Raw genomic sequence first — 55,839 nt, 5'->3', positions numbered from 1 at the left:
GCCACGGGACCGGATGATTCGGCATGATTGCGTCTCCCGGTGGAGGCCTCAGGCTAGGGCATCTCGGGGTAGTTACGGAATCACTTATTTGAATCACGGCGGATATTCCGGCTCTCCGTGCCGTGAACAATCAGGGCAGGTGTCGCCGGTCGCGGCCAGGACGGCCTCGATCGCCGCGAGCGCGTCCGAACTACACAAGCCGCGTGGCGGATCGTCGCGTGCGATGCGAAGCGCCCGTGCCAGCGCATGCGGGTCGCCGCGCTCGCGCATCCAGCCGTGCTGTTCGCATTCGACGATCGCGCCGGCCTCGCGCAGGGTGGCGACCGCCCAGCGCTCGAGACGCTGGCTCGCGGAATGGTGTGTGACGGCAGTCTGCATCGGCCACGCTCTCCCGCCGGGAGAATCCATGAATCGGCGGGCGTTTCCAGGCCCGTCCTGCAGGGCAGGGATTCCAAAATGGAGGGGCTGGCTTGCCGCGGATTATTCGGCGGCCCGGCTTGAGATCGCCGCGGGCTGGGGCCATCCTTGATGGAGTTTGAGTGAAACGGATGCAGACCGGAATGCAGATCAGGGCCAACGAGGATTTGCTGCTCATCATCGATGTGCAGAACGATTTTTGTCCCGGCGGCGCGCTCGCCGTGGCCGACGGCGATGCCGTGGTGCCGGCGATCAACCGGCTGAGCGGGATGTTCGATCACGTCGTCCTGACCCAGGACTGGCACCCGGCGGGACACAGCTCGTTCGCCTCGAGCCACCCCGGCAAGGCGCCGTTCGAGAGCGTCACGATGCCCTACGGGCCGCAGACCTTGTGGCCGGACCACTGCATCCAGGGCACGCCGGGCGCCGCCTTCCATGCCGAGCTTGCGACCGACAAGGCGCAGCTCATCATCCGCAAGGGCTTTCGTGGCGCGATCGATTCCTACTCGGCGTTCTTCGAGAACGACAAGACCACGCCCACGGGCCTCGCCGGCTATCTGCGCGAGCGCGGCCTGAAGCGGGTTTTCCTGGTCGGTCTCGCCACCGATTTCTGCGTGCACTATTCGGCGGTCGATGCGCGGCGGCTCGGCTTCGCGGCCATCGTCATCGACAACGCCTGCCGCGGCATCGACCTCGGCGGCTCGATGGCGGCGGCCAAGGCGCAGGGCGCGGAGGCCGGGGTCGAGCGGATCGCCGAGCTGGCGTAGCGACGATGGACTACGCCGCCGCGCCGATGGTCGGCTCGGCGATGGCGCCGGCGACGCGGACGCGGACGCGCAGCGCGTTGCCGGGGAGGTAGGCGATCGGCATGTCCTCGACATCGACCGTCTTGAGCGTGTCGCGGTCGGCGCCGGCCTGCACCGCGCGCTCCTCGGCGATGGCCCGCGCCGCCGCGATGGCCTCGTCGCGGGTCAGGTCGCGGAAGACCTGGTCGGCCTCGCCGGAGACCTGGGCGATGGCGGCGCCGACCGCGTTGGCGCAGTCGCCATGGTCGACGCGCACGATGGTGGAGATGCCGGCAAGGCGCTCCGGCACCAGGAAGGCGCCGCCGCCCACCGCGAGCAGCGGCACGTCGCCGGCCTCGGTCTTCATGCGGTCGATGTCGCCCTCGAGCTTGCGGTGGGCGTCGGCGAGCGCGGCGTCGATCAGGCTTTTCGGCAGATGCGCGACGCGCGATCTGTCGCCGATGTCGATCAGCCCCGCCGCGACCGCGATGTCGGTCGCGGTCAGACGGTCGCCGCCAAACACCAGCGCGTCGGATGTCAGCCGGTATCCGACGCTGAGTGGGCCGACGCGGACCGGATCCTGCTCGACATGGCTGCCGCCGCCGAGCCCGATCGAGAGCAAATCGGGCATGCGGAACAGCGTGCGGACGCCGCCGACCTCGACGACAGTGTTGGCCTCGCGCGGAAAGCCGTGGCGCAACTGGCCGATGTCGCTGGTGGTGCCGCCGACGTCGACGACCATGGCGTCGTCGAGGCCGGAGAGATACGCGGCGCCGCGCATCGAGTTGGTGGCGCCGGAGGCGAAGCTCATGACCGGGAAGGCGGTCGCGATCTCCGCCTGCATCACGGTGCCGTCGTTCTGCGTCAGGAACAGCGGCGCATCGATGCCGGACTCCGCGATCGCCTTGCGGAAGGCGGCGACCGTCGTGACCGCGAGGTCGTGGAGCGCGGCATTGAGCAGGGCGGCGTTCTCGCGCTCCAGCAGTCCGATGCGGCCGAGGTCGTGCGAGAGCGTGACGGCCACATCAGGGCAGATCTCGGCGAGGATTGCCCGCGCCGCGATCTCACAGCTCGGGTCGAGTGGCGAGAACGACGAGGCGACCGCGACCGCGCGCAGGCCCTTGGCCTTGATCGCGCGCGCGGCGGCTTTCAGGCCGCCGATGTCGAGCGGCATGAATGGGCGGCCATCATAATCGTGGCCGCCTTCGAGCATGAACGTCTCGCCGCTGACCAGCGCGGCGAGATCGCCCGGCCAGTCGCAGAACGGCGGCAGCGAGGCGGAGGCGGGCATGCCGATGCGGATGGCGCCGATCTTCTGCAGGTGCCGCCGCTGCACCACCGCATTGATGAAATGCGTGGTGCCGATCACGACCGCGTCGACCGGCACGGCCGCCGCGGGATTTTCTCGCAGCGCCTTCAGCGCCGCGAGGATGCCGGAGGTGACGTCGGCGGTGGTCGCAGCCTTGACGGAGTGGACGACATGGTCGTCGGCAATCAGGACGGCGTCGGTGTTGGTGCCACCGACGTCAATGCCAATCCGCTTCATTCTCAGGGAGCTCCAGGGGTCGCAAACAGCGACCGGAAATCGAGGTCGTAACCGAAGGCGCGGGGGCCGACGAATTCGAGCCCGCGCGGGCTGGTCAATACGGCGGGCGCGGGCAGCGCGATCACGGTGACGCGCTGGCCGTAGCGCGCCGTCTCGGTGCCGATGCCGTGGCCGTTGACGCTGTCGAGCACGCAGATCAGGTCCGGCGACATCGCGATGGCTTCGCCATCGCGCCAAGCCACGATCCATTCGTTCTGGAACGACAGCTTGAGCCGGGTGCCGCGATCGTCGTCGCTGCCCTCCACGACGGCGCTGCCGCGCAGAAAGCCCTCGGTGGTGCGGCGCTCGACGTCGACGATCTTGCCGCTGAACAGCCGCTGGCCGCCCTCGCAATCGAGGATCGCCGCGATCGGATCCTGGTGGCTCCGGTTCGCTGCCTCGACCGCACGGCCGATCGCGATCGCCTTGGTGGTCGTGAAATGGATGCCCCAGTCCTTGACCTCGCGGCCCGTGCGCGGCGCCTTGCTGGTCGAGGCGATCGAGCCCATCTCGACGCAGATCTTGCGGCTGGCGCGCTCCATCCACTTCCAGCTCGGCACCTTGGTCACGACGGCCTCGATGCCGCGGGGATCGTAGAGCGTGCAGGGATAGGGCTTGAGGTCGCCGATCGCGACCGATGTCATCTGCGCCTCGGGAAAGGCGCGGCCCATGCAGTCGGCGTCGACCACGGGGATGTTCAGATGCGCCGCCGCCATCAGCGCCTGCATGCCGTTGCCGCCGCCGATCTCGACCGACATCACGGCGCGAAATGTGATGCCGTTGATCTCCTCCTGCATGCGCACCGCACGCGCGATGCTGCGGCTGTCGGCCAGCCGTTCCTGCCCGACCAAGGGGGCGCCCATGTTGGAGACCACCGCGACCCAGTCGTCGTCGGCGAGGTCGAGCGGCGATATCATCTGCACGCGACGCCCCTCCGCATAGAGCCGGCGCAGGTTGAGCAGGCCGAGATAGGGACTGCCGCCGCCGCCGGTGCCGAGGATCCAGGCGCCGACCGCGAGCGCCTCGATGTCGTCGAGGCTGATCGTCTTCATGCCGGCTGCGCTCACGGCACAAGCTCTTCGACGTCGCTCTGTGACTGCGGCGCACGGTACTGCTGCGGGAATAGGAATATAACGCTCACAGTATCAATCCTCGAGAATGACGAGATCGGCCGGACGCCAGTCGAGCGTGACCGTTTGACCCGGCGCGTGGAGAGGACCAGCTCCGGAATTCGGCTGTTGCGCCAGCACGTGCTGTCCGCACTCCAGGGCGATGCGGTACAGCACCGCGCCGCCGAGGAAATTGGTGCTCTCGACTGTGCCGCGCGCGGACATGCCTGTCCGCTTGGCATCGGCCACCTCGGCTGGCGATACCGATATCTTCTCCGGCCGCAGCGCGACCGACAGAACCTCGGCCTCGGCTGCTGCAACTGTGTCCGCCAGGGCCAGCACCAGACCGTTGCCGACGGCTATCCCGACGCCATTGTCCAAGGTCACGCGCTGACCACGAAAAATGTTGGTGTCGCCGATGAAATCGGCAACGAAACGCGTCCGCGGCTGATCGTAGATCTCGAGCGGGGTGCCGATCTGCTCGACGCGGCCGGCGTTCATGACCGCGATGCGGTCCGACATGGCCAGCGCCTCCTCCTGGTCGTGGGTGACGAACACGAGGGTGAGGCCAAGCGTCTTCTGCAGCCGCTTGAGTTCGAACTGCATCTGCTGGCGCAATTTCTTGTCGAGCGCGCCGAGCGGCTCGTCGCAGAGCAGCACGCGGGGCGAGATGACGATGGCGCGGGCGAGCGCGACGCGCTGCTGCTGGCCGCCGGACAGTTGCGCCGGCCTGCGGTTCTCCAGGCCTCCGAGTTCAACCATCGCCAGCGCTGCCTTCACCTTCGCGGCAATCGTCGCCTTGTCGATCTTGCGCATGCGCAGGCCGAAGGCGACGTTCTCGGCCACGGTCCGGTGCGGGAACAGGGCGTAGTTCTGGAACACCATCGCCATGTCGCGCTTGTGCGCCGGCACGTGGGTGATGTCGGCGCCGTCGAGGCGGATCTCGCCGGCGCTTGGGCTGTCGAAGCCGGCGATCATGCGCAGGGTGGTGGTCTTGCCGCAGCCGGACGGGCCGAGCAGCGAAAAGAACTCGCCAGGCCTGATGTTCACGGCAACCGCGTCGACTGCGCGTACGCCGCCGTCATAGATCTTGCTGACCGCGGCGATCTCGATGGCAGCGCTCATGCGCGGAAGATCCGGTTGACCCGGCTGTCGATCTCGTCCTTCCGTGCGTTGTACCACTTCCAGTCGACCTGGATCAGCTTGCCGACCTTCTCCGGCGTCGTCAGCAGCTTGGCGTCATACTTGGAGTCGAGCTTGACCTTCTTGTTGGCCGGCGAATACCAGACGGTCTCAGCGAGGCGCTTTTGAACCTCGGGGCGCAGCATGTAGTTGATATAGGCGTTGGCGAGCTCCTTCACCTTGCTGCCGGGCGTGATGCTCAGCACTTGCTCGAGCGACAGCACGCCCTCGTTCGGCGTGACGAAGTCGACCGTCTGGTTCTGACCGTCGTAACGATAGATGCCGGAATCATGCAGGATGCCGAGGCCGACCTCACCGGACAGGATCAGCTTCTCCATCGCGCCGGTGAAGTCGACCAGCTTGATCGGCTTCAGCTTCTCCAGCGCTGCATAGGCGGCGTCAAGGTCGGTCTGGCCCTTGCCATACAGCGCGCCGCACATCATCACGAACGCCTGTCCCAGGCTGTTGGCAGGGATCACATAGCCGCCGCGCGCGCCGTTGAATCTCGCATCCCAGTAGTCTTTCCACGACGTGACGCTCCCATAGCCCTTGTCGGTGCGCATGCCGAGCCCGATGGCGCTGGTGAAGATGCAGACGCCGACGATCTTGTCGCTGACGGCGTAAGGGTAGACGTCGGCAATGTTCGGAACCAGCTTGGGGTCGACCTTGGGCTCGACGAGACCCATCTCCACGGCCGCCCACTGCTCGTTGGAGTTGGTGTGCAGCACGTCGTAGATGGGAGCCGAGCGCGAACTCGCCTGCAGCTTCGGCAGGAATGGCAGCGCGGTGTCGGTCTTGAGCTTGCACTTGAACTCGCTTTCGAAGGCCGGGCCGATCTCGGCCTTCATCACGTCACCCCATTTGCCGCCCCAGCCGGTGACGTTGAGAACGGGCTCGTCCGCATGCGCGACAAAGGGAGCAGCGACAACGCCGGCGCCGAGCGACGCAGCCGCGGTCAGCAGGCGGCGGCGGCTCAGGGGAAAACGACGCGATGAGGCGGTCATGTCCGGGATCTCCCTTAGAGTTTGACGTAGGAGCGAAGACCTACGGTGCGGTCGAGCGCGATGACGACGATGAAGGCGAGCAGGATCGAGACCACCGAGGCCGCGCCGATGGTGCCGTCGAGATCGAACTTCAGATAGTTGAACAGCGTGATCGGCAAGGTCTCGCTGCCCGGCGCGACCAGGAACAGCGACACCGGAAACTGGTCGAACGAGACGATGAAAGCAAAGATCGCGCCTGCCAGAACGCCGGGCTTCACCAGCGGCAGCGTGATCTCGAAGAAGGTCCGGGTGGGGCTGGCGCCGAGATTCTGCGCGGCTTCCTCCAACCTGACATCGAAATTGTGCAGCACGGCGAGCGTGGTCCGCACCACGTAGGGAATCGTCACCAGCGTGTGACCAGCCACCAGCCCCCACACCGGGCGTCCGACGTCGAGCAGTACGTAGGACTGGAACAGCGCAAGACCGGTCAGGATCGCCGGCAGCATGAGCGGCGACAGCATGGTCGCCACGATCAGCCGGGAGCCTGGCAGGTTGCCGCGGGCGATCGCCAGCGCGGCCGAGGCGCCCAGCACGGTGGCCGCGACCGTGGTCATGGCCGCGACTTCGATGCTGAACAGCAGCGCGTGCATGAAGTCGCCCGAGGCGAAGAATTTCTCGAACCAGCGAAAGGAGATGCCGACTGGTGGAAACTGGATGAAAGGCGTCGGGTTGAGCGCGAACACGATCACGATCGCAATCGGCGCCAGCAGGAAGACGAGGATGGCGGTGTTGGCGGCGAGATAGAGCCTGCGGCCCCACCGGAGCGGCCGCGCCTTGCTGCGAAGGGCAGGTGTGGCCGCCAGACCGATTGGCGCAGCGAGCGGCGGCCGCGATCCCGGAGCAAGGCTCGTCATCTGCGCCCTCATTGCAGCTCGCGCTGGCCCGAAACGAGGCCGAGCACGTGATTATACGCGATGACGAGCGAGAGCGAAATGATGAGCAGCACCATGCCGAGCGCAGCCGCGAAGCCGACGTTGAAGTTGGCGGAGATCTGCTGGTAGATCAGGATCGGCAAGGTCATGACCTGGAAGCCGCCGAGCAGGATCGGGGTGACATAGGCGCTGATCGCGAGCGCGAAGATGAGCAGCGAGCCGGCGAGGATGCCGGGCAGGCTGAGCGGCAGGGTGACCTCGAGAAATGCGCGCCATGGGCTGGCGCCGAGATTCTCCGCCGCCTGCTCCAGCCGCTCGTCGATGCGACCGATCACGCCGGTGAGCGTCAGCACCATGAAAGGCACATAGATGTGGACCAGGCCGATGATGATGCCCGTCTCATTGTACATCAGCTGCAACGGCCTTGTGACCAGCCCGAGCGAGGCCAGGATCTGGTTGATGACACCCTTGTCGGACAGCAGCGTCATCCAGGCGAAGGTACGCACCACGATGCCGGTCAGCATCGGCGCCAGCACGGCCATCAGCAGCAGCGCATGGCCGGTGCGGCTCTTGATCCGCGCCATCCAATGCGCGAGCGGGTAGCCGATCACGAGCGCGGCGAGCGTCGTCCAGAGGCCGATCCGGATCGTGGTCCAGATCACCTCGAGATAGTAGCCGTCATTGCCCATGCGGGCATAGTGCCTGGCTGTGAGGGCGACGTTCGGCATGACCACGGGGTTGCCGGTCAGGACGCTCATCACCGCCATCAATCCGATCGGCAGAAAGAAGAACAACGCAAACAGCAGCGCGCTCGGCAGGATCAACAGCGCCAGGCTGTTGACGCGCGGCGCGCTGCTGCTCGTCATCAGGAGGCCAGTCCGGCCAATTGCTCGATGGTCTGGCCGAGCGGATCGCCGGTCATGCGCCGCAGCTTTGCGGCCATGCTGCCGAGCTCGCGGCGGACATTGGCACGCTCGATCTCGGTGGTGGCCTGGACCGAGTAGGAGACGGCGATGCCGATCAGCTCACCGCTCTCGCCGCTCGTCAGCGCAAAGCCCTGCGAGCCGACGCCCTCGATGGCCTCGTCGGCGGCGTCCGAGATGCCGGTCCGGCGGATCTCGTTCAGCCGCGCCATCAGCTCGGTGAAGTTCTGCGGCGAGTTGGCCGGGACCTTCGGGTAGTCGAGCGGCACGCGCGCCCGGATCTCCTGGTCTGTCAGACGCGCCAGCATAGCGCGGCCGTTCGAGGTGATGATGGCCGGCGTGCGCTGGCCCGGCGGGTTGACGACGCGCAGCGGATTGGAGCCGGGCACGATGCGCAGCACCACCTGCTGATAGCCGTCGAGCACGGCGATGTAGCCGGTGTGGCCGGTGCGCGCGCAGACATCGCGCAGCTCGCGCTCGGCGGTGGCGATCAGGTCGTCATGGGCCCGGTGCAGCCGCCCGAGCTCGAAGGTGAGCAGGCCCGGCCGGTAGCGGCGGCTGTGCGGATCCTGCTCGAGCAGGCCGCAATCGCGCAGCGAGCGGAGCAGGCGGGAGGTCGAGCTTTTCGGTTTGCCGGTCAGGACCTGGACGTCGGCAAAGGAGAGGTCGGGCCGCGCGGTCGAGAAGCAGCGCAGGATGTCGATGGCGTTGGTCAGAGCGCTCATGATGATACCGTTTGTTCCATTTTTTGGAACGTAGTCCCAAATTCTAGAAGCGGCAGACCGTCTGCCGCAAGGCGAAATTACTGGCAACGAGGTGCCCGAATGCGCGTCAGGGTGGTGGTCGGGGCGCCGGGCGCAGACGGAGCATGCTCAGCCTCACTGCGCCACGGTGGACCTGATGCGACCGACGGCGGCGTCTACGCCCGTCCAGGCCGGCTTGTCCGGAGCAAACTGCTGACGAAGATAGGCGACGAGTTCGGCGATCTGGACGTCACTGAGATGGTCCTTGAACGCCGGCATGTAGCCGAGATCGGACGAGACCGGCTTCATGATCCCGTGCAGGATCACCTGGATCAGATTGTCGGGTGTGGCGCTGTGCAGGTTGCTGTTCAGCGCCAGCGAGGGCCGACTGCCGAACAGCGGCAGGCCGCCCACCTCGTGACAGACCGCGCAGGCGCCGAGATAGAGCCGTGCCGCCGGAGACGCCGTCGAGGTCGCCTTGGTGCGCGCTTCCAACTCCGCGGCCATCGCCTCCAGCTTCGCTGCCTCGGGCGAGGGCGTCTGGAACGAGGCGAGATAGATCGCCATGGCCCGAATGTCCGCGTCGGGCAGCGTCGCGAGATCCTTCACGATCGGCGCCATCGGACCGGCCGCGACACCATGGAAGCGCGATTGCCCCGAGCGCAGATAAGTGTAGAGCTCGTCCTCGGTCCACGGGATCGGGGCAGTCGAGAGCGCGGTCAGCGCAGGGGCTTCCCAGCCATCGGCGAAGCCGCCAGCCAGATGTGCGTTGCGCTGCTCGGCGCCGAGCGCGTTGCGCGGCGAGTGACAGGCGCTGCAATGGCCGAGGCTTTCGACGAGATAGAAGCCGCGATTCCACTGCTCCGATTGTGTCGGATCGGGCCGGAACGGCTGCGTGTCGTGAAACAGAGCGTTCCATCCGGCGACCAGCGGCCGCAGGTTGAATGGGAAGCGCAGCGCGTTGTCAGGCGCCTGCTGTCTCACTGGCGCCTGTGCCATCAGGTAGGCGTAGAGCGCCTGCAGGTCGGCATCATCGGTTCGCGCGAAATGCGTGTAGGGAAACGCCGGATAGAGCTGCCGGCCGTCGCGATGCACGCCCTCGCGCATCGCGCGCTCGAAGGCGGGATAGGACCAGGCGCCGATGCCAGTCTCGACGTCGGGCGTGATGTTGGTGCTGAACAGCGTGCCGAACGGCGTCTCCAGTGCGCGGCCGCCGGCATTGATCAGGCCGCCATCCGCGGTATGGCAGACAGCGCAATTGCCGAGCGCCGCGAGCGCCTCGCCTCGCGCGATCGTCGCTGCGGAATAGACCGAGGGATCGGGGCGCGTGATCGGCGCGATGGCGCGCCAGGGCAACACGGCGGTGGCGACGCCGATCGCCGCGGCGCAGGCCGCGACGGCGGTGGCGATCACGCCGCCCCGCTTGGCAAAGGGCTTGGGCCACGTGGTCGTCGGTCTTTCGGGGGCGGGCAGCGACTGCGGCGCCGGCGTCTCCGCCCGTCCGCCGCGCAGGCCTTTCAGAATGCGCTCCGGCGTGAATGGCGGCTCGCGGAAGCGGACGCCGGTGGCGTCGTAGATCGCATTGGCGATCGCGGCGGCGCTGGGAACGGACGCGGATTCGCCGACGCCGAGCGGCGGCTGATCCGGCCGCGGCAGCATCAGCACGTCGATCTCAGGCACGTCGGGGAAGGTGATGATCGGATAGGCGCCCCATTCCCGTGCCGCGACCTTGCCGCGCGTGAAGGGAATCTCCTCCATCAGCGCACGGCTGGTGGATTGGATGACGTTGCCTTCGATCTGGTGGCGTACCCCGTCGGGATTGATCATCAGGCCGGAGTCCTGGCCTGCAATGACCCGCGTGACGCTGACATCGCCGGTGGTCGTATTCACGGCGACATCGGCGATCCACGCCGACCATGCCGCGCCGTAGCCGGGAAACTTGCTGTGGACGTAGAGCGCGTAGGCGAAGCCGCGGCCATGGACGACGCCGTTCTCGGGCGTCTTCTCCTCCCGCACGGGGCGCGGCGTCCAGCCGGCGCGCTCGGCCACGGCGTTCACGAGATCACGTGCGCGCTCGTCCTTCAGATAGCGCAGCCGGTATTCGATCGGGTCGACGCCGGCCTCGGCGGCGAGCTCGTCGATGTAGGACTCGTGCGCGAAGGTGTTGGGCAGCGCCGAGACACCGCGGATCCAGGACGCACGCACGATCGGCGGCATGTCATGCGCCGTGACGCGCATGTGCTCATAGTCGTAAGGCGGGATCGCGGTGCGGTCGCCCATCTCGAACACCGCAGGCTCCGGCCCGATGCGCCCGGTCAGCAGCAGCGCCAGCGTCGGCGCGCCGTTCGAGGGATAGCGCGTGGCGAACTCATAGGCCGCGACCGAGCCGTCGGCCGTGAGGCCGCCATTGACGTCCATCAGCTGCGCGGTGCCCTTGGGCTCCCACAGATGCTCCTGCTCGCGCGACAATTGCACCCGCACCGGGCGGCCGACCGCACGCGACAGCAGCAGCGCATCGGCCGTGACGTCGTCGGCGCAGTTGCGGCCGTAACAGCCGGCGGCCTCGAGGCGGATCAGCTCGATCTGGTGCTCGGGACAGTCGATCAGCTTGGCGAGATCGCCGCGCAGGATGTGCGGATTCTGCGTGCCGGAATAAATGCGGATCTGCCCGTCGCGATAGTCGGCGACAGCGCAGGACGGTCCGATCGAGCCGTGCATCTGGTAGGGCCAGAGATAGGTCCTCCGCATCGGCTTGGCGGCGCCGGCGACGGCGTCATCGACATCGCCCTTGTCGAGCAGCCGGCGCGGAGCGGACGGATTGGCCCGCAGCGCGTTCTCGACATCGTCGAGGTCGCGCAGGGTCGGCACCGGCTTCCATTTCACCTCGAGGCGCTCGGCGGCACGGATCGCATTCTCCTCGCGCTCGGCGACGACGCCGATGAAGTCGCCGATGACGACGACGTCGACCAGGCCAGGGACATCGCGCACTGACTCCCTATCGACGCCAAGAAGGCTGGTCCCGATGAAGGGGCCGGCATCGACGCCGGCATAGGGCGGACGCACGACGCGGCCGTGCAGCATGCCGGGGACGCGAACGTCATGCACGTAAGTGAGCTCACCGGTCGCCTTCGCCGGCAGGTCGACGCGCGGCACCGAGCGGCCGACGACCTGATAGTCGTTCACCGACTTGACGAGGATATCGTCGGCGAGCTCGAGGCGGATCGTCTCATCGCCGATCAGCTCGCCATAGCTGAGGACGCGGTTGTTGGGCCCGCGGACCAGTCCGTCCTCGACCGTCAAGTCCTGAACGTCGAGGTCGAGCTGCGTCGCCGCCCGCGCCAAGAGGAAGGCGCGCGCCTGCGCCGCCGCCTTGCGCAGGGGCACGGCGGTGATCTGGATTGTCTCGCTGGCGATGGTCGCGCCCTGGTTCGGCACGACCGCGGTGTCCCCGAGCACGACCACGACCCGAGCGAAGGAGACGTCGAGCTCTTCTGCGACGATCTGTCCCAGCGCGGTGCGGATGCCGGTGCCGAGATCGACATGGCCGTTGAAGGCGGAGACCTCGCCTGCCGCCGTGATCCGGATGAAGGTTTCGAACTGGCCATCTTTGCCGGCTATGGGACGTTCGACAACCAGCCGGCCGCGAGGCATGTCGGCGTCCTTGGTGAGGCGATCGTTCATCAGTCCAGCGCCTCGAGCGTGTGGCCGGCCGCGCGCATCGCCGCGCGGAGGATTTCGACATGCGCGCCGCAGCGGCAGAGATTGTAGCGCAGCGCTTGCTTGATCTCGTCGGGTGACGGATCGGGCTTGATCGCCAGCAGCGCCTTGGTCGTCATGATCATGCCGTTGAGGCAGTAGCCGCATTGCGCGGCCTGCTCGGCGATGAAGGCCTGCTGCACCGGATCGGGCGCCTCGCGCGAGCCCAGTCCTTCCAGCGTGGTGACGTCGCGGCCGATGCAGCCTTCCACCGGAATGATGCAGGAACGGGCGGCGCGGCCATCGATCAGCACGGTGCAGGCGCCGCATTCCCCCAGGCCGCAGCCGTATTTCGGACCGTTCAGAGCGAGGTCGTTGCGCAGCACATGGAGCAGGGGCGTGTCCGGCGCGGCCGCGACGTCATGCGTCCGTCCGTTCACGGTCAGCCGAATCGTTGCTGGCGTCATGCCCTTCTGTCGTCCGCTATGCTATCGTTAACGAGGATGCGATGGTGATCGCTCCGAGCGTATCGTTTGTGTACTAACATGCAAGTGGCACGTATTGCGCTGCAGCGTATGCACGATTTGTCGTCATTGTGCAGGGCAAACTGATCGTTTATCCGGCAATCGTGCTTTTCGTTCGCGGTGGCGCTTGACAGTCGGCGGAGGGGCGCGACATCATTCGTATACGAACGAATTGCCGCGGCGCGTGGATGGCTGCCGCCAACTCCGCTTCAAGATGGGCTTCTCTGCATGGTGACTGAGACGGCGAGCGACGGTGCAGGGGACAAGATCCGCTGCGATGCCTGCCCGGTGATGTGCTACATCAAGCCGGGCGCGGCAGGCGCCTGCGACCGCTATGCCAATCAGGACGGTGTGCTGGTGCGCGTCGATCCGCATATCCTGCTGGAGCGCACGGTGTCGCATGGCGGCAAGCTGGTGCCGTTCCAGGCGAGCGGCGACTGGGACGGCAAGATCGTGCATCAGCCGGAGCTGTTCGTCACCGCGATCGGCGCCGGCACCACTTATCCCGACTACAAGCCGGCGCCGTTCATCGTGTCATCGGTCGTCGATGGCGTCGACATGGTCACGGTCGTGACCGAGGGCATCTTCAGCTATTGCGGCGTCAAGGTGAAGATCGACACCGACCGCTATCTCGGCCCGGAAGCGGCGACGGTGCGCGTCGACGGCGAAGCGGTCGGTCACGTCACGACCAGCGAATACGGCTCGCAGATGTTGTCGCTCGGCGGCGTGCATCATCTCACGGGCGGCTCCAAGAAGGAGGGGCGTGTCACCTGTGACGCGCTGATGGACCTCAGCAACCGCAAGGCCGTGGAACTCGTGGTTGACGGCGGCTCCAGCGTGATCGTGCAGGCGGGGCAGCCCCCGATCGTCAACGGCGTCAAGGAAGAGCGCATGCGCGTCGGCTGCGGCTCGGCCACGATCGGCATGTTCGCCAAGCAATGGCAGGGCAAGGTCGACGAGGTCGTCGTGGTCGATGATCACATCACCGGCGTGCTGTCAGAGCACCAGGCCGGCAAGCTGCTCGACATTCCCGCGACAGGCATCAAGATGAAGGGGCGACGCTCGACGCCGGGCCGCTACTTCCAGGTGGCGCAGCCCGGAACCGGCTGGGGCGGCACCGACATCTCCGATCCGCTGTCGATCCTCGGGCCATTCGATCCCAAGACGGCGAAGCCGGGAACGACGCTGCTGATGGTGTCCACGACGGGCGAGCATGCCGGATACTACGTGCTCGACGAGACGCTCAGGCCGGTGCAGCGCGAGATGCCGCCGGAGCTGCAGTTCTCGGTCGAGCGCATCCAGGAGAACTGCGAGCCGGCGCTGTGCACCGTGCTGTTCATGGCCGGTGCCGGCGGCTCGCTGCGCGCCGGCGTCACCGACAATCCGGTGCGGCTGACGCGTTCGGTCAAGGATACGCTGACGCGGGTGACGAGCGGCGGTGCGCCGGTCTATGTCTGGCCGGGCGGCGGCATCACCTATATGGTCGACGTGACCCAGATGCCGGCCGGCGCCTTCGGCTATGTGCCGACGCCGGCGATCGTCGCGCCGATCGAGTTTACGCTGAGGCTATCGGATTATGCGGCGCTCGGCGGGCACATGGATTACGTCCAGCCGCTCGCTTCGCTCAAGGATGTCAGCAAGGACATTCGCCAACTGCCGTGGCCGAGGCCGGGTGCATGACCCGGCAGCCACAGATCGCCTTGTTGCCCGACCGGCGGCTGCATCTGCAGGACGGCCCGATCGATCTGATCATCGGCGCCGACGCGGTCGATGGTGATATCCGCGCGGCCTATCGGGCGGCGGTCGAGCGTTTCACGGGTCTCTTGGACGAGCTGTGTACGGAACTGTCCGATCTGCGCAGGGGCGCCGATCACGATCGATGCCCATTGAAAGGTGTCGTCGCGCGGCGGATGCATGCGGCCGTGTCGCCGTTCGCCCGCGAAATGTTCATCACGCCGATGGCCGCGGTTGCCGGGAGCGTGGCCGAGGAGATCCTCGGCGCCATGCGCGGCGCGACGAAGTTAACGCGGGCCTATGTCAACAATGGCGGTGACATCGCACTCCATCTGCGGGATGCCGCCACCTTCAGCGTCGGGCTGATGGACCGTCCCGACGGCGCAGGTGTGATGCGCAGGATGACGCTTCGTGCTGCCGATGCGATCGGCGGCGTCGCCACGTCGGGCCGCCACGGCCGCAGTTTCTCGCTGGGCATTGCCGACGCGGTGACGGTACTCGCGCGCAGCGCGGCGCAGGCGGATGCGGCGGCGACGGTGATCGGCAACGCGGTCGATCTTCCGGGTCATCCGGCCGTGCTTCGCCGACCCGCCTGCGAGTTGCAACCGGAGACCGATCTCGGTGATCGCCTCGTCACATGCGAGGTCGGAGAGCTCCGTGATGTCGAGGTTGCCGAAGCGCTGGCCGCGGGCGAGCATCGTGGGCAGTCGCTGCTGTCGGCCGGTCTGATCGAAGGCGCCGTTCTGCAGCTTCGCGGCAACATTCGCGTTGTCGGTCCGCGCGCGATCGAGATCGTTCGTCGGCCGCAGTTGCGAGCGGCGGCGGCGTGAGGTTTGATGCATGATGTGCAGGAACACGAAGGATCATCGATGAGCGCCGTCATCAGAAAGATCGTGACCGTGGTCGAGGAAGTCCATCAGGAGATGGGCCGGTCCGTCTCGCCGCCGACGCGGCGAGCTGCGGCAGTGGCGGTGATCGAGAATCCGTTTGCCGGCCGCTACGTCGAGGACCTGTCGCCTCTGATTGCGATCGGCGAGGAGCTGGGCGAGATGCTGGCCAAGCGCGCCGTGGCCGCGCTCGGCATCGAAGGGCCGGCCGCGCACAGCTACGGCAAGGCGGCGGCCGTCGGCAGCGACGGCGAGCTGGAACATGCGGCCGCGATCCTGCATCCGAAAATGGGCGCGCCGGTGCGCAAGGTACTCGGCAAGGGCGCGGCGCTGATCCCGTCGTCGAAGAAGCGCGGCGGCGTCGGCTGCACGCTCGACATTCCGCTCGGCCATAAAGATGCGGCCTTCGTGCGCAGTCATTTCGATGGCATGGAGGTGCAGATCAACGATGCGCCACGCGCCAATGAGATCATGGTCGCGCTCGCGGTCACCGACAGCGGCCGTCCGCTGCCGCGCGTCGGCGGGCTCACGGTCGCCGAGATCAAGGGCGAGGACGGTCTACGGTAATTCGACTCAACATGGAGGCTGAAGGGATGCGACGGAGAACGATGCTTGCGGCAGGCCTGGGCCTTGCCGTCGCGGGACTGACGGGCGCGGCGCGCGCCGAGGACGTCATCAAGATCGGCGAGATCAACAGCTATTCGCTGCTGCCGGCCTTCACCGAGCCCTATCGCAAGGGCTGGCAGCTCGCGGTCGAGGAGATCAATGCGGCCGGCGGCATCAACGGCAAGAAGCTCGTCGTCGTCTCCAAGGACGACAGCGGCAAGCCGGCCGATGCGCAGACCGCGGCCAACGAGCTGGTGTCGAGCGAGAACGTCGCGATGCTCGCCGGTACGTTCCTGTCGAACATCGGCCTCGCCGTCAGCGACTTCGCCAACCAGAAGAAGGTGTTCTTCCTGGCGGCCGAGCCGCTGACCGACGCCATCACCTGGGCGAAGGGCAACAAATACACCTTCCGCCTGCGTCCGTCGAACTACATGCAGGCGGCGATGCTGGTCGAGGAGGCCGCCAAGCTTCCCGCCAAGCGCTGGGCCACCATTGCGCCGAACTATGAATATGGCCAGTCGGCCGTCGCCGTGTTCAAGAAGCTCTTGTCGGAGAAACGGCCCGACATCCAGTGGGTGGACGAGCAGTGGCCGCCGCAGGGCAAGATCGACGCCGGTCCGGTGGTGCAGGCCGTCGCCGCCGCCAATCCGGAGGCGATCCTCAACGTCACCTTCGGCGCCGATCTCGTGAAGCTGGTCCGCGAGGGCAACACCCGCGGCCTGTTCAAGGACCGCAAGGTCGTCAGCTTCCTGACCGGCGAGCCGGAATATCTCGATCCGCTCAAGGAGGAGACGCCCGAGGGCTGGATCGTCACCGGCTATCCCTGGTATTCGATCAAGACGCCCGAGCACGACGCGTTCCTGAAGGCGTATCAGTCCAAATATATCGACTATCCGCGGCTTGGTTCGATCGTCGGCTACCAGACCATCAAGTCGGCAGCCGCCATCCTCGCCAAGGCCGGCTCGACCGATACCGACAAGCTGATCGCCGCGGCCGAGGGACTGTCGGTGCCGTCGCCCTTCGGTGAAATCACGTTCCGCAAGATCGATCACCAGTCGACGCTCGGCGCTTACGTCGGCAAGACTGCGCTGAAGGACGGCAAGGGCATCATGGTCGACGCCGTCTATCGCAAGGGCTCGGACTACCTGCCTGGTGACGCGGAGGTCGGCAAGCTCCGGCCGAAGGACTGATCCACACGATCCTGCTTCTCCCTCTCCCGCTGGGGGAGAGCGGGCGGGGTGAGGGAATACGACGCCTGATCTGCAGGTTCGGGCCGAGATCCCTCACCCCACGCTTGCTCGCCAGCTCTCTGAGGGAGCGCCGAGCGCAAACGCGGCTCATCGATTCGACGATCTCCTCACGCGGACCGCCCATGGCCTTCTATTTCGTCCAGTTCCTGACCGGCCTTGCCAGTGCAGCCTCGCTGTTCCTGGTGGCGTCGGGACTGTCGATCATCTTCGGCGTCACCCGCATCGTGAATTTCGCCCATGGCGCGTTCTACATGCTCGGCGCCTATGTGGCCTTTTCGCTCACTGAGAGGCTGTCCGGTCCGCTCGGCTTCTGGGGCGGCATCGTCGTGGCAGCGCTCGCGGTCGCGGCCATCGGCGTGCTCGTCGAGATCGTGCTGCTGCGCCGGATCTATCACGCGCCGGAGCTGTTCCAGCTGCTCGCGACCTTCGGCTTGACGCTGATGGTCGAGGATCTCGTTGTGCTGATCTGGGGGCCGGACGACCTGGTCGGCCGCCGCGCGCCAGGATTGAAAGGTGCGGTCGATTTCTTCGGCCAGAACATTCCGAGCTACGACCTGTTCCTGATCGCGCTCGGTCCGATCGTGCTCGGGGTGCTGTGGTTGCTGTTCCAGCGCACCCGCTGGGGCATCCTGGTGCGCGCGGCGACGCAGGACCGTGACATGGTGGCGGCGCTCGGCGTCAATCAGAAGTGGCTGTTCACCTCGGTGTTCGCGGTCGGCGTCTTCCTCGCCGCGCTCGGCGGCGCGCTGCAGATCCCACGTGACGCGGTCCATCACGCGATGGATCTGCGCATCATCGTCGAGGTGTTCGTGGTCGTCGTGATCGGCGGCCTCGGCAGCATCCTCGGCGCCTTCGTGGCCGCGGTGCTGGTGTCGGAGCTCAACGCTTTCGGCATTTTGATCTTCCCCACGATCTCGCTGATCCTGGTGTTCCTGGTGATGGCGGTCGTGCTGGTCGTCCGGCCCTGGGGCCTGTTCGGCAAGAAGGAAGCGCCCGCGCGCCGCACGCCGGGCCTCACCGTTATTCCGTGGCGTCCGCTGAGCTCGGTCGAGCGGCTGGCGTCTCTCGTCGCGCTGGCGCTGGCGGCGATGCTGCCCTTCATCGCCGGCAACTACGCGCTGACCGTGGGCGCCGAGATCGCGATCTTCGTGATCTTCGCGGCGTCGCTGCATTTCCTGATGGCGGTCGGCGGGCTCGCCTCGTTCGGTCACGCCGCCTATTTCGGCCTCGGCGCTTACGGCGTCGCCTTCCTCGCGAAGATGGCGGGGCTGCCGATGATCGCCTGCCTCTTGCTGGGACCGCTGCTCGGCGCGCTTGGTGCGGCCGTGTTCGGCGCCTTCGCCGTCCAGCTCTCGGGCGTGTATTTCGCGATGCTGACCTTGGCCTTTGCGCAAATCGTCTGGTCGATCGCGTTCCAATGGGTCGCGGTCACCGGCGGCGACAACGGCATTCTCGGGCTCTGGCCGGAGAAATGGGCCGCGTCGCCGTCGCACTTCTACTGGCTCGCGCTCGGCGTCTCCGCGTTCGTCGTCAGCGTGCTGCGCCTGATCACCTTCTCGCCGTTCGGCTACGCCTTGCGCGGCATGCGCGACTCGCCGCTGCGCAGCGAGTCGATCGGCATCAACGGCAAGCGTATCCAGTGGACGGCGTTCATCATCGCCGGCACGACGGCCGGCCTCGGCGGCGCGCTGTTCGCCTATCTCAAGGGCAGCGTCTTCCCCGACAACATGGGCATCTCGCTGTCGGTCGATGCGCTGGTGATGGTGTTGCTCGGCGGCGTCGAGACGGTGCCCGGCGCGATCTTCGGCGCCATCGTCTACAAGGCGCTCAACATCTGGCTGGTCAGCCAGACCGACTGGTCGAAGCTCGTGCTCGGCATCTTCATCGTGCTGATCGTGGTGGTGTTCCCGAAAGGCATCGTGGGCGTGGTCGAAACCGTCATGCATCGGCGCCGCGCAGTGTCCCCCAAGGGGGCTTCGCTGTCGGCCAAGATGGAGGGCGCACAATGAGTCCCGGCGTGTCGCTGCTCTCGGTCGAAGGCCTGTCTAAATCCTATGGCGGCATTCACGCCGTCCGCAACGTGTCGTTCACGCTGCGGGCCGGCGAGATCCTGGCGCTGATCGGCCCGAACGGCGCGGGGAAAAGCACCTGCTTCGACATGCTCAACGGCCAGAACGTGCCGGACAGCGGCCGCATCACGGTGATGGGGCAGGAGACCACCGGGCGCAAGCCGCGCGAGGTCTGGCGGCTCGGGGTCGGCCGCACCTTCCAGATTACCGCGACCTATCCGACCATGACCGTGCGTGAGAACATCCAGGTCGCGCTGGTCTCGCATCATCACCGCCTGTTCGATTTCTGGAGCCCGATGGTTGGCATCGAGCGGGACGAAGCCGATCGCCTGCTCGACCTCGTCGGCATGGCCGGCTATGCCGAGCGTCCCTGCGGCGAGCTCGCCTATGGCGACCTCAAGCGGCTGGAGCTCGCGATCGCGCTTGCCAACCAGCCCAAGCTCCTGCTGATGGACGAGCCGACGGCCGGCATGGCGCCGCGCGAGCGCGTCGAGCTGATGCGGCTGACCGCTAGAATCGCGCGTGAGCAGTCGATCGGCGTCCTTTTCACCGAGCACGACATGGACGTGGTGTTCGAGCATGCGGACCGCATTCTCGTGCTCAATCGCGGCAGCCTCATTGCCGAGGGATCGCCGGCCGAGGTGCGGGCCAACCGCGAGGTGCAGGCGATCTATCTTGGCGAAGGCCTGCTGTATGATGCCGACCATCGCGAGGGAGCTCCGGCATGAAGCTGTCCGTCGCCAGTCTCAACAGCCACTATGGTCCGGCGCATATCCTGTTCGACATCGGCCTCGAGGTCGGCGAGGGCGAGGTGGTGGCACTGCTCGGGCGCAACGGCGCTGGCAAATCGACGACGTTCCGCTCGATCGTCGGCCTGGTCGAGCTGCGCGAGGGCCAGATCATGTTCGAGGGCAAGGACATCTCGTCCGCGCCGACCCATGAGATCGTCCGCGCCGGCCTCGGCTATGTTCCGGAAGAGCGCCGCATCTTCACCGAGCTGACGGTGGAGGAAAACCTCGAGGTCGGTCGGCAGAAGCCGCGGCCCAATGCGCCGCAATGGACGCGCGAGAAACTCTATCAGTTGTTTCCCAATCTCGGCGAGATGAAGAACCGCCCGGGTGGCCGCATGAGCGGCGGCGAGCAGCAGATGCTCACCATCGCCCGTACCCTGATGGGCAATCCGTCGCTGGTGCTGCTCGACGAGCCATCGGAGGGTTTGTCGCCGAAGATCGTCGAGCAGATGGTCGATGCGATCCTGACCATGAAGAAGGAAGGCGTCTCGCTGGTCGTCTCCGAGCAGAACCTGCATTTCGCCAAGCTGATCTCGGACCGCGCCTATATCATCGAGCGCGGCCGCATCTGCTTCTCCGGCACCATGGCCGAGCTCGACGCGCGGCCCGACATCCGCGACGCGCATCTGTCGATCTGAGGCGAGGGAAGATATGGCCAAGAGCGCCACGCTGAAGCGATCGGCAAGGACCGCAACGAAGACCGCGCCGAAGCCGCAGCCAAAGGCCGCTGCGAAGGCCACGGCCAAAGCGGCGAAATCAAATTACGTGCTCGACGATCAGATCGGCTTCATCCTGCGTCAAGTCTGGCAGCGCCACACGATGATCTTCGCGCGCGACATCGGCAGCAACCTGACGCCAACGCAATGGGCGGCACTGTCGAAGCTGGTCGAGACCGGGCCGTGCTCGCAAAACCAGCTCGGACGGTTCACGGCGATGGACGTCGCGACGATCAAAGGTGTGATCGACCGGCTGACCGCGCGCGGTCTCACCGAAACCAGCCCGGACCCGCAGGATGGTCGCAGGCTGCTCGTCAGCCTGACCCGCGCCGGCCAGCAGCTCGCGGAGAAGACCGCACCGCTCGCGCTCGCCATCTCCAAGGAAACACTGGCGCCGCTCGATGCGAAGGAACGCGAGACGCTGCTGGGGTTGTTGAACCGGCTGCGGTAGCCCTTCCTCCACGTCATTCCGGGGCGTCGCGAAGCGACGAACCCGGAATCCCAAGCTGAGGGAAAGAACAGCGCAGGCCAATCTCAGGATTCCGGGTTCGCCCTTTGGGCGCCCCGGAATGACTGTGTATGCCGCTCTACGACGATATTACTTCGCCACGATCTCCGGGATCTTCGTGGCCGGCGGCGTGTTGCGGCTGCGCTGGGTGCGGACGATGCCGTCGATGATGGTCATGCCGATACCCGGGAGATCGCCGAGCTGGACGCTGTCGAGCAAGGTCGTGGCCGGCGAGTGCTGCGCCTTGTCCATGATGACGAAGTCGGCGGAGCGGCCGACCTCAATCAGGCCGCAGTCGAGCTCGCGCATCCGCGCTGTGTTGCCGGTAGCGAAGCAGAACGCGATCTCGGCGGGGACGTCGCCGAGCGAGGACAGTAGCGACACCATGCGCAGGATGCCGAGCGGCTGCACGCCGGAGCCGGCCGGCGCGTCGGTGCCGAGGATCACGCGGTTGAGTTCGTTCATCTCGCGCGCGGTGCGCAAGGTGAACAGCGCCGAGCGCTCATTGCCGTTGTGCACCAGCTCGAGCCCAGCCTTGCAGCCCTCGCAGATGCAGCGGATCTGGTCGTCGGGCAGGGCGGTGTGGCCGCCATTGATGTGTCCGATGACGTCGGTGCCGGCCTCAAGCACGACGTCCTTGTCGATCAGGCCGGAGCCGGGAATCGACGGACCGCCGGTGTGAATGGTGCTCTGGATGCCGTATTTGCGCGCCCAGCCGACCATCTTGCGCGCGGTCGGGCCGTCCTTGACGCCGCCGAGGCCGACCTCGCCGAGCAGCTTGACGCCGGCCGCCGCGAGCTCCTTGAAATCGTCCTCGACCATCTCGCATTCGATCACCGGCGCGCCGGCATGCACCTTCACACCGCCGGGGCGGAGCGTCCAGAATGCGCGCTGCGCGAAGATCGCCATCGCCTTCAGGCCGACCACGTCGCGCGGGCGACCGGGCATGTGCACCTCGCCGGCGGAGATCATCGTGGTGACGCCACCATGCAGATAGGAGTCGATCCAGTTGGTCTGGTTCTGCCGCGGCGTCCAGTCGCCGGCGACCGGATGAACATGGCTGTCGATCAGGCCTGGCGCCACCGTCGTGCCATGGGCATCGACGATGGTCGTCGCGCCTTCGGTGTCGACGTCCTTGAAGCGGCCGATGCCCGTGATCTTGCCGTTCTCGGCGACGATCGTGTCGGCGTCCAGGATGGGCCGTTCCAGTGCGCCGGACAGCATCAGGCCGATGTTGCGGATGACCAGCTTGCTGGGACCGGTTGCTTGCGGCGCGTCATGGGCCATCGGGATATCCTTCTTTCCTGGCAAGGCATTTGCGGCAGTTTGCGCCTGCACGCGGCGCAGCATCAAGCCGGTTTCGGTCATTCGTACACGAATGATCAGGTCCGGCAAGCTGCGGCCTGCACGAAGATTTGGCGCGGGTTGCCTACCCTTCAGACACAGCGCGGGCCCTATGAGCGCGGCGACATCCTCGGCTTCGGTCGCGTGTTCGACATTCCCGTCCCCTGTGCTTGTGGCGGTGGTCTACGCGCAGGTGACGAACCGCACCCCTGGACGTTGCCGCCGCAATCCGGCATCACCTCGTGCGATCTTTTTGCGACGTGGGTGACGGCAGATGAGCGACGACCTCCACATGATCGGAGCGGGCGGCATCACCGCCTCGGTCAAGGCTGATGGCGCCGAGCTGTGCTCGTTGAAGACGGCCGGGGGCCTGGAGTTGCTGTGGCAGGCCGGAGCCGTCTGGCCGCGCCATGCGCCATGGTTGTTTCCGATCGTCGGCCGACTCAAGAATGACCAGCTCCACCACCGCGGCCAAACCTATCCGATGACGCAGCACGGCTTCGCCCGCGACCTCCCATTCACCTGGCTGGAGCGCGGGGCCGAGTCGTGCGTGTTGCAGCTGACCGACGACGAGACGACGCGGGCGCGCTATCCGTTCGCCTTCCGTCTCACGGTGAGCTACCGGATCACCGCTGATGCGCTGGACGTGGCGGTCGAGATCGCCAACCCCGGCGCGGAGGTTCTGCCAGCCTCGTTCGGATGCCATCCCGCCTTCAACTGGCCGCTGCTCCCCGGCCAGCCGAAGGAGAGCTATCGGCTGATCTTTGCAGAGCCGGAGCCGGCGCCGATCCGCCGTCTGACAGGAGGTTTGCTGCGCGAGCGGCCGGAGCCCTCACCGATCGAGGGGCGCGTTCTCCCGTTGAGCGAACGTCTGTTCGACGACGATGCCGTGATCCTCGATCAGCCGGCCAGCCGTTCGGTTCGCCTCGTCGGAACCACAGGACCGGCGCTTGAGTTAACTTGGGATCATTTTCGTCAGCTTGGAATCTGGTCGAAGCCCGGCGGCGTGCCGTTCCTGTGCATCGAGCCGTGGCGCGGTTTCGCCAGTCCGCTCGATTTCGACGGCGAGTTTGCGGCCAAGCCCGGCGTCATGCACATCGCCCCGGACTCTGCAGAGACGCTGCGATGCCGCATCCGGGTCGACGGATTGGTATGACTAATGCTCGCAGCGCCCATTTGCGTGCACAGCGGTAACTGTGACTCGTAGTTTTGGGCCTGGAAATGACGGCGCCGTGACCTACATCAGAGACGAGCGCGGAACTTTGGCTATGATGCGTCGAACGACCGGCGGTTGGTGGGCGCTTTCTCCGAACTGATAACGGTCGATCATCGAACATGACGTGCGGCGTGATGTCAGGCGCTCTTAGCTGGCTCTTGCAGCCGGGCAGCGCTGCGAGTTCGCCATCAGCCGGCGTGCAGAGATCTCGCGGCGGGGGCGCGTAAGTGACGTTACGCGGGGAACGGGAGGATGGGATGGTGTTGAGAGCTGTTATCGGCACGATTACATGCGCCGTGTTGCTCACGGCGGGCGATGCTGTGGCGGGGGCCTATCAGCCGGGTGACTTCCTCAAGCTTGATCTGTCGAAGGCCGTGTTGTCGCCGGAGCCGCTCGGCCCCGAGGCGCATTTCGAACCTGTGCCTATCGAAGCCAAATCAGATCGACCTGCGGTCGCCGTCCGTTCCGCGATCGACCCGGACGAGCGCTCCGCCATCCCGCGCGCCATCGCCAGCCGGCGCGCTCATGGCACCAGGACGGCCGAGCGGCCCCGCGGCGCCGCCCGCGCCAAGCTCGTCCATCGGCGCGGCAATCCGCTCGACGCGCAGGCGATGGATACGCGCATTCAGACCTGGCCGTGCCGGCCTGGCAGCGGCGGCATCTGTAACTGGCGCTGATCGGCGGGGCTACCCCGCGCGCCTGTTGCGTTCAGGAACCTCGCTCCCGACATCTTGATTGAGGCGGATGCCGGCTCGCTTGAACTCGCAAGCGGAGCAAAGGCAAGTTGAGCGCTTCCCGCCAAGGTCTTGATGTTCGAGGCTGCCGCCGGCGTTTGCTGGCGAATGGCTCGCGCGATTCCAGGAGATTTCATGAACGCCATCGACACCCAGGGTATCCGTCTGCCCAAGCTCGGGCTCGGCACCTTTCGCATGCAGGGCACTGTCTGCCGCGAGGCCGTCGAGAGCGCGCTTGCGCTCGGCTACCGCCACATCGACACCGCCGAGATGTATGCCAACGAGGACGCGATCGGTGCTGCACTTGCGGCAACAAATCTGCCGCGCGCCGAATTGCACGTCACCACCAAGGTCTGGCCGGAGAACCTCGCGCCGGACGCGATCCGTCGCGCATTCGACACGAGTCTGAGGAAGCTCAGACTGGATTTCGTCGATCTCTATCTCATCCACTGGCCGGCCAAGGGGATGAACCTGCCGGCCGCGCTGGAGACGCTGTTGAAGCTGAAGGAGGAGGGGCGTACGCGCGCGATCGGCGTCGCCAACTTCACTGTCGCGCTGCTGAAACAGGCGGTGGAGGACGTCGAGGCACCTGTTGCCTGCAATCAGGTCGAGTACCATGTGATGCTCGATCAGTCGAAGCTGATGGCCTACATGGCGAGCCGGTCGATTCCCCTGGTGGCCTATTGCCCGCTGGCGCAGGGACGCGCCGCCGCCGACGAGACGCTGGGGGCCATTGGCAGGAAGCATGGCTCGAGCGCCGCCCAGGTCGCACTGAAATGGCTGTTGGACCAGGATGGGGTAGCGGCGATCCCCAAGGCCGCGCGTCCGGAAAGTCAGCGTGCGAACTGGAATGCGATGAAGCTTCAACTCGATGATGAGGATCGTGCCACCACCGCGTCCCTCCCGAAGGACAAGCGCTTCGTCAATCCGGCCTTTGCGCCGGAATGGGACCGCTGACCACCACGCGGAGCCCTGCGAGAACGGACGTCAGAACGAACGCCACAGAAAATGGCCCCTCTCGGGGCCATTGCTGTGTCGAAGTTGCAGATCAGTCGCGCCGGATGATCACGGTGCGATCGTGATGGCGGTGGAACGGCCGGACATAGCGGTGAGGCCGGTACTCACGATGCATGCGGTATTCGGCGTGGGACCGATCCCAGCCGTGGTGGTAGTGATGGCCGCCACGCTTGATGACCACCGTCTCGGCGTTGGCGATCGACGGTGCCGCGAGCGCGACGACCGCAAGGGAAGCGAGCGCGAGAGCGATTTTCTTCATGTTGTCCTCCAGAATGAAAGTGCGGGATCAACTTGAAGTGTGAAAGAACGTTCCGCAGGAACTTCCACGAAGTTGCTGAATACACGTTCAGATTTGGTCTTCACGCTCGCGGGCGGACCGTGCCGTCCCCTCGAGCCTGCCGCGTCAGTCGCACTTCCTGAGCGCTGGCGTCGGCTTGCCGTTGGCGACGAAGCGGCCGTCACGAATGGTGTAGCTGTCGTCCTCGCCGCGATTGAACGCGGAGCGGATATTGCCGTCGGCGGTCCGGGTGATCCCGTTCTCTCGCGTCTGGCGCGCTTTGGGCAGCACGATCGAGAGCACCAGCGTCTGGTCCGCCTCGACGCGTGCGCTCGCCACCTGGTTGACGTCGGACGGATCGTGGTCACGACGATAGATCAGGTGACCATCGTCAGTGACTTCGTAGGAGATGATGGCGCCGCGGCCCTTGACCGCGGGTGCGCTGCAGTCGGCGGCCCAGGTTCCGATCAGGCCCCAGGTCCGAGCAACCTCGACGGTGTCGTCGGCCCGGGCGGCAGACGCTGATGATGCGCAGAGGACGATTGCGATGAGAGGGCGGGAGATCGAAATCATGCGGTCTCGGGGGGTGACTGCCGTGACATCTTAATGCACTGCGTCAACGGCGCAATGACAGAGCCGCGCCGAGATCGTTGGCACAAAGTCTCATTCTTTCCGGGCCGGCCTTGCTGGCGAGGGGGACAAGGCGCATGCTCCCCGCAACTACAAACAAGCGTGGGGAGGCTGACCATGTCTGCGCTGTCGCGCCGCAAATTCCTGCTGTCGTCCGGAGCGGCCGCCATGGCCGCGCTATCGGGTCCTGCCGGCGCCGCGGTGGGGCCGGCCGACAAGTTCGATCTGGTGATCAAGGGCGGCGACGTGATCGATCCAAGCCAGTCGCTCCGAGGCAAGCGCGACATCGGGATCCGCTGGGGCGTCGTCGAAGCGGTCGAGCCCGAGATACCGGCCGAGCGGGCGCTGCGGTCGATCGACGCCAACGGCCGGTTGGTGACGCCGGGCCTCATCGACCTCCACAGCCATGTCTATCCCTATGGCTCGGCGATCGGGATCCCGCCCGACGAACTGGTGCAATTCCAGGGCACGACGACGGTCGTCTCGGCCGGCGACGCCGGCGTCAACAATCTTGCGGCGTTGCGCCGCTTCATCGCCGCCCAGTCGCGGGCACGCATCTACGCCTTCGTCCACATCGCCAACAACGGCCTGTCGGCGTTTCCGGTGGCCGAGCTCTACAACATCGACAATGCGCAGGTAGACGCCTGCGCCATGGCGCTGGCGGAGAACCCGGACTTCCTGCTCGGGGTCAAGGTGCGGATGTCGGAGAACGTGATCTTCAAGCATGGGCTCGAGCCGCTGAAGCGCGGCATCAAGGCCTGCGAGCTGTGCGGCTGGCCGGCGCGGATGATGGTGCATATCGGTGGGGTCGAGACCGGCGAGTTGATGTCGCAGATCCTGGACCTGCTGCGCCCCGGCGACATCCTGACCCACGCCTATTCCGGCGCGCCGAATATGGGCGGCGCCTTCACCAACATCGTCCAGGACGGCAAGCTGCTGCCCGCGGCGCTCGCCGCCAAGCAGCGCGGCGTGCTGTTCGATGTCGGCCATGGCGGCGGCAGCTTCGATTTCACCGTGGCCGAGGTCGCGATCCCCGGCGGCTGCGGCCCGGACACCATCTCCTCCGACATCCATGTCTTCTCCGGCAACAGCCCGGGCATGCCGTTCCTGCCCAACGTGATGGCGAAATTCATCGCTATGGGATTTTCGTTGGAGCAGGTGGTGAGCATGGCGACCTCCGCGCCGGCCAAGATCATCAACCGTGCGCCGAAGATCGGCACTTTGCAGGTCGGCGCGCCCGCCGACGTCGCAATCATGGACCTGGTCGAGGGGCCCGTCAGCTTCGTCGATACCCGCGGCAACAAGCGCGACGGCAAGCTGCAGCTCAAGCCGGTGCAGACGGTCATCAATGGCGTGCCGTTCGGGCGGCCCTATCAGTCGCCCTTTTCGGTGCGGTGAGCAGCGCAATCACTCGATCGCGCGCGTCCGCTCCACGTTGGACGAGCGGAGCGGCACCCCGAACTCCTCCCGGCAGACGTCGGCGAGCACTGCGATGCCCTCGCGGATCTCCTGATGCGAGGGGCTGGCGAAGCACAGCCGCAGGCGGCTCCGCGCATGCGCGGCGTCGGTGGACCATTCCGATCCCGGATTGATCGAGACGCCGCGTTTGAGCGCTGCCTGTGACAGCTTCATCGCGTCAACCTGGTCCGGCAGCTTGACCCAGAGGAAGATCCCGCCCTTGGGCGGCGCGAACTCGGCGGCGGTGCCGAACTCCGCGTTGAGCGCCTCGACCAGGGTGTCCAGCTTGGCGCGCAGGCCCCGCACCAATTGCGGCACGTGGGTCGCGAAATGCGGTCTGCAATATTCCGCAAGCACCATCTGCTCCAGCGCGCCCGAGCCGGCATCGGTCTTGAGGGACAGCAGCACCGACATGATCTCCCAGGGGGCGACCAGGAAGCCGACCCGCAGCGCGGGCGCGACCGATTTCGAGAACGAGCCGAGGTGGATCACGCCGCCATGATCGGACATGCCGTGGATCGCGCGGGGCCGTTTGCCCTCCCAGATCAGGTCGGCATAGCAGTCGTCCTCGAACACCGGCACGCCGTAGGCGCGCGACAGCCACAGCAGCTCGGCACGGCGGCTTTCCGGCATGATGGTGCCGGTCGGATTCTGCACCGTCGGAATGGTATAGATGTATTTCGGCCGGATGCCGCGGTCCTTGAGATCGGCCAGCATCGTCGCCAGCGCGTCCGTTCGCATGCCGTCCTGGTCGAGCGGGATGCCGATGACCTTGACGCCCAGTCGTGCCAGCCGCGTCAGCGTGCCCTGGTAATTGTCCTGCTCGACCAGCACGGTGTCGCCGCGCGTGAGCAGCGCCTGATTGACGAGGTCGAGGCCCTGCAGCGAGCCGGACAGGATCATGATGTCGTCGGCGCGCGCCGACATGCCCGCGTCCCGCGTCAGCTTGGCGGCAAGAAAGTCCCGCAGCGGCCGGTAGCCTTGAGGCCCGTGCGCGAGGCCGTAGGTGGCGAGCGCGCGTCCCTCGCGGGCGAGCACGGCGTCGGCGGCCGCGCGCAAGCCCTCCACGGGCACGGCATCGGCGTCGTTGTTGCCGCCGACGAAGCTGTATTTTGCGAGTCCCGTCCAGCGCGCGGCGGGTGCGGGCAGGCCGGGGCTGAGGAGGGGTGCAAAATCGAATGCGGCCATGAGGCGCGGCTCCCTTGTTCTCGATTTGAGGCGACTTTAAACAGATACCAGGGCGCTTGTCCTGGCAGGGCCGGTCCTTTTCCCGGGGAAGGCGACCTTCGAGCGGCGGTTCCGCCGCTCTGGCGCGCGCCTGCGATCCCGGCTAAAGCAGCCCGGAAAAGCAGCGAGACTTGCAATGGCCGACTCGATCCAGGAAGTTCTGTACGCCTTCGCCAAGGGCGAGATGGTCGTCGTGACCGATGACGACGACCGCGAGGGCGAGGGCGATCTCATCGTCGCCGCCTCGCTCTGCACGCCCGACAAGATGGCGTTCATCATTCGCCATACCTCCGGCATCGTCTGCGCGCCGATCACCGCCGACGACGCGCGGCGGCTGCGGCTCGACCCGATGGTCGCGCACAATGATTCCAACCACACCACGGCCTTCACCGTTTCGATCGACTACAAGCCGGACGGTGGCACCGGAATCTCGGCCGAAGAGCGCGCCTCCTGCTGTCGTGCGCTCGCCAACCCGAATGCCGGTGCCGCTGATTTCGCGCGCCCCGGCCATATCTTCCCGTTGATCGCGCGTGACGGCGGCGTGCTGCTGCGCTCCGGCCACACCGAGGCGGCGGTCGATCTCTGCAAGCTCGCCGGGCTCCCGCCGGTCGGCGTCATCTCCGAGTTGATGAACGACGACGGCACGGTCATGAAAGGCGAGCAGGTCGTTCGTTTCGCCGCGGCCCACAATCTCAAGCATGTCACCATCGCCGATCTGATCTCGTACCGGCAGGCGCGCGAGAAGCTGATCGAACGGGTGTCGACCTTCACGACCGACAGCCCGATCGGGCCGCTGCAGGGCTTCGCCTACCGCTCGCCGTTCGATCCGATCACCCACGCCGCGTTCGTCTATAACGGCATCGGCGACGGCAAGAACGTGCTGACGCGGCTGCACAAGCCCAACATCGTGAAGGATCTGATCGCAGGTCCGCAGCGTATCCAGGCGGTGCTGCAGCACTTCAAGCGGGCCGGTCGCGGCGTGCTGATCTATCTGCGCGACGGCGCGGCCGGCGTTCCCGTCGAGCCGGTCGAAGAGCCGCATACCGCGGAGGCCGATCGCCACCGGCAGTGGCGCGAGGTCGGCGTCGGTGCGCAGATCCTGCGTGATCTCGGCGTGACCTCGATCCGGAACCTGACGTCGTCGGTCCATGACTACAAGGGCCTGTCGGGTTTCGGCATCGAGATCGTCGCCAACGAGCGGCTTGAAGGCTGAACTTCCAGGATTTAACCTCTCAACTGCTGCGACCCGTGCGCAGCGAGACGCGAAAGGACCATTCATGAGCGCGCGCCCTCAGGCAAAGGACAAGCCGGCCCAGTCGAGCTTCCAGTGGGACGATCCCTTCCTGCTGGACGATCAGCTGACCGAGGACGAGCGCATGGTGCGTGACACCGCGCGCGCCTACGCCCAGGACAAGCTGCTGCCGCGCGTGACCAAGGCCTATCTCGAGGAGAAGACCGACCGCGAGATCTTCAACGAGATGGGCGAGCTCGGCCTGATCGGCATCACCCTGCCGGAGGAATATGGCTGCGCCAATGCGAGCTACGTCGCCTATGGCCTCGTGGCACGCGAGATCGAGCGCGTCGATTCCGGCTACCGCTCGATGAACTCGGTGCAGTCCTCGCTGGTGATGTATCCGATCTATGCCTATGGCGACGAGAGCCAGCGCAAGAAATATCTGCCGAAGCTCGCCAGCGGCGAGTGGGTCGGCTGCTTCGGCCTGACCGAGCCGGATGCCGGCTCCGATCCGGCCGGCATGAAGACCCGCGCCGAGAAGGTGGCCGACGGCTATCGCCTGACCGGCAGCAAGATGTGGATCTCGAACGCGCCGATCGCCGACGTGTTCGTGGTGTGGGCCAAGTCGGCCGCGCATGACAACCAGATCCGTGGCTTCATCCTCGAGAAGGGCATGAAGGGCCTGTCGGCGCCGAAGATCGGCGGCAAGCTCTCCTTGCGCGCCTCGATCACCGGCGAGGTCGTGATGGACGGCGTGGTGGTGCCGGAGAGCGCGCTGCTGCCCAACGTGTCCGGCCTCAAGGGGCCGTTCGGCTGCCTCAACCGCGCCCGCTACGGCATCTCCTGGGGCGTGCTCGGCGCCGCCGAGGATTGTATGCATCGCGCCCGTCAGTACACGCTCGACCGCAAGCAGTTCGGCAAGCCGCTGGCTGCCACGCAGCTGGTCCAGAAGAAGCTCGCCGACATGGAGACCGAGATCGCGCTCGGCCTGCAGGCCTCGCTTCGCGTCGGCCGCCTGATGGACGAGGGCAAGATGGCCCCGGAGATGATCTCGATCGTCAAGCGCAACAATTGCGGCAAGGCGCTCGACATCGCCCGCGTCGCGCGCGACATGCACGGCGGCAACGGCATCTCGATCGAGTATCAGGTGATGCGCCATGCCGCCAACCTCGAGACGGTCAATACCTACGAGGGCACGCACGACGTCCACGCGCTGATCCTCGGCCGCGCCATCACCGGCATTCAGGCGTTCTTCTAACTGCTGTGCGCGACGCCCATTCGCTGCATAGGGCGGTATACGCGGTCGCCGTTGCGCCCTCGCTGTCATCGTCCGCGAAAGCGGACGATCCAGCGATCACCGGCCCATCGAGGCTCATCGCCGTCTCGGAGTACTGGATCCCCCGCTTTCGCGGGGGATGACGGCAGCGAGTGAGGCAGGCGATCTGCCCCATGCACAGGGAAGGCACGCCATGGCCGAGAATGACGACGTCCCGTTCAACCGCAACTTCCCGCTTCGGGCGGGCGTCGTCGAGCAGGTCCGCCCGGGCATTCGCCGCGTCCTCTGCAACAATCCGAGTCCGTTCACCTTCACCGGCACGGTCAGCTACATCGTGGGGACCGGCAACGTCGCGATCATCGATCCGGGTCCGGACAACGAGCCCCATGCGCAGGCGCTGCTCGATGCCATCAGAGGCGAGACCGTCACGCACATCCTGGTGACGCACACGCATCGCGATCACTCGCCGAACACCGGCCGGCTGAAGGCCGCGACCGGCGCCACCGTCTATGCCGAGGGCCCGCATCGCGCCTCGCGGCCGCGCTACGAGAGTGAGAAGCACAGTCCGGAATCCGGCGTCGACCGCGACTTTGCGCCGGATGTCACCGTTGCTGACGGCGATGTGATCGAAGGGCGGGGCTGGCGGGTCGAGGCCGTGGCGACGCCGGGCCATACGGCCAATCATCTCGCCTTCGCCTGGGCCGAGCGCAGCACCACCTTCGTCGGCGATCACGTCATGGGCTGGGCGACGTCGATCGTGGCGCCGCCCGATGGTTCGATGGTCGACTACATGGCTTCGCTGGAGCGGCTCGCCGCGCGGCCCGAGGAGCTGTATTTCTCAGGTCACGGTCCGGAAATTCCGGAGGGACCGCGCTACACGCGCTTCCTGATGCGCCACCGCCAGGCCCGCGAGGCCTCGATCCTGCATCGCCTCGCCAAGGGCGAGGCCGACATCCCGACCATGGTGCGCGCGATCTATATCGGCATCGATCCACGGCTCACCACCGCGGCCGGCTATTCCGTGCTGGCCCATCTGGAAGACCTCGTCGCCCGCGGCGTGGTCGCGACGGAAGGTGATCCGGTGATCGGCGGGACGTATCGGCTGGTGTAGCGAATAGCGAGTAGGGGAAGAGTGCGAGCCGGGAAGACTTCATTCCCTATTCGCCACTCCTATACGCCATTCGCCCCGCTCACTTCTTCACCGTCTTCGCATTTCCCTTCGCCGCCACCGGCGGCGGCGTGACCTTCTTCACCGGCTTCTGCGCCTCGGCCTCGCCGGCGTTGGACAGGTCCTCGATCAGCTTGGCCACGCGCGCGGCATTGCTGCCGATATCCGACTCGAAATAGCGCGAGGCGGAGCGGACGTCGACGCGGGAATCCTCGCCGTCGGGCTGGATGCGGATCGAGATGTCCTCGCGGAAGCCCATGATCGGCGTGCGTGCGACCGCCTCGATGCGGCCGACGCGGCGCGGCGGCTGCGGCGCGCGTTCGTCGACCACGAACCATTTGCGCCGGTTGACCAGCTTCAGGGCGATCGCGTAGGCGCGATCGGGCGGCAGTTCGATCTGCACCGGCTCGATGTCCGGATAGAATTTCTGCTGCTGCTCGGCTGAATACAGCCCGGCATAGACGGCCGTGTTGGTGCCGTCGCCGTTGCGGAGCGGCGCCAAAGCCTCGAAGCGCGGCGGATCGATCGGGTCGGTGGTGATGTCGTAGATCTTCGGCAGCTTGCGGTACTGGAGCGCGAGGTAGGCCGGATAGGCCAGCACCACGGCATCGATCATGAAGGCGAGCAGGATCCGGCTCATGCCGCGGCTGCCGTTGCGCCAGATCGCGACGAAGGCGGCAAGCCCGAGCAGGATCGACAGCACGGCGAGCCCCAGCGCGCCGAAGAACGTCGCCAGCGCCGGCTTCATCTCCAGAAAATCGAAGCGCAGGATCAGGATCGAGACCAGCACGGCGACGACCGAGAACACCGCCAGATTGCGGGTCCAGGTCGCGAGGCTGGAGATCGGCTCCGACAGATAGGGGGCGTGAAACCTGCGTGCCATCGTGTCAGGAACTGCCGGGGTTGGGCCGCTGCCTGCGTTGCCGGGCGGCCGGATCACCCCGTGTGAGACCACGCGGATGGCGCAAATTCAAGAGGCGTTTGGCCCGGAGAGGGCGGTTGATGCGGAGACCGCGTCAGGCGGCTCGGTCCGGGCGGCTGCGCAACGCCGTCAGCATCAACAGGACGGTTGCGATCGAGAAGGCTGCGCCGGTCGTGAACGTCGCCTGCGACCCATAGGCGTGCCACAGCCATCCCGCCAGCAGGCTCGCGACCAGCAGCGCAGCGCCGGTCACAAGGTTGAACAGGCCGAACGCGGTGCCGCGCAGATCCGGCGGGGCGGTGTCGGCGACCATTGCCGACAGCAGCCCCTGCGACAGCCCGAGGTAGAGGCCCCACAGCGCGACGCCGATCGCGGTGCCGATCAGGCCGGGCACGAAGGCCAGCGTCAGGTCGGCGGCTGTCAGCACCACGAGGCCGCAGGTCAGCACGTTGTTGCGGCCGATGCGGTCGGAGAGGATGCCGGCGGGCATGGCGACGCCGGCATAGATCAGGTTCATCAGCACGTAGACCAACGGGATCAGGGCGAGAGCGAGGCCGTCGGCCTGCGCCTTCAGCACCAGGAACGCCTCGCTGAAGCGGGCCAACGCGAACACCGCGCCGGTGGCGACCACGATCCAATAGGCCGATGGCAGCCGGCGCAGCTCGCGCGCATGGACCGGCCAGTCCCGGCGCGCCGCAGGCGCGGTCTGCGCCGGCTCGCGCAGGCCGAACAGGATCAGCAGCACGGCAAGCGTGGCCGGCAGCGCCGACCACCAGAACACCGCCCGGAAGTCGTCGGCGTAGAGCGCCATCAGCGCCACGGCGAGGAGGGGACCGGCAAAGGCGCCGATCGTGTCGAGCGCCTGGCGCAGGCCGTAGCTCGCGCCGCGGATGCCTTCCGGCGTGACGTCGGCGATCAGCGCGTCGCGCGGCGCCTCGCGGATGCCCTTGCCGATGCGGTCGACGAAGCGCGCCGCGAGGATCTGCCATGATGTGCTGGCGAGCGGAAACACCGGCTTGGTCAATGCCGCCAGCCCATAGCCGATTGCGACCAGCAGCTTGCGCTTGCCAATGCGGTCGGACAGTGCGCCGGAGAACACCTTGGTGATTGCGGCGGTCGCCTCGGACACGCCTTCGATCAGGCCGATGGTCACCGTGGAGGCGCCGACCACGGTCGCGAGGAAGACCGGCAGCAGCGCATGGATCAGCTCCGAGGAGATATCCATCAGGAGCGATACCAGCCCGAGCGTCAGCACCGTCGACGGTATGTCGCGCCATGTCGTGGACGCTGGGAGGCGCGCTCTTGAACTCATGCCCACCTTCTAGATGCGGTCCGGCATGCCCGCCTTGCGCCACGTCAACGCCACGGCGGCACGCAACGCCACGGCCCCGCCAAAGGGGAGGGGCCGCGGCTGTCTTGGTCAGGCTTGCGTCAGATGCTCAGTGCGAATGCACCAGCGGGCAGGCGGACTCCGAAAGCTTGCCGAACGCCTCCTCGCCGGACATCGTCTGGATCAGCTTGTAGTAGTCCCATGGGTACTTCGACTCCTCCGGCTTCTTGACCTGCATGATGTACATCTCATGCTCCATCAGGCCGTCGGCGCGGATCTTGCCGTTCGACGTGAACATGTCGTCGATCTTCATATTGCGCAGCTGGTCCATGACCTTGTCGGACTCGGTGGTGCCGGCCGCCTTCACGGCATTGAGATAGGTGATCGTCGCCGAGTAGTAGGCGGCCTGGTTCATGGTCGGCTCGCGCTTGGTCTTTTCGTAGTAGCGCTTGGCGAAAGCACGGGTCTTGTCGTTGAGGTCCCAATACCAGCCGGTGGTGAGATAGAGACCCTGCGCGGTCTTCAGGCCGAGACTGTGGATGTCGCTGATGAAGGCGAGCAGTGCCGCCGGCTTCATCGTCTTGGCGATGCCGAATTCATCCGCGGCCTTGATCGAGTTCGTGAAGTCGTTGCCGGCATTGGCGAGGCCCAGAACCTGCGCGCCCGAGCCCTGCGCCTGCAGCAGATAGCTGGAGAAATCCGACGTGGAGAGCGGCACGCGGACCGCTCCGACCACCTTGCCGCCATTGGCCTCGACCACCTTGGACGCGGCTTCCTGCAACTGGGTGCCGAAGGCGTAGTCGGCGGTCAGGAAGAACCAGCTCTTGCCGCCCTGGCTGACCATGGTCTTGGCGGTGCCGTTGGCGAGCGAGGTCGTATCGTAGGCGTAGTGGACGGTGTAGGGCGTGCAGTCCTTGCCGGTCAGCGAGGCGCCGGCGGCACCGATCGCGATGAACGGTATTTTCTTCTCCTTGGCGGCGTTGGCCATCGCGAGGCTGACCCCCGTGTTGGAGCCGCCGAGGATCATGGTGACCCCGTCGCGATCGGCCCACTCGCGCAACTTCTGGGCGCCGACGTCCGGCTTGTTCTGATGATCGCTCTCCATGAACTCGATCTTGTTGCCGAGCACGCTGCCGCCGAAATCCTCGATCGCCATCCTTGCAGCCTCGACCCCGCCCGGCCCGATCACGTCGGCATAGAGCCCGGACATGTCGTCGATGTCGCCGATCACGACCTTGTTGCCAGCGGCGTGCGCGGCCGTGGCGGCCAGTGAGGCTCCCAGCAGCCAGGGCAGCAGGCGGGTTGATTTTCGCATGGTGGCGTTCCCTCGTTTTTTATGGTGCCGGACCTTAGGAACGCGCCCATGGGCTTCCTATTCGCCTTTGGTCGAGGCGAGGGCGATGGAACTTTTTGCGCGGAACGCAAACGGCCCCCGCGGGGGCGCAGGGGCCGTGAGTCTCGCGCGGAGCGGGAGTTGTTGCTAGGCGGCGGCGTTGGGGAAGCGATAGCTCTTGAACTGGTCGCGCAGCGCAGTCTTCAGGATCTTGCCCGTTGCCGTGTGCGGGATGCCGTCGACGAAGGCGACGTCATCGGGCATCCACCATTTGGCGATCTTGCCTTCCATGTATTTCAGGATGTCCTCGCGCGTCGTGGTCTGGCCGGGCTTCAACTGCACGATCAGCAGCGGGCGCTCGTCCCATTTCGGATGATAGACGCCGATGACGGCAGCCTCGGCGACGGCGGGATGGCCGACCGCGAGATTCTCGAGGTCGATCGAGGAGATCCATTCGCCGCCGGACTTGATGACGTCCTTGGAGCGGTCGGTGATGCGCATGTAGCCATGTTCATCGACGGTGGCGACGTCGCCGGTGTCGAAGAAGCCTTCATCGTCGAGGATGTTGCTGTCGACCTTGTAGTAGGCCTTCGACACCGCGGGACCGGACACCTTGAGCCGGCCGAAGGTCTTGCCGTCCCACGGCAACTCGGTGCCGGCATCGTCGGTGATCTTCATCTCGACCCCGAACGGCGGGAAGCCCTGGGTCTGCAGCACATCGAGCTTGGCGTCGCCGTCGGCGGCGAGGAACGGCGGCTTCAGGGTGGCGAGCGTGCCGATCGGGCTCATCTCGGTCATGCCCCAGGCATGGCGCACGCCGATGCCCATGTCGAGGAAGGCCTGGATCATCGAGCGCGGCATCGCCGAGCCGCCGCACACGACCATCTTCAGATGCGGCAGTTTGAGGTTATGCGCCTGCATGTGCTGCAGCAGCATCAGCCACACCGTCGGCACGCCGGCGGTGTAGGTCACCTTCTCGGTGTCGAGCAGCTCGTAGACCGACGCGCCGTCGAGCTTGGGGCCGGGCATCACCAGCTTGGTGCCCATCGAGGGAGCGGAGAAGGCAATGCCCCAGCTGTTGGCATGGAACAGCGGAACCACCGGAAGCATTGTGTCTGCTGCGGACGTACCGAGTGAATCCCGGCTATTGGCCATCAACGCATGCAGCACGTTGGACCGATGCGAATACAACACACCTTTCGGATCACCGGTGGTCCCGGACGTGTAGCACATCGCGGCTGCGGTGTTCTCGTCGAAGGTCCCCCAGGCGAAATCGCCGTCGGCCTCGCCGATCCACGATTCGTAGGCGACGGCATTCTTGAGCGTCGTCTGCGGCATGTGCGCGGCGTCGGTCAGCACGATGTAGCGCTCGACGCTCGGCAGCTTGTCGGCGAGTTTCTCGAGGATCGGCACGAACGTCAGATCGGTGATGACGATGCGGTCCTGGGCATGGTTGATGATCCAGCCGATCTGCTCGGGAAACAGGCGCGGATTGACCGTGTGACAGATCGCGCCGATTCCCATGATGCCGTACCAGACCTCGAGATGACGGCCGGTATTCCAGGCGATGGTGGCGACGCGGTCGCCCAGCTTGATGCCGTCGCGCGTCAGCTTCTGCGAGACCTTGAGAGCGCGGTCGTGGATTTGCCGATAGGTGGTGCGAACGATGGGGCCTTCGACCGAGCGGGTCACGACCTCCTGGGAGCCGTGGATTGTCGCCGCATGCTCGATGATCCGGTGACAAAGCAGGGGCCAGTCTTGCATCAAACCAAGCATCAGGTCGTTCCTCCGGTATTCGCTTGCAGCGAGGGTCTTTTGGTCTCTTTGGTCAATTTTAGCGCGCGCCGCACCCGACGCAAATGGGCTTGTGATGGCCACGACGTCGCGCCGGGCGTGATGGTTAGCGCTGTGGCCGTGGCGATCGCATTGAGCTGGCTCATGGCGGTGCCGGCGGCGGCCGCGAAATCGGCGCACCGCAGCCCGCCCGCGGCCTCTGAGCCCGCAGCGAAGCCGGCCGACGACGTTGCCAAGGTGCCGCTTCCGCAGCCGCGGCCAGCCGACGCGCCGGCGCGGCAGGCGGCCAAGGGTGAGGATGCCGCTCCGCGCGACGCGGCCAGCGGCGGTCCGAAGGCGGATGCGCAAGCCCCACCGCCGCCTTCGGCCTGCCGGCTGGCCCTGACCGAAGAGGTCGCGATCGCGCCATCGATTCCGCCGATCAAGGGGCCTGGCGGCTGCGGCGGCGAGGACCTGGTGCGGCTGGAGGCGGTGGTGCTGCCTGACAAGCGCAGGGTGGCGCTGACGCCCGCGGCGACCATGCGTTGTCCGATGGCGACCGCGGTCGTCAACTGGGTGCGCAACGATGTGGCGCCGCTGGCCGAACGGCTCGGCAGCGCGGTCACCGCGCTCGACAATTTCGATTCATATCAGTGCCGCGGCCGCAACAATGTCAGCGGCGCGCAGCTATCGGAGCACGGCCGTGCCAATGCGCTGGATGTCCAAGGGTTCAAGCTGGCCGACGGCCGCCTGGTCGATCTCACCGACCGCACCCAGCCGCGCGATTTGCGCGAGGCGGTGCTGCACGCGGTCTGCACTCATTTCTCCACGGTGCTCGGCCCCGATTCCGACTGGTACCACGAGGACCACATCCATCTCGACCTGATGGAGCGGCGGAACAATTACCGGATCTGCCAATGGGACGTGCTGGATCCGCTGCCGAAGGTCGCGCCCCTGATGCCCGCCGCCAGACCCGAAGACGCGCCGCCACGCGAGACCGCGCAGGCCGGCACCGAAAACGCCCGGAAGAGCCCGAGCACCAAAGCCGAGCACAACGACGGCGGTCGCGCCGGCGCCGACGAGAGGAAGGCCGACCCCTCGGCCGCAGCGGAGAATCCTTCTGCTGACGACAGCTCCCGACGGGCCGACGCGGAAGCAGGGCCTCCGGCCATAAAGCCCGCTGCAACGGCCCGCAGCCGGCGGACCGCGTCCCAGTCGGCGCCTGAACAGCAAGAGCCCGGAAGCTCCGCGGCAGAGGCGCGCGCGCCGACCGCAGCTTCCGACACGGTGCGGAATGCAGCCGGGCGGGACCAGCGCGCACAGAACAGTCCCCGCGTGGGTCGGGCTTCGCCGTCGAAGCCGGCTTCTCGGACGCGCCATCACAGCCGTCGTGGCTGGGATCCTTTCCGCGGATTGTTCTAGCCCCCAAAACAAGAGGCGCCGGGTGACCGGCGCCCTTGGAAAGGCTGCTAAACGCGTTTCTCGGCTTTTTGATATCGTGCCGGCTTCAGCCGAGGCTCACTGCATCGCAGCGTAGGTGCCCCCGCCCTGCAGCGCCATCTGCGGCTTGTACGGCGAATCACCCTTCTTCGGATCGAGGACCACGACGATGGTGCCGACCTTCACCCGGTTATAGAGGTCGATCGCGTCCTCGTTCGTCAGGCGGATGCATCCCGAGGAGATCGAGGCGCCGATATATTCCGGCTGGTTGGTGCCGTGGATGCGGAACAGCGTGTCCTTGCCGTTGGCATAGAGGTACATCGCGCGCGAGCCCATCGGATTGTCGGGGCCCGGGGCGACGAAGGTCGGAACGCCCAGCCGCTCGATCTCGCCCTTGGTCGGATGCCAAGCCGGCCACTCGGTCATGGCGCCGACCTTGGCGATGCCCGACCAGGCCATGGCCTCTTCGCCGACGGTGATGCCGTAGCGGATCGCCTTGCCGCCATCCAGCACGTAATAGAGGTAGTGGCTGTCGGAATCGACGACGATCGAGCCCGGAGCTTCCTTGCGGTGATAGTCGACGATCGCGCGCCGATAGGGCTCGGCCACCGGCGTGTTGGTGTAGCGGATCTTCGCGAGAAGTTCCTTGTCCTTCGGCTTGAAGGCCTGGGTGTTGGTCGCCTCGTACGTCGTGGCCTGCATGCAGCCCGACAGCATCAGGCCGGCGGCCAGGAGTCCGAGTTTCACCTTCAGCGACATGTCACCAATTCCAATCGACAGCTGACGTTGCAATGACACGGCCGCGCCACTGCAGCGCGATTCCACATGTCCCATTATCGTCAAAATCGTTCTCAATTCCAGCCGATACACGCACAGGTCACGCTGCAGCGCCGCGATTGTTGCTTTTTTGCCGCAAAGTTGCGGGCAGTCATCCACAGCTGTGCTTCGAATGGCACGGTCAGCTCCCCCTCGGCGCCGCGCGAGAGGCCGCGGAGCATTGGCGCGAAAAGCCGATGGACCGGACTCGCAAGCTGCGTCACAAGGCGGCAGCATCCCACCGCTAAGTCCCCGAAATTCAGGTTTCGCGATTCGGAGTTTGTCCATGTTCTCGGTGTTCGTCCCGTCCGAAACCGCGCTGAAGAAGATGGCGATCACCGATCCCGCGGCTCTGCCGGACAATGCGGTCTGGGTCGACCTGGTGAACCCGAGCAGTGCCGAGGATCGGGCCGTCGAAAAGCTGGCCGGGATTGCGGTGCCGACGCGCGAGGACATGCAGGAGATCGAGATCTCCAGCCGCCTCTATATCGAGAACGGCGCCCGCTACATGACGGCTACGCTGATGTGCCACTCGGACTCCGATATGCCCAGGACCACCGCCGTCACCTTCATCCTGGCGGGCCACCGTCTGGTGACGGTCCGCTACGACCAGCCGCGACCGTTTGCCGTGGTGGAGGCCAAACTCGCTCGCAACTGTGCGCCCGGGATCACCGGCGAGATGGTGCTGATGGAGTTGCTCGATGCGGTAATCGACCGCTGCGCCGACATTCTCGAGAAGGTCGGGGCCGATATCGACCAGGTCAGCCACGAGATCTTCGAGCCGAACAATGAGCGTCACGGGCACGCCAAGCAGTATTCGCAGATCCTGATCGCGATCGGGCGCAAGGGCGACCTGACCTCGAAGGTGCGTGAGAGCCTGGTGTCGATCGGTCGTCTCGTCACGTTTCTCTCTGCGGTCGTCGAAGGCGTGAAGTGGTCGAAGGATATGCGCGAGCAGCTCAAGACCATGCAGCGCGACGTCGCCTCGCTGACCGACCACGCGTCCTATCTCGCGGGCAAGATCACCTTCGTGCTGGATGCGATGCTCGGTGTCGTCAACCTCGAGCAGAACAACATCATCAAGCTGTTCTCGGTGATGGCGGTGGTGCTGATGCCGCCGACCTTGATCGCATCGATCTACGGCATGAACTTCAAGATGATGCCGGAGCTCGAATGGGTGCACGGCTATCCGATGGCGCTGGTGCTGATGCTGATCTGCGCGATCGTGCCGTACTACATCTTCAAATTGAAGAAGTGGCTGTAGTGCCGCGGGCCTGAAAATCCAGGCTCTGTCGACAGATCTGGGCGAGGCCTGCGGCATTGTGCCGTCATTCCAAGTGATGCCTCATTCGCGCCCCGTTGTTAGCAGCGGGACAGAGTCCGTCGCTATGCACCTCAGGTGACACAAGCGGTGAGATGCAACACATAATGGGAAATACTTGTTAGGCCGGCTGCAATGCCGCTGCAAAGCCGCCCCAATTCCTCAGGTAAAATTTGATGGGAACGCTGAACGTTTGATCGAAACTTCTCTGCGATAAATCTGCACCAGCATGACAAACAACGAGCGCCTCGGCGCGTGGCATGCAAGGCAGAGCTCGAGGGCGCGTTCATCGCGCCTTATCCAAGAGGCGGCGGCAATGGTTGAGAAACGCATAATGGCATCGAACAACGTGATCGATCTTGCCAGCTATCAGCGCAGCCGCGCCGACATCGTCGTGGCCCATGCGCTGTCGCCGCGCACCTGCCGCTACTGCGGCGCCGATCTCGAGGAGGACGAGCGCGACGATGATTGCTCCAGCGCCCTCAACGTCGAGTCCGACCGCCTGCGCTGGCGCGCCGCGCAGATTCTGCGCGGTTTGGTGTGCGAAGGCTGAACGACCGTTCTCGACCGGACGGTATTCAGGCAATGCCGCCCGCGCAGCCAGCGACTGGAAATTCAGTACGCCGATCCCATCCCATGAACAGCGTTCCCTCCGGGAGCGCTGTCTTGTTTGTGGTGGTCGCTAGGTCCGTATCGATCTTCGGAGATGGCGTTAATCACGCCTTCGCGCGGTCATCGGGAACTTGCCGAACGTGGCAAGCCGCCATGAACCAAATCGAACACGGGCAACCGTCTCCGCGCCGAATGGCTCAGACGTGCTGGCCGCCGTTGATGTGGATCTCGGCGCCGTTCACGTAGGAGCTGGTCTCCGAGCACAGCACGTAGATGATCTTGGCGACCTCGTCGGGCGTGCCGAGGCGCTGCATCGGGATCTGCTCCTGCACGATCTTCTCGGTGCCCGGCGACAGGATCGAGGTGTCGATCTCGCCCGGCGCGATCGAGTTGACGCGGACGCCGACCCGGCCGAAATCCGACGCCATCTCGCGGGTCAGGGCGGCCAGCGCCGCCTTGGAGGTCGCGTAGGCCGCGCCGGCGAAGGGATGCACGCGTGAGCCGGCGATCGAAGTGACGTTGACGACGGAGCCCTTGGCCGCCTTCAGCTCCTTGATCAGGCCGCGCGCCATCATGATCGGCGCGAAGAAGTTGACGCGGAAGACGTGATTCCAGGTGTCGAGGTCGGTGTCGACGGTGCCGAGCCGGGCACCGCCCGCGCCCTTCGGCGAGATCGCGGCGTTGTTGACCAGCGCGTGCAGCTCGCCGCCGTCGATCCGCTGTTTGATCTCGGCGATCGCGCGCACGGTGTCCTGGGGATCGGACAGGTCGACCTGGACGTGGTCCTCGGGGCCGGCGCCCCACGGGCATTCTTCGGGAAAGGGGTGCCGCGAGCAGGTGAGGACGCGCCAGCCGGCTGATGAGAAGCGGATCACGGTGGCATGACCGATGCCGCGGCTGGCACCGGTCAGCAGCATCGTGCGCCGTGGCTGATTGGAAGAGGTCGGCATGAACTGCGTCTTTCACGATCCCGGACGGGATCAACTTACCACAATGGTTGTGCGTTCGGCGCCTGATTCACGCGCGCGATGGCGATTCGTTGGCGTATCGGACGCCTGGAGGCCGGGCGCAAGCCCGCGCGGCGATCCCCTACGGATACATCCGCACCTTGGTCCACGGCCGGCCCGAAGCCTCGCGCCGGAATTCGATGCGGTCGTGCAGGCGGAATGGCCGGTCGTGCCAGAACTCCATGCTGACGGGAGTGATGCGCCAGCCGCTCCATCCTGGCGGGCGCGGCACCTCGCCGATGATGTATTGCGCGGCGACCTTGGCGATCGCCTGCTCGAACGCGAAGCGGCTCTCCAACGGCTGCGACTGCTTGCTGGCCCAGGCGCCGAGCTGCGCCTGCTTCGGCCGGGTCGCGAAATAGGCGTCGGCCTCTTCGTCGGTCACCGGCGCCACGAGGCCGCGGATGCGGACCTGGCGGCGCAGCGATTTCCAGTGAAACAGCAGCGCGGCCTTCGGATTCGCGGCGAGCTCGCGGCCCTTCTGGCTGGCCTTGTGGCTGTAGAAGACGAAGCCGTCCTCGTCATAGCCCTTCATCAGCACCATGCGCACGTCAGGCAGCCCGCTGTCGTCGACCGTTGCCAGCGCCATCGCATTCGGATCGTTGGGCTCGCTCTTGCCGGCTTCGGCAAACCACGCCGCAAACAGCGCAAACGGCTCGCCGGCCTGGGTAAAATCGGCCGATGTACCGGATGTTAAGGTTGTCTGGTGTTTGATGCTCGTGGGGTCGGTCATGTGTATGGGGAGTCCGAGTTTTGCGTTCACCCGCGGCCAGGCGCGTGCAAGTCCATTCTGGTCCGGCCCTATATAGGGCATCGGTCCGGCTTGGCCTATCCGCGATCGGTCATGCCGGCACGGCTTTGACACTCATTCTAATCGGCCTGTCCGGCGGCGGCTGCAGCCTGTCGCGCCCTGAAACGGCCTTTGCCAAGATGGACGATGCGGAGATCACCGGCGCGGTCAGCCCGCCGCCCGAGCGCGAGCCGACCGAAGCCGATCTCGCTTTTGCCCGCAACGCCGCGTCGGACGTGCTGACCAAGGGGAGCAAGGATTCCAGCCAGCCGTGGCAGAATCCCCAGACCGGCGCCCGCGGCTCGGTGACGCCGATCGCCAAGTCCTACACGGCCGACAACGGCCGCACGTGCCGCGATTTCCTGGCGAGCTACGTCAACGGCAAGACGGAACGCTGGCTGCAGGGCTCGGCGTGCCGTATCGAGCGTGGGCGCTGGGACATCCAGACGCTCAAACCCTGGCAGCAAAGCTAGCCGGGGTCGTCTGGACCCCGTTGCAAAAATACAACGGACTCCCCAGATGAAATGCGAAGCGGGCGGGGAGCCCATAGGTTAGTATCTGACTTTCTGTAAGGAGACGTGACGGATGCGCGACCCCTATGAGGTCTTGGGGGTGCCGCGAAGCGCCAGCGCTGCGGCCATCAAGAGCGCCTATCGCAAGCTCGCCAAGAAGCATCATCCCGACAGCAACAAGGATGACCCGAAGGCATCGGCGCGGTTTGCCGAGATCAATTCGGCCAACGAGATCCTGGGCGACGAGGAGAAGCGCAAGCAGTTCGATCGCGGGGAGATCGACGCTGACGGCAAGCCGCGCTTCCAGGGCTTTCCGGGTGGCGGCGCCGGCCGCGGCGGGCCGGGTGGCGGCTTCGAGAGCTATACCTTCCGCAGCGGCGGCGGGCCGGGCGGCGGCTTCGGCGGTGGCGGATTCGAGGACATTCTGAACAGCATGTTCGGCGCCGGCGCGCGCGGTGCACGCGGCGGCGGCGGCTCGTTCGAGTTCGACACCGGCGGTGTCGGCCTCGACCTCGATCTGAAGGTTGCGATGTCGGTCTCGCTCGAGGAGTCCGTCAAGGGCGGCGAGAAGCGGGTGCGGCTGCCGTCGGGCAAGGAGCTCAACGTCAAGGTCCCCGCCGGTGTTACCGCCGGCCAGCAGATTAGGCTGAAGGGGCAGGGCGAGAGCGCGCCCGGACACCGGCCGGGTGATCTCCTGATCACGATCCAGATCGCGCCGCATCCGTTCTTCAAGGTCGAGGGCAGCGACCTCAGGCTCGATCTGCCGATCACGCTTTACGAGGCGGTCCTGGGCGCCAAGGTGAGGGCGCCGACGCTCGGCAGCGCGGTCGAGCTGTCGATCCCGAAGAACACCTCCAGCGGCCGGACCTTCCGGCTCAAGGGCAAGGGCCTGCCCAAGAGCGACGGCTCGGCCGGCGATCTGTTCGTCACCACCCGGATCGTGCTGCCCGACGGCAACGACGCCGAGCTCGAGGCCCTGATGACCAAGTGGCGCGACCGTCATCCCTACAATCCGCGCAGCAACCTCTCCTGAGGTTGCGCGTTGCGGACCACTCGGCTGAAAGCTGAAGGACGAGCTGGAAAGCTGAGAAAAAAGTGCGGCCTCGAAAGGGGGACCAGCGCGGTACAAAACCCCAATCGAGGCCGCTTCCGTGTCGATCGGCGGATCGAACACTCCTCATTTTTTCGTGAACATTTGGCGCTATATTGAGACGTGCCGGTGACCTGATTCCAGATTTCCGGTGACCGAATTGCGGCGCCGACCCTGGCGTGTCTCCCGCCTGAGCCATGCGGGGATCAGGATCCTCTCGGGCAGCGCTCGCGGCCATCCTGCAAACGCTTCTGATCACGGCCGTAATCGCGCCGAGGCCGGCACCTCGCGAAATCGGGCAATGGTCCGCCGCTAGCCGCCCGCCCGTTCGGTCTGGTCATAAACAAGGCGCGCGACCTGAGTGAGACGCGTCCGGTCACTGCCGCCGCTGACGACGTAGCTGACGCCGCGCTCCGCCCACGAGAGTGCAGCGGTGTTGCCCTGCGCCGTATAGCGCATCTCGGCCGCCTCAATCCCGACCTTGGTCGCATACACCGTGAAGCGCTCGCCGGAGGTGCTCTCGTACATCAGGAAGGACGCCGGGCCGGTCGGCCCGGGCAGCAGCCGGCCGCCGACGAGCTTCAGTCCGGTGGCTTCCAGCTCCGGCGCCTGCACGGTGCGACCGCAGCGCCGCGTCAGCCATTGCTGCAGATGGGCCTTCTCGTCGCCAGGAACCTCCACCGGATGGCGCACCTCCACGACATAGAGCCGGTGCGCATCGAGCGCCTCGCCGGCAAGGGCCTGCAGCGGCGACGGCGAGGACGCGGCGCCACGCGCGACCCAGCCGACCGCGCCGCCGACCGCGAAGGCCGCCACGCTTGCCGCCATGGCCGCGACGACCCAGCGCCGCGGCCGGCGCTCCAGGCCGTCGAGGTCGAGCCGCGGCGGCACCGGCTCGTTGACGATCGAATCGTAGCGGGCATGGAGCGCCTCAGCCATGCTGCGCCAGGATTGCACCCGCTCGGCGTCCGCCGGATGCGCGGCCAGCCAGCGCTCGACGTCGCTGCGGCGCTCGGCCGGCAGCTCGTTGTCGACATAGGCGTGCAGCTCGTCTTCGGTGACGGGAATGGTCGGCTCGGTCATCATCGGGATCTCGTTGCAATCGGGCGGCTGCGGCGATGCGCGGTCGCTGCAGGCTTGGGCAGCCGAACATGGCAGGGCGGCTTTTGTGCAGTGGTCATTTCACCCTCCGCAGCGCCGGCCGCTCGCCCTCGAGCACGGCACGGACATGGGCGCGGGCGCGGGCGAGGCGGGACATCACGGTGCCGATTGGGACACCCTGGATGTCGGCGACCTCGCGGTAGCTCAGGCCTTCGAGCACGACGAGGAGAAGCGCCGCGCGCTGCTCCTCCACCAGGGTCGCCAGCGCGTGCTCGATGTCCCGGCCCTCGGCCTCGGTGCCGCTGGCGTCGGCATTGTCGTCCTGGAGCGGCATGAAGTGCGGCCGCCGCGCCAAGGAGCGCCGGCGGTTCTTGTTCAGATTGGTCAGGATCGTGTACAGCCAGCTCCTGATGTCGCCGCCCAGGAACAGCCGCTCCGAGCGCAGCGCCCGCACCAGCGTGTCCTGGACCAGTTCGTCGGCCGCGTCCATGTCGCGCGCCAGCGCCCGGGCATAACGGCGCAGTGCCGGAATCATGGTCTCGACGCTCTGGCGGAACGCGTTCATGGAATGCCCTGCGGCTGTTCGCTGCGATGACAAGGGCGCAGGCCGCAGCCGGCGTCTTGCAAAGATCATAACCCCGCGATGATCAGCGTATTCCGGACCGCAAGCCCTGCGGGGGAGTTTGCCACAGAGCGGGCGGAATGGGGCTGTACCGGGCCAGACCGGTGGTGTACGTCCAGTCCTTAATAATCAGTTCGATGGGAAGCCGCATGGCGCAGATTTCAGGTTTGATGCAGGGCAAGCGCGGGGTCGTCCTTGGCGTGGCCAACAACCGCTCGATCGCCTGGGGCATCGCCAAGGCCGCGCGCGCGGCCGGCGCGGAGATCGCGTTGACCTACCAGGGCGACGCGCTGAAGAAGCGGGTCGAGCCGCTGGCGGCCGAGCTCGGCGGGCTCGTGCTCGGCCATTGCGATGTCACCGATCCCACGACCATCGACGCGGTGTTCGACGTGCTCAAGGAGAAGTGGGGCCAGATCGATTTCGTGGTCCACGCCATCGCCTTCTCCGACAAGGACCAGCTCGACGGCCGCTACATCGAAACCACGCAGGACAATTTCTCCAAGAGCATGCTGATCAGCTGCTACTCGCTGACGGCGATCGCGCAGCGCGCCGAGAAGCTGATGACCGACGGCGGCTCGATCATCACCTTGACCTATTACGGCGCCGAGAAGTGGATGCCGCACTACAACGTGATGGGCGTCGCCAAGGCCGCGCTGGAAGCCAGCGTGCGCTATCTCGCCGCCGATCTCGGCGAGAAGAACATCCGCGTCAATGCGATCTCGGCAGGACCTATCAAGACGCTGGCCGCCTCGGGCATCGGCGACTTCCGCTACATCCTGAAGTGGAACGAATACAACGCGCCGCTGCGCCGGACCGTGACCATCGACGAGGTCGGCGACAGCGCGCTGTATCTCTTGTCCGACCTGTCGCGCGGCGTCACCGGCGAGGTGCATCACGTCGATTCCGGCTATCATGTCGTCGGCATGAAGCGGCCCGAGGCGCCCGACATCTCGCTGAACAATTCCGTCGGCGCCAAGGAATAACGTCAACGCGCAATGCCACGGCCCACGATCTACTACATCCGCCACGGCGAGACGGAATGGAATGCGCTCGGCCGGCTGCAAGGCACGCAGGACATTCCGCTGAACGCGCTCGGGCGGGTGCAGGCGGTGCAGGCCGGCAACATCCTGGCCGAGCTCGCTGCGCGCAACGGCCATGATGCGGCGCGCCTGCCCTACGTCGCTAGCCCCCTCAGCCGCGCCCGCGCGACCATGGAGTTGGTGCGTGAGACCCTGAGCCTGCCAGCCGAGGGCTATGCGCTCGATGCCCGGCTGCGCGAGATCGGCTACGGCAAATGGGAAGGGGCGACGCTGCCGGAAATGCAGGCGGCCGATCCCGCCTTCTATGCCAGGCGGCTGACCGACAAATGGTCGCTGGCGCCCGAGGGCGGCGAGACCTATGCCGACGTCGAGCGCCGCGTGCGCGACTGGTACGATGGGCTGTCTGGCGATATCGTGGCGGTCGCCCATGGCGGCACGGCGCGGGCGCTGGGCTTCGAGACGCCGCACGGCGCCGTCGACCTGCCGATCCAGCAGGGCGCGGTCTATGTGTTCGGCGAGAACGGGTTCGAGAAGTACAGTTAGTTTGTCTCCGTCGTTCCGGTGCGCCTTGCAGAGGCGAACCCGGAATCTCGAGAGTCCGGTCTGGTCCTTCGGACCATCCCGGAATGATGGTTTTTCCGGTTGGGTGATCAGCTCATGTCCTTCAACACCTTCGGCCACATGTTCCGCGTCACCACCTTCGGTGAGAGCCATGGCGTGGCCATCGGCTGCGTGGTCGACGGCTGTCCGCCGCGGATCCCGCTCGCCGCCGACGAGATCCAGCGTGATCTCGACCGCCGCCGTCCCGGCCAGTCGCGCTTCACCACCCAGCGCCAGGAGCCGGACCAGGTGAAGATCCTGTCAGGCGTGATGGCTGATCCCGACACGGGCGTGCAGGTCACCACGGGCACGCCGATCGCGCTCCTGATCGAGAACACCGACCAGCGCTCCAAGGACTATTCCGAGATCAAGGACAAGTTTCGTCCCGGTCACGCCGACTTCACCTACGAGGCCAAATACGGCCTGCGCGACTATCGCGGCGGCGGTCGTTCCTCGGCGCGCGAGACCGCGACGCGCGTCGCCGCCGGCGCGATCGCGCGCAAGGTCCTGCCGGACGTGAAGGTGCGCGGTGCGCTGGTGCAGATGGGGCCGCACAAGATCGATCGCGGCAACTGGGACTGGGACGAGGTCGCGCGCAATCCCTTCTTCTGCCCCGACAAGGACAAGGCGGCGTTCTTCGAGGACTATCTCGACGGCATCAGGAAGTCCGGCTCGTCGATCGGCGCCGTGCTCGAGATCGTCGCCGAGGGCGTGCCGGCGGGACTTGGCGCGCCGCTCTACGGCAAGCTCGATGCCGATCTCGCCGCGGCGATGATGAGCATCAACGCCGTGAAGGGCGTCGAGATCGGCGCCGGCTTTGGTGCGGCCGAGCTGACCGGCGAGGAGAATGCCGACGAGATGCGCTCGGCCAATGACGGCACGCGCTTCCTCTCCAACAATGCCGGCGGCATTCTCGGCGGCATCGCCACGGGACAGCCGATCGTGCTGCGCTTCGCGGTCAAGCCGACCTCGTCGATCCTCACCCCGCGCCAGACCGTCGACCGCTCGGGCCAGGAGACCGAGATCCTGACCAAGGGCCGTCACGACCCCTGCGTCGGCATCCGCGCGGTTCCCGTCGGCGAGGCGATGATGGCCTGTGTGCTGGCCGATCATCTGCTGCGCCATCGCGGCCAGGTGGGGTAGCCGCACGCTGCCGCCGCGGCTGTTTGCTGTTGCCACGCTGCTCGCCTAGTGTCGTCCCATGGACGCTTCCAAGCTGCGGGACATCAAGGACTGGCTGGTCGACGGCGCGCGCTCCGCGGCGACGCCGAGCCAGATGATGTCCGAATGCTGCGATCGTCTGGTCGGGCTCGGCGTGCCGCTGTGGCGCGTGGGCGTGTTCGTCCGCACCCTTCATCCTGATATCGCCGGCCGCAGCTTCATCTGGCGCCAGGGGGCGGAGGTCGAGATGGGCTCGGTCGATTTCGGCTTCGAGAGCACGCCGGCCTACAGGGACAGCCCGCTTGCGCGCGTGTTCGAGCAGGGGACCGAGTTCAGGGCCGATCCTCGCGATCGGGAAGCCGAGCTCTTTCCGATCCTGATGGATCTGCGGGCCGAAGGCGTGACAGACTATTTCACTCTACCTTTGACCTTCATCGACCGTGCGGTCCACGCGTCGAGTTGGACCACCAAATCTCCAACAGGCTTCACCGACGCGCATCTGAATGCGATTCGCTCGCTGATGCCGGCTTTGGCGCGCTACACCGAGATCGTCACGCTTCGACGTACGGCCTCGATGCTGCTCGACACCTATGTCGGCAATAGCGCCGGAGAGCGTATTCTGGGCGGCCAGATCCGCCGCGGCCACACCGATACGCTGGATGCGGCGATCTGGCTGTCGGATCTGCGCGGCTTCACGCCCTTGTCCGATCGCCTGCCGGCTGAGGACGTGGTGGCGATCCTCAACCACTATTTCGACTGCCAGGTCGATCCGATCCGCGAGCAGGGCGGCGAGGTGCTGAAGTTCATGGGCGACGGCCTGCTCGCCGTGTTTCCGTTTCGCGAGCAGGGCGGCGATCCGACCGAGGTCTGCGCCCGCGTCCTTGCGGCGGCGCGCGCCTCGCGGGCCCGCGTCGATGCGCTCGAATACGCGGCCGGCGGCACCGGGGAACGCTTCCGCTTCGGCGTCGCGCTGCATGTCGGACGGCTGCTCTATGGCAACATCGGCGGCGGCAACCGGCTCGATTTCACCTGCATCGGTCCGGCCGTCAATCTTGCGGCCCGGCTGGAGAAGATCGCCGCGCGGCTGAGGCGCACCGTGGTCGCCTCGGAGACTTTCGCCGGAGCCTGTGCCGAACCATGGACCGATCTCGGCGCGTTCCCGATCGCGGGCCTTGCGACGGAGCAGCGCGTGTTCGGGCTTCGCGAAGAGGATTAGTTCTCCGGCCTGAAGCACGATCCGGAAAGGTGGAAACCGGTTTTCCGAAAGATCATGCTCTAGGTCTCAGGCTCGGTAGTGAACAGCAGCGGATAGCCCTTGGCGCGGCCGGCATCGGTCGCGCGCGTCGCCTTGGTCTCGGCGATGTCCTTGGTGAACACGGCCACCACGCAGACGCCGAGCTTATGGGCCGTGATCATCACCTTGTAGGCTTGGTCCTCGGTCATGCGGAATTCCGCCTTCAGGATCATCACCACGAAATCGCGCGGCGTGAAGTCGTCGTTGACGAGGATCACCTTGTAGAGCCGCGGACGCTCGGTCTTGGTGCGTACCTTCGTCTTGGGTTTGGTGACGGCATCGTTCATTCTAAGGGCGCGCCTGTGTTCCTGATGCGGCAGTCACGCCACGATACAGGCTTCGGCCGCTCCGGGAAACCACGGGCTGCATGCCTCGCGCGATGGGCGCACGCGGCTGCCTGACATCCGGGCAAACCCCAGGGGACTAACCGGAATGTGAATGGATGTGTGCGTTCCCGCTTTGCGCTCTGCGGATTGCATGTCACCATCATCAGACGCGATTGGAGGGCAGCTCATGCGCTGGTGGATCTCGATCGGGGTGGCGAGTCTGGCGGGCGCCTTGGCCGGCGGCGACGTCGCCAGCGTCGTGGCCGCGCCGAGGGCCCAGCCGGCGCAGCTGAGCGAGAAGGAAGCGTCCGTCGACGTCGAGCTGATCCTCGCCGTCGACGTGTCCTACTCGATGGATCTGGACGAGCTGGCGATCCAGCGCGAAGGCTACGCCCAGGCGCTCAGCTCGCGCGAGTTCCTGCAGGCGCTGAAGAGCGGCGTGCATGGCCGGATCGCCGTGACCTATTTCGAATGGGCGGCCTCGAGCGACCAGAAGATCATCATTCCATGGCGCCTGATCGACGGACCGGAAAGTGCCGACGCCGTCGCCGCCGAGATCATGAAGACGCCGATCCGCCGGGCGTCGCGCACCTCGATCTCGGGCGCGATCTACTTCGCCATACCGCTGTTCGATGAGAATCCCTACCGCGGACTGCGCCGCGTCATCGACATCTCCGGCGACGGGCCCAACAACAATGGTCCCTCACCGGTGACGATCGCGCGCGACGAGGCCGTCGACAAGGGCATCACGATCAACGGCCTGCCGATCATGGTCAAGGAGCCGTCCTATTCGACCATGGATATCGAGAACCTCGATCTCTATTACAAGGATTGCGTGACCGGCGGCCACGGCTCGTTCGTGGTCACGATCAAGAGCCGCGACGAATTCAAGGAAGCCATCCGCACCAAGCTGCTGATGGAGGTTGCCGGACGCGCACCGCCGCCGCGCATCGTGCCGGTCGCCGACGATGCCGACAAGGAGCCGCGCGTGTCCTGCACGATCGGCGAGAAGATCTGGCAGGACCGCTGGGGGCGGTGACCCGCAGGCCCGGGCTGCCGAGCAGACGCGCGCGCGGGGAGACTTGATTGGTAAGGCGCCGATCTCAGCCGGCCGTCGCAGCATGGACCAACGCCTGTTTCAATTCGGCCTCGACCTCCCGCAGGCTGCGGAGCGCCGCACCGAATTCGCCATTGCCGATCGATTGCCAGATGAGCTCCACGCGCGCCGTCAGATCGGCGAGTGCCAGTCCAAACGTCGCGGCCTCATTGAGCGCACCCTTCTCGTTGATCAGGTAGCGCCCGTTGACCGCAAACAGCACCTGCGCAAGGCAGGCGAGGGCGCGATAGGCGCAGCCCGCGACGTGGGTATGGTCGCCACGCCCGACAGCCAACTCGGCATTATCGATGCTGAATGCGATCTCCCACTGGAAGCGCGCAATAATCGCGTCGCGCAGGCGGCGCGGATAGGGCGTGCAGCGCGACTTCAGCCCCGCCAGCAGTTGCGCGGGATCGTGCAGCGGGCGGCAGAGCGCGACCTCGCCCATCCAGATCGCCGAGACGAAGCCATGCGGATGGCCTGGCTGGTAGTGCATCTCGATCCGCCCTTTCCGGCAGTCGTCGATCACGCCGCCGACCGCATCGATCTCGCGATAGAGCAGGTCGACCTTGTGCCCGTCGATTCTGAGCCAGCCGCCGCCGACGATCCACTGTCCCCAGCCGCCGACCGCCGTCAGTTCGAGCGTTTGCGGGTCGTCGACGAGCCGCCGCACTGCTTCGCGCAGCACGTCGGTGTCGAGATCGTGCCTGGATGCGATGTAGAGCCCGACGTCGTAGTCCGAGCCCGCCTGCGCGGTGCCGCGCGCACGTGATCCACCGAGCGCGATGGCGCGCAGTCCCGGGACATCGGCAAGTTCGCCGACGATGCGGGTCAGCAGCGGGTCAGGCATTCACGTGTTCTCCCAGGATGACAGTATGAAGTTCTTGCGTGGAAAAACTCCACAAGGCCGCTGTTCAGGCTGATCTGTTGCCATTAAGCCACAATCTCCCAAAAACCAGGGGTTGCATCTCCCGCAAGTTTCCCTTTGCCACCGTGCCGCCGCGATTGGGCCGCGACCATGAGCGGGTTGAGGCGGAGGCGCACAGAACATGCGTATCATCGACCGGACAGCACGTCCCGCGCAGCGCGTCAGGCGCTCGTCAGTCATCCAAGGTCCGCGTGCAGGGCTCGCTTGCCAACTTCTCAGGGCAGCGCTGGTGTGTGCGGCGGCGGCTTCGCTCGCAGCCTGCGCGCAATCATCGGCGGTCCGGCAGGCGCGCTGGGCGGCGCCGACGAAGCAAGCCGGAGCCGAATTTCGGCCGCAGGTGCAGCGCGCGGAGAAGGCGCCGGAGTCAGTGGTGCGCGTCCGGCGGGCCGAGCCCAGCCCGCCGCCGGCGCACTCCGGAGCGTCCGGTCTCGCCAGCTACTATTCGGAAGGCCAGAAGACCGCGAGCGGCGAGCGCTTCAATCCCTCCGAGCTGACGGCCGCGCATCGCAGCCTGCCGTTCGGCACCCGCCTGCAGGTCACCAACGTCAAGACCGGCCGCTCCGTGGTGGTGCGCGTCAACGATCGCGGACCGTTCGTGCAGGGGCGGGTGGTCGACGTGTCCTACTCAGCCGCGCAGGCGCTCGGCATGGTCAACTCCGGCGTCGCGCCGGTGAAGGTCAGCGTGGTGAGGTAGCGCATCGGATAGGCGACATCGCTGGTCGATCGCCTACGAGTTCGTGCTCATAGTCAGCGGCGTTCTCGGTCGACCTCGCCCCGCAAGCGGGGCGAGGGGGCGCACCGAGCGTGATGCGCGAGCTCCGTGCGTCATTGCAGGGGCAACGCTTGGCGCTCCCCGAAAAAGCCGATCTCGCTCGTAAATCCGTTGACGGTGCTCACCGCACCAGCCTCGCCACCAGCTCGACATGTGGGGTGTGGCGGAACTGGTCGACCGGCACCACGGTCTCGAGCTTGTAGCCGCCGTCGATCAGCATGCGCATATCCCGCGCGAACGTCGTGACGTTGCAGGACACCGCGACGATCACCGGCACCTTGCTGGCCGCGAGTTGCCTGGCCTGCGCCTGAGCGCCCTGGCGCGGCGGATCGAACACGACGGCGTCGATGTCGCGCAATTCCGGCGGCATCAGCGGGCGGCGGAACAGGTCGCGCGCCTCGGCCTTGATCGGCTTGAGGCCGGGCGTGCCAGACGCCCTTTGCAGCGCCGCGATCGCGCCGGCATCATTGTCCATGGCGGTGACGCGCGCCCTCGTGGCGAGCCGCAGCGCGAACGGGCCGACGCCGCAGAACAGGTCGGCGACGTGCTTGGCCTTGCCGATCCGCTCCATCACCAATTGCGCCAGCGTCTCCTCGCCTTGCACGGTGGCCTGCAGGAACGAGCCGGGCGGCAGCGTCACCTGTGCCGTCCCCATCGTGACCACGGGTGCATTGCGCATCAGCACCAGCTCGCCATGGCGCGTCAGCCGCGCCAGCCGGTGCTGTTCGGCGAGGCGGGACAGGGCCGCGATGCGCGGCGGCGGCAGCGGGCCGGAGCCGCGGATGTCGATGTCGAGGCCGTTGCTGGTCGCGGTCGCCTGGATGTCGAGCGGCTTGCCGGTCGGCTTCAGCGCCTCCGCCAGCGCCCATGCGGTTTCCAGCGCACCGTCCAGAGCAGGATCGAGGATCGGACAGCGGTCGATCGGCACGATG

General features: G+C 66.3%; 53 protein-coding genes and 1 pseudogene (2 of these 54 cut by a window edge). 27 read left to right on the top strand and 27 right to left on the bottom strand.

Annotation, left to right across the window (positions count from 1 at the left end; all coding sequences use genetic code 11):
* Together QW861_RS18830 and QW861_RS18825 are read right to left on the bottom strand one after the other, a co-directional pair.
* Positions 1-25: the start of a hypothetical protein gene (locus tag QW861_RS18830; RefSeq protein WP_315715489.1), read on the bottom strand. It extends 176 nt beyond the left edge of the window; 25 of the gene's 201 nt are visible here — the first part of the coding sequence; its start codon is at positions 23-25; the stop codon falls past the left edge of the window.
* 68 nt (positions 26-93) lie between these two features.
* Positions 94-378 carry a hypothetical protein gene (locus QW861_RS18825; protein WP_315715490.1) on the bottom strand — a complete coding sequence of 95 codons (285 nt, stop codon included), beginning with the start codon at positions 376-378 and terminating at the stop codon, positions 94-96.
* Between the two features lie 170 nt (positions 379-548).
* On the opposite strand from QW861_RS18825, the gene pncA reads away from it, so the two are divergent.
* Entirely contained in the window at positions 549-1,184 is a 636-nt protein-coding gene (gene pncA, locus QW861_RS18820) for a bifunctional nicotinamidase/pyrazinamidase (protein ID WP_316164818.1), read from the top strand.
* Positions 1,185-1,194: 10 nt separating this feature from the next.
* Here the strand turns inward: pncA and QW861_RS18815 are convergent, their stop codons facing one another.
* The 9 genes from QW861_RS18815 to QW861_RS18775 form a co-directional block, all read right to left on the bottom strand.
* Complete coding sequence (locus QW861_RS18815; protein ID WP_316193388.1) at positions 1,195-2,748, bottom strand: hydantoinase/oxoprolinase family protein; 1,554 nt, start codon at positions 2,746-2,748, stop codon at positions 1,195-1,197.
* Between the two features lie 2 nt (positions 2,749-2,750).
* Complete coding sequence (locus tag QW861_RS18810) at positions 2,751-3,854, bottom strand: DUF917 domain-containing protein (RefSeq protein WP_315828060.1); 1,104 nt, start codon at positions 3,852-3,854, stop codon at positions 2,751-2,753.
* A gap of 78 nt (positions 3,855-3,932) precedes the next feature.
* Positions 3,933-5,021, bottom strand: coding sequence for an ABC transporter ATP-binding protein (locus QW861_RS18805; protein ID WP_316193387.1), 1,089 nt, complete (start codon positions 5,019-5,021; stop codon positions 3,933-3,935).
* Complete coding sequence (locus tag QW861_RS18800; protein ID WP_316193386.1) at positions 5,018-6,082, bottom strand: extracellular solute-binding protein; 1,065 nt, start codon at positions 6,080-6,082, stop codon at positions 5,018-5,020. The genes QW861_RS18805 and QW861_RS18800 overlap by 4 nt, the downstream gene beginning before the upstream one ends.
* Before the next feature lie 14 nt (positions 6,083-6,096).
* Positions 6,097-6,975, bottom strand: coding sequence for an ABC transporter permease (locus QW861_RS18795; protein ID WP_315715496.1), 879 nt, complete (start codon positions 6,973-6,975; stop codon positions 6,097-6,099).
* Between the two features lie 8 nt (positions 6,976-6,983).
* A complete protein-coding gene (locus QW861_RS18790; RefSeq protein ID WP_315828063.1) occupies positions 6,984-7,859 on the bottom strand; it encodes an ABC transporter permease in 876 nt (291 codons plus the stop codon).
* Entirely contained in the window at positions 7,859-8,641 is a 783-nt protein-coding gene (locus tag QW861_RS18785; protein WP_315828064.1) for an IclR family transcriptional regulator, read from the bottom strand. Before QW861_RS18785 ends, QW861_RS18790 begins: the two co-directional genes overlap by 1 nt.
* 153 nt (positions 8,642-8,794) lie before the next feature.
* Positions 8,795-12,340: a molybdopterin cofactor-binding domain-containing protein gene (locus QW861_RS18780; protein ID WP_316193385.1), complete on the bottom strand. Its 3,546-nt coding sequence runs from the start codon at positions 12,338-12,340 to the stop codon at positions 8,795-8,797.
* Positions 12,340-12,822: a (2Fe-2S)-binding protein gene (locus QW861_RS18775; protein ID WP_316193384.1), complete on the bottom strand. Its 483-nt coding sequence runs from the start codon at positions 12,820-12,822 to the stop codon at positions 12,340-12,342. The genes QW861_RS18780 and QW861_RS18775 overlap by 1 nt, the downstream gene beginning before the upstream one ends.
* A gap of 285 nt (positions 12,823-13,107) precedes the next feature.
* On the opposite strand from QW861_RS18775, the gene QW861_RS18770 reads away from it, so the two are divergent.
* From QW861_RS18770 to QW861_RS18735, 8 genes are all read left to right on the top strand, one after another.
* Positions 13,108-14,559, top strand: coding sequence for a 6-hydroxynicotinate reductase (locus QW861_RS18770; RefSeq protein WP_315715501.1), 1,452 nt, complete (start codon positions 13,108-13,110; stop codon positions 14,557-14,559).
* Positions 14,556-15,443, top strand: coding sequence for a UPF0280 family protein (locus tag QW861_RS18765; RefSeq protein ID WP_316193383.1), 888 nt, complete (start codon positions 14,556-14,558; stop codon positions 15,441-15,443). Before QW861_RS18770 ends, QW861_RS18765 begins: the two co-directional genes overlap by 4 nt.
* 39 nt (positions 15,444-15,482) lie before the next feature.
* Positions 15,483-16,067, top strand: coding sequence for an amino acid synthesis family protein (locus tag QW861_RS18760; RefSeq protein ID WP_315715503.1), 585 nt, complete (start codon positions 15,483-15,485; stop codon positions 16,065-16,067).
* A 26-nt stretch (positions 16,068-16,093) separates the two neighbouring features.
* Positions 16,094-17,296, top strand: a complete 1,203-nt coding sequence (locus tag QW861_RS18755) for an ABC transporter substrate-binding protein (protein ID WP_316193382.1) — start codon at positions 16,094-16,096, stop codon at positions 17,294-17,296.
* 182 nt (positions 17,297-17,478) lie between these two features.
* Positions 17,479-19,365 carry an ABC transporter permease gene (locus tag QW861_RS18750; protein ID WP_316193381.1) on the top strand — a complete coding sequence of 629 codons (1,887 nt, stop codon included), beginning with the start codon at positions 17,479-17,481 and terminating at the stop codon, positions 19,363-19,365.
* A complete protein-coding gene (locus tag QW861_RS18745) occupies positions 19,362-20,153 on the top strand; it encodes an ABC transporter ATP-binding protein (protein ID WP_316193380.1) in 792 nt (263 codons plus the stop codon). Before QW861_RS18750 ends, QW861_RS18745 begins: the two co-directional genes overlap by 4 nt.
* Positions 20,150-20,854 (top strand): ABC transporter ATP-binding protein, encoded by a 705-nt coding sequence (locus QW861_RS18740; RefSeq protein WP_315715507.1) that lies wholly within the window; start codon positions 20,150-20,152, stop codon positions 20,852-20,854. The genes QW861_RS18745 and QW861_RS18740 overlap by 4 nt, the downstream gene beginning before the upstream one ends.
* Before the next feature lie 13 nt (positions 20,855-20,867).
* Positions 20,868-21,383 carry a MarR family winged helix-turn-helix transcriptional regulator gene (locus QW861_RS18735; protein WP_315715508.1) on the top strand — a complete coding sequence of 172 codons (516 nt, stop codon included), beginning with the start codon at positions 20,868-20,870 and terminating at the stop codon, positions 21,381-21,383.
* A 147-nt stretch (positions 21,384-21,530) separates the two neighbouring features.
* On the opposite strand, the gene QW861_RS18730 is transcribed toward QW861_RS18735, so the two are convergent.
* Positions 21,531-22,727, bottom strand: a complete 1,197-nt coding sequence (locus tag QW861_RS18730) for an amidohydrolase family protein (protein WP_315715509.1) — start codon at positions 22,725-22,727, stop codon at positions 21,531-21,533.
* Positions 22,728-23,058: 331 nt separating this feature from the next.
* On the opposite strand from QW861_RS18730, the gene QW861_RS18725 reads away from it, so the two are divergent.
* The 3 genes from QW861_RS18725 (at position 23,059) to QW861_RS18715 (ending at position 25,691) form a co-directional block, all read left to right on the top strand.
* Entirely contained in the window at positions 23,059-23,940 is an 882-nt protein-coding gene (locus QW861_RS18725) for an aldose 1-epimerase family protein (RefSeq protein WP_316174758.1), read from the top strand.
* A 317-nt stretch (positions 23,941-24,257) separates the two neighbouring features.
* Positions 24,258-24,677, top strand: a complete 420-nt coding sequence (locus tag QW861_RS18720; protein ID WP_316193379.1) for a hypothetical protein — start codon at positions 24,258-24,260, stop codon at positions 24,675-24,677.
* 192 nt (positions 24,678-24,869) lie between these two features.
* A complete protein-coding gene (locus tag QW861_RS18715; protein ID WP_316193378.1) occupies positions 24,870-25,691 on the top strand; it encodes an aldo/keto reductase in 822 nt (273 codons plus the stop codon).
* A 91-nt stretch (positions 25,692-25,782) separates the two neighbouring features.
* On the opposite strand, the gene QW861_RS18710 is transcribed toward QW861_RS18715, so the two are convergent.
* Together QW861_RS18710 and QW861_RS18705 are read right to left on the bottom strand one after the other, a co-directional pair.
* Positions 25,783-26,010, bottom strand: a complete 228-nt coding sequence (locus QW861_RS18710) for a hypothetical protein (protein WP_315715512.1) — start codon at positions 26,008-26,010, stop codon at positions 25,783-25,785.
* A gap of 144 nt (positions 26,011-26,154) precedes the next feature.
* Positions 26,155-26,601 (bottom strand): hypothetical protein, encoded by a 447-nt coding sequence (locus QW861_RS18705; RefSeq protein ID WP_315752075.1) that lies wholly within the window; start codon positions 26,599-26,601, stop codon positions 26,155-26,157.
* A gap of 174 nt (positions 26,602-26,775) precedes the next feature.
* Here QW861_RS18705 and QW861_RS18700 point away from each other — a divergent pair, with 174 nt between their 5' ends.
* The gene (locus QW861_RS18700; protein WP_315752074.1) at positions 26,776-28,056 is read left to right on the top strand and encodes an amidohydrolase/deacetylase family metallohydrolase; all 1,281 of its coding nucleotides are present in this window, start codon (positions 26,776-26,778) and stop codon (positions 28,054-28,056) included.
* A 9-nt stretch (positions 28,057-28,065) separates the two neighbouring features.
* On the opposite strand, the gene QW861_RS18695 is transcribed toward QW861_RS18700, so the two are convergent.
* The gene (locus tag QW861_RS18695) at positions 28,066-29,304 is read right to left on the bottom strand and encodes a PLP-dependent aminotransferase family protein (RefSeq protein ID WP_316193377.1); all 1,239 of its coding nucleotides are present in this window, start codon (positions 29,302-29,304) and stop codon (positions 28,066-28,068) included.
* Positions 29,305-29,479: 175 nt separating this feature from the next.
* On the opposite strand from QW861_RS18695, the gene ribB reads away from it, so the two are divergent.
* The 3 genes from ribB to QW861_RS18680 all read left to right on the top strand — a co-directional run bounded on the left by ribB (position 29,480) and on the right by QW861_RS18680 (position 32,964).
* On the top strand, positions 29,480-30,556 hold the full coding sequence (ribB, locus tag QW861_RS18690) for a 3,4-dihydroxy-2-butanone-4-phosphate synthase (protein ID WP_315715516.1): 1,077 nt from the start codon (positions 29,480-29,482) through the stop codon (positions 30,554-30,556).
* 64 nt (positions 30,557-30,620) lie between these two features.
* A complete protein-coding gene (locus QW861_RS18685) occupies positions 30,621-31,835 on the top strand; it encodes an acyl-CoA dehydrogenase (RefSeq protein ID WP_315715517.1) in 1,215 nt (404 codons plus the stop codon).
* Positions 31,836-32,046: 211 nt separating this feature from the next.
* Entirely contained in the window at positions 32,047-32,964 is a 918-nt protein-coding gene (locus tag QW861_RS18680; RefSeq protein ID WP_315752072.1) for an MBL fold metallo-hydrolase, read from the top strand.
* A 79-nt stretch (positions 32,965-33,043) separates the two neighbouring features.
* On the opposite strand, the gene QW861_RS18675 is transcribed toward QW861_RS18680, so the two are convergent.
* The 4 genes from QW861_RS18675 to QW861_RS18660 form a co-directional block, all read right to left on the bottom strand.
* Positions 33,044-33,904, bottom strand: a complete 861-nt coding sequence (locus QW861_RS18675; RefSeq protein ID WP_316185979.1) for a DUF1499 domain-containing protein — start codon at positions 33,902-33,904, stop codon at positions 33,044-33,046.
* 133 nt (positions 33,905-34,037) lie between these two features.
* Positions 34,038-35,255 (bottom strand): MFS transporter, encoded by a 1,218-nt coding sequence (locus tag QW861_RS18670; RefSeq protein ID WP_315752070.1) that lies wholly within the window; start codon positions 35,253-35,255, stop codon positions 34,038-34,040.
* 127 nt (positions 35,256-35,382) lie between these two features.
* A complete protein-coding gene (locus QW861_RS18665) occupies positions 35,383-36,588 on the bottom strand; it encodes an ABC transporter substrate-binding protein (protein WP_315752069.1) in 1,206 nt (401 codons plus the stop codon).
* 165 nt (positions 36,589-36,753) lie between these two features.
* The gene (locus tag QW861_RS18660; protein WP_315752068.1) at positions 36,754-38,382 is read right to left on the bottom strand and encodes a fatty-acid--CoA ligase; all 1,629 of its coding nucleotides are present in this window, start codon (positions 38,380-38,382) and stop codon (positions 36,754-36,756) included.
* A 120-nt stretch (positions 38,383-38,502) separates the two neighbouring features.
* Between QW861_RS18660 and QW861_RS18655 the strand changes: the two are divergent.
* Positions 38,503-39,591, top strand: a pseudogene (locus tag QW861_RS18655) (extensin family protein); the annotation flags it as partial.
* Positions 39,592-39,897: 306 nt separating this feature from the next.
* On the opposite strand, the gene QW861_RS18650 reads toward QW861_RS18655, so the two are convergent.
* Positions 39,898-40,578 (bottom strand): L,D-transpeptidase, encoded by a 681-nt coding sequence (locus tag QW861_RS18650; RefSeq protein WP_011925214.1) that lies wholly within the window; start codon positions 40,576-40,578, stop codon positions 39,898-39,900.
* Between the two features lie 343 nt (positions 40,579-40,921).
* Between QW861_RS18650 and QW861_RS18645 the strand changes: the two genes are divergently transcribed.
* Positions 40,922-41,899 (top strand): magnesium transporter CorA family protein, encoded by a 978-nt coding sequence (locus QW861_RS18645; RefSeq protein WP_315715525.1) that lies wholly within the window; start codon positions 40,922-40,924, stop codon positions 41,897-41,899.
* Positions 41,900-42,290: 391 nt separating this feature from the next.
* The gene (locus QW861_RS18640; RefSeq protein WP_409998659.1) at positions 42,291-42,509 is read left to right on the top strand and encodes a hypothetical protein; all 219 of its coding nucleotides are present in this window, start codon (positions 42,291-42,293) and stop codon (positions 42,507-42,509) included.
* 256 nt (positions 42,510-42,765) lie between these two features.
* On the opposite strand, the gene QW861_RS18635 is transcribed toward QW861_RS18640, so the two are convergent.
* Entirely contained in the window at positions 42,766-43,518 is a 753-nt protein-coding gene (locus QW861_RS18635; protein ID WP_315715526.1) for an SDR family oxidoreductase, read from the bottom strand.
* A gap of 139 nt (positions 43,519-43,657) precedes the next feature.
* Positions 43,658-44,308 carry a pyridoxamine 5'-phosphate oxidase gene (pdxH, locus tag QW861_RS18630; protein ID WP_315715527.1) on the bottom strand — a complete coding sequence of 217 codons (651 nt, stop codon included), beginning with the start codon at positions 44,306-44,308 and terminating at the stop codon, positions 43,658-43,660.
* Positions 44,309-44,433: 125 nt separating this feature from the next.
* Here pdxH and QW861_RS18625 point away from each other — a divergent pair, with 125 nt between their 5' ends.
* Positions 44,434-44,838 (top strand): RT0821/Lpp0805 family surface protein, encoded by a 405-nt coding sequence (locus QW861_RS18625; RefSeq protein WP_315752065.1) that lies wholly within the window; start codon positions 44,434-44,436, stop codon positions 44,836-44,838.
* Between the two features lie 112 nt (positions 44,839-44,950).
* Positions 44,951-45,910 (top strand): DnaJ C-terminal domain-containing protein, encoded by a 960-nt coding sequence (locus tag QW861_RS18620; protein WP_315752064.1) that lies wholly within the window; start codon positions 44,951-44,953, stop codon positions 45,908-45,910.
* Positions 45,911-46,279: 369 nt separating this feature from the next.
* On the opposite strand, the gene QW861_RS18615 is transcribed toward QW861_RS18620, so the two are convergent.
* Positions 46,280-47,053, bottom strand: coding sequence for an anti-sigma factor (locus QW861_RS18615; protein ID WP_315752063.1), 774 nt, complete (start codon positions 47,051-47,053; stop codon positions 46,280-46,282).
* Positions 47,054-47,144: 91 nt separating this feature from the next.
* Positions 47,145-47,633 carry a sigma-70 family RNA polymerase sigma factor gene (locus tag QW861_RS18610; protein WP_315752062.1) on the bottom strand — a complete coding sequence of 163 codons (489 nt, stop codon included), beginning with the start codon at positions 47,631-47,633 and terminating at the stop codon, positions 47,145-47,147.
* Between the two features lie 206 nt (positions 47,634-47,839).
* Between QW861_RS18610 and fabI the strand changes: the two genes are divergently transcribed.
* The 4 genes from fabI (at position 47,840) to QW861_RS18590 (ending at position 51,707) form a co-directional block, all read left to right on the top strand.
* Entirely contained in the window at positions 47,840-48,673 is an 834-nt protein-coding gene (fabI, locus tag QW861_RS18605) for an enoyl-ACP reductase FabI (RefSeq protein ID WP_315752061.1), read from the top strand.
* Positions 48,674-48,685: 12 nt separating this feature from the next.
* Positions 48,686-49,273: a histidine phosphatase family protein gene (locus QW861_RS18600; protein ID WP_316193376.1), complete on the top strand. Its 588-nt coding sequence runs from the start codon at positions 48,686-48,688 to the stop codon at positions 49,271-49,273.
* Between the two features lie 114 nt (positions 49,274-49,387).
* Positions 49,388-50,473: a chorismate synthase gene (gene aroC, locus QW861_RS18595; protein ID WP_315715534.1), complete on the top strand. Its 1,086-nt coding sequence runs from the start codon at positions 49,388-49,390 to the stop codon at positions 50,471-50,473.
* 58 nt (positions 50,474-50,531) lie between these two features.
* Complete coding sequence (locus tag QW861_RS18590; protein ID WP_315752060.1) at positions 50,532-51,707, top strand: adenylate/guanylate cyclase domain-containing protein; 1,176 nt, start codon at positions 50,532-50,534, stop codon at positions 51,705-51,707.
* A gap of 59 nt (positions 51,708-51,766) precedes the next feature.
* On the opposite strand, the gene clpS is transcribed toward QW861_RS18590, so the two are convergent.
* Complete coding sequence (gene clpS / locus QW861_RS18585; RefSeq protein ID WP_315752059.1) at positions 51,767-52,072, bottom strand: ATP-dependent Clp protease adapter ClpS; 306 nt, start codon at positions 52,070-52,072, stop codon at positions 51,767-51,769.
* 226 nt (positions 52,073-52,298) lie between these two features.
* On the opposite strand from clpS, the gene QW861_RS18580 reads away from it, so the two are divergent.
* Positions 52,299-53,150 (top strand): DUF1194 domain-containing protein, encoded by an 852-nt coding sequence (locus tag QW861_RS18580; protein ID WP_315752058.1) that lies wholly within the window; start codon positions 52,299-52,301, stop codon positions 53,148-53,150.
* A 64-nt stretch (positions 53,151-53,214) separates the two neighbouring features.
* Here QW861_RS18580 and QW861_RS18575 read toward each other — a convergent pair whose 3' ends face one another.
* Positions 53,215-54,057: a nucleotidyltransferase domain-containing protein gene (locus QW861_RS18575; RefSeq protein ID WP_315752057.1), complete on the bottom strand. Its 843-nt coding sequence runs from the start codon at positions 54,055-54,057 to the stop codon at positions 53,215-53,217.
* Positions 54,058-54,256: 199 nt separating this feature from the next.
* Between QW861_RS18575 and QW861_RS18570 the strand changes: the two genes are divergently transcribed.
* Positions 54,257-54,829 carry a septal ring lytic transglycosylase RlpA family protein gene (locus QW861_RS18570; protein WP_315752056.1) on the top strand — a complete coding sequence of 191 codons (573 nt, stop codon included), beginning with the start codon at positions 54,257-54,259 and terminating at the stop codon, positions 54,827-54,829.
* Positions 54,830-55,028: 199 nt separating this feature from the next.
* Here the strand turns inward: QW861_RS18570 and QW861_RS18565 are convergent, their stop codons facing one another.
* On the bottom strand, positions 55,029-55,839 hold the 3' portion of the coding sequence (locus QW861_RS18565) for a class I SAM-dependent RNA methyltransferase (protein WP_315752055.1). 425 nt of this gene lie beyond the right edge of the window; the window shows 811 of its 1,236 coding nt (coding positions 426-1,236); its start codon lies off the right edge, out of view; its stop codon occupies positions 55,029-55,031.

The organism is Bradyrhizobium sp. SZCCHNRI1029, assembly GCF_032487555.1.
Lineage (GTDB): Bacteria > Pseudomonadota > Alphaproteobacteria > Rhizobiales > Xanthobacteraceae > Bradyrhizobium.
This window is presented reverse-complemented; position numbering and strand designations above follow the sequence as displayed.

Bases quoted from the DNA above. Each gene is read 5' to 3' on its own strand.
- QW861_RS18825 (WP_315715490.1), bottom strand. From the start codon at position 378: ATGCAGACTGCCGTCACACACCATTCCGCGAGCCAGCGTCTCGAGCGC.
- pncA (WP_316164818.1), top strand. From the start codon at position 549: ATGCAGACCGGAATGCAGATCAGGGCCAACGAGGATTTGCTGCTCATC.
- QW861_RS18815 (WP_316193388.1), bottom strand. From the start codon at position 2,748: ATGAAGCGGATTGGCATTGACGTCGGTGGCACCAACACCGACGCCGTC.
- QW861_RS18805 (WP_316193387.1), bottom strand. From the start codon at position 5,021: ATGAGCGCTGCCATCGAGATCGCCGCGGTCAGCAAGATCTATGACGGC.
- QW861_RS18800 (WP_316193386.1), bottom strand. From the start codon at position 6,082: ATGACCGCCTCATCGCGTCGTTTTCCCCTGAGCCGCCGCCGCCTGCTG.
- QW861_RS18795 (WP_315715496.1), bottom strand. From the start codon at position 6,975: ATGACGAGCCTTGCTCCGGGATCGCGGCCGCCGCTCGCTGCGCCAATC.
- QW861_RS18790 (WP_315828063.1), bottom strand. From the start codon at position 7,859: ATGACGAGCAGCAGCGCGCCGCGCGTCAACAGCCTGGCGCTGTTGATC.
- QW861_RS18785 (WP_315828064.1), bottom strand. From the start codon at position 8,641: ATGAGCGCTCTGACCAACGCCATCGACATCCTGCGCTGCTTCTCGACC.
- QW861_RS18780 (WP_316193385.1), bottom strand. From the start codon at position 12,340: ATGAACGATCGCCTCACCAAGGACGCCGACATGCCTCGCGGCCGGCTG.
- QW861_RS18775 (WP_316193384.1), bottom strand. From the start codon at position 12,822: ATGACGCCAGCAACGATTCGGCTGACCGTGAACGGACGGACGCATGAC.
- QW861_RS18770 (WP_315715501.1), top strand. From the start codon at position 13,108: ATGGTGACTGAGACGGCGAGCGACGGTGCAGGGGACAAGATCCGCTGC.
- QW861_RS18765 (WP_316193383.1), top strand. From the start codon at position 14,556: ATGACCCGGCAGCCACAGATCGCCTTGTTGCCCGACCGGCGGCTGCAT.
- QW861_RS18760 (WP_315715503.1), top strand. From the start codon at position 15,483: ATGAGCGCCGTCATCAGAAAGATCGTGACCGTGGTCGAGGAAGTCCAT.
- QW861_RS18755 (WP_316193382.1), top strand. From the start codon at position 16,094: ATGCGACGGAGAACGATGCTTGCGGCAGGCCTGGGCCTTGCCGTCGCG.
- QW861_RS18750 (WP_316193381.1), top strand. From the start codon at position 17,479: ATGGCCTTCTATTTCGTCCAGTTCCTGACCGGCCTTGCCAGTGCAGCC.
- QW861_RS18745 (WP_316193380.1), top strand. From the start codon at position 19,362: ATGAGTCCCGGCGTGTCGCTGCTCTCGGTCGAAGGCCTGTCTAAATCC.
- QW861_RS18740 (WP_315715507.1), top strand. From the start codon at position 20,150: ATGAAGCTGTCCGTCGCCAGTCTCAACAGCCACTATGGTCCGGCGCAT.
- QW861_RS18735 (WP_315715508.1), top strand. From the start codon at position 20,868: ATGGCCAAGAGCGCCACGCTGAAGCGATCGGCAAGGACCGCAACGAAG.
- QW861_RS18730 (WP_315715509.1), bottom strand. From the start codon at position 22,727: ATGGCCCATGACGCGCCGCAAGCAACCGGTCCCAGCAAGCTGGTCATC.
- QW861_RS18725 (WP_316174758.1), top strand. From the start codon at position 23,059: ATGAGCGACGACCTCCACATGATCGGAGCGGGCGGCATCACCGCCTCG.
- QW861_RS18720 (WP_316193379.1), top strand. From the start codon at position 24,258: ATGGTGTTGAGAGCTGTTATCGGCACGATTACATGCGCCGTGTTGCTC.
- QW861_RS18715 (WP_316193378.1), top strand. From the start codon at position 24,870: ATGAACGCCATCGACACCCAGGGTATCCGTCTGCCCAAGCTCGGGCTC.
- QW861_RS18710 (WP_315715512.1), bottom strand. From the start codon at position 26,010: ATGAAGAAAATCGCTCTCGCGCTCGCTTCCCTTGCGGTCGTCGCGCTC.
- QW861_RS18705 (WP_315752075.1), bottom strand. From the start codon at position 26,601: ATGATTTCGATCTCCCGCCCTCTCATCGCAATCGTCCTCTGCGCATCA.
- QW861_RS18700 (WP_315752074.1), top strand. From the start codon at position 26,776: ATGTCTGCGCTGTCGCGCCGCAAATTCCTGCTGTCGTCCGGAGCGGCC.
- QW861_RS18695 (WP_316193377.1), bottom strand. From the start codon at position 29,304: ATGGCCGCATTCGATTTTGCACCCCTCCTCAGCCCCGGCCTGCCCGCA.
- ribB (WP_315715516.1), top strand. From the start codon at position 29,480: ATGGCCGACTCGATCCAGGAAGTTCTGTACGCCTTCGCCAAGGGCGAG.
- QW861_RS18685 (WP_315715517.1), top strand. From the start codon at position 30,621: ATGAGCGCGCGCCCTCAGGCAAAGGACAAGCCGGCCCAGTCGAGCTTC.
- QW861_RS18680 (WP_315752072.1), top strand. From the start codon at position 32,047: ATGGCCGAGAATGACGACGTCCCGTTCAACCGCAACTTCCCGCTTCGG.
- QW861_RS18675 (WP_316185979.1), bottom strand. From the start codon at position 33,904: ATGGCACGCAGGTTTCACGCCCCCTATCTGTCGGAGCCGATCTCCAGC.
- QW861_RS18670 (WP_315752070.1), bottom strand. From the start codon at position 35,255: ATGAGTTCAAGAGCGCGCCTCCCAGCGTCCACGACATGGCGCGACATA.
- QW861_RS18665 (WP_315752069.1), bottom strand. From the start codon at position 36,588: ATGCGAAAATCAACCCGCCTGCTGCCCTGGCTGCTGGGAGCCTCACTG.
- QW861_RS18660 (WP_315752068.1), bottom strand. From the start codon at position 38,382: ATGCTTGGTTTGATGCAAGACTGGCCCCTGCTTTGTCACCGGATCATC.
- QW861_RS18650 (WP_011925214.1), bottom strand. From the start codon at position 40,578: ATGTCGCTGAAGGTGAAACTCGGACTCCTGGCCGCCGGCCTGATGCTG.
- QW861_RS18645 (WP_315715525.1), top strand. From the start codon at position 40,922: ATGTTCTCGGTGTTCGTCCCGTCCGAAACCGCGCTGAAGAAGATGGCG.
- QW861_RS18640 (WP_409998659.1), top strand. From the start codon at position 42,291: ATGGCATCGAACAACGTGATCGATCTTGCCAGCTATCAGCGCAGCCGC.
- QW861_RS18635 (WP_315715526.1), bottom strand. From the start codon at position 43,518: ATGCCGACCTCTTCCAATCAGCCACGGCGCACGATGCTGCTGACCGGT.
- pdxH (WP_315715527.1), bottom strand. From the start codon at position 44,308: ATGACCGACCCCACGAGCATCAAACACCAGACAACCTTAACATCCGGT.
- QW861_RS18620 (WP_315752064.1), top strand. From the start codon at position 44,951: ATGCGCGACCCCTATGAGGTCTTGGGGGTGCCGCGAAGCGCCAGCGCT.
- QW861_RS18615 (WP_315752063.1), bottom strand. From the start codon at position 47,053: ATGATGACCGAGCCGACCATTCCCGTCACCGAAGACGAGCTGCACGCC.
- QW861_RS18610 (WP_315752062.1), bottom strand. From the start codon at position 47,633: ATGAACGCGTTCCGCCAGAGCGTCGAGACCATGATTCCGGCACTGCGC.
- fabI (WP_315752061.1), top strand. From the start codon at position 47,840: ATGGCGCAGATTTCAGGTTTGATGCAGGGCAAGCGCGGGGTCGTCCTT.
- QW861_RS18600 (WP_316193376.1), top strand. From the start codon at position 48,686: ATGCCACGGCCCACGATCTACTACATCCGCCACGGCGAGACGGAATGG.
- aroC (WP_315715534.1), top strand. From the start codon at position 49,388: ATGTCCTTCAACACCTTCGGCCACATGTTCCGCGTCACCACCTTCGGT.
- QW861_RS18590 (WP_315752060.1), top strand. From the start codon at position 50,532: ATGGACGCTTCCAAGCTGCGGGACATCAAGGACTGGCTGGTCGACGGC.
- clpS (WP_315752059.1), bottom strand. From the start codon at position 52,072: ATGAACGATGCCGTCACCAAACCCAAGACGAAGGTACGCACCAAGACC.
- QW861_RS18580 (WP_315752058.1), top strand. From the start codon at position 52,299: ATGCGCTGGTGGATCTCGATCGGGGTGGCGAGTCTGGCGGGCGCCTTG.
- QW861_RS18575 (WP_315752057.1), bottom strand. From the start codon at position 54,057: ATGCCTGACCCGCTGCTGACCCGCATCGTCGGCGAACTTGCCGATGTC.
- QW861_RS18570 (WP_315752056.1), top strand. From the start codon at position 54,257: ATGCGTATCATCGACCGGACAGCACGTCCCGCGCAGCGCGTCAGGCGC.